This window comes from Paenibacillus sp. 79R4, from assembly GCF_013393165.1.
Classification (GTDB): Bacteria; Bacillota; Bacilli; order Paenibacillales; family Paenibacillaceae; genus Fontibacillus.
Genome location: NZ_QJOT01000002.1, coordinates 403,700 through 460,207, shown reverse-complemented (window position 1 = coordinate 460,207; position 56,508 = coordinate 403,700). Strand labels below are relative to the sequence as shown.

The window sequence follows — 56,508 nt, the reverse complement described above, 5'->3', positions numbered from 1 at the left end:
GTGAGCTTGATTTTGCGGGCCAAGAGGTCGTGTGGAAAGACGGCAGCGCCGTATAGGCTATGAATTATTTCGGAGCGACCATAACCCTTATAGAAGGTTTTCCTGAGTTTTTATTTGCAGCCTTGAAACAGGTCAGTCCGGAAGCTCCTTTTCGCGGATCTGCACACTATTCCAGTGCTTCTTTTAAGTATGTATGCCGCTGGAACGGTGATCTCGGAAAGTTCAACGGCGAGGAGCAAATCCTTTATCAAGGCAAGGTCATATTCAGCCTTCTCTTTCACGGGGGTTATGTAAAGTAGGTCTAGGGGAATTGCAATATTTCCCATAATTCTCGAACCAGCCAGAAGCCATAGCGGCTTCCAGCAGGCTCGCATGTAAATTAATTAACCGCTTTTCCATGTACTGTAACAACCTTATCCCAGCCGACATTATAGCTCGAATGAATCGTTACGGCATCATCGACAAAGTGCAGCTCCAGCGTAATACAAAAAGGAGTCTCTATCGCCTGCAGCGTTAATATAAGCTCGTCTTGCGATTTCCAAGTGAAGCTGCCTGCGGTGCGAGTATCCTTCCCCTCTATAGTTACCGTGGATTCGGTTAGCCAATGCTCCCGTCCCAACGTGATGCTATCTTCACTTTCCAGCTTAAAATCCAGTCGTGCCCTATCTTTGTCGAATTTGATACACAGATTCTTTAATGGGAACGGAGCTTCCTCGGTCCGGTCCTGTTCGATTTCATATCTTGTTCCACTAATTTGAGCCTCCAGCATTGACTTGCTTCCGAGCTTTGGAACCTCAAGATGCAGCTTGGCAAGGCATTCGCCCAGCGCGACCGAGCTCTCATCTTCCGCGATCGGCTCAGGCAGAAAGCCCGGCAGCAGATGATCCCAGACGCTGTTCATTATGGCCTGCATATCGCCTGTACCTGATGTGATCGCGATAACAGCATCCTGCTCCGGCATGACTAAACAGAACTGGCCAAAGGCGCCATCTCCCCGATAGATTCCATGACGGCAGCGCCAGAATTGATATCCGTAGCCTTGCGCCCAGTCGCTGTCACCACCGTCGCCATTGGAAATCTGCTTGCGGGTCGCCTCATGGACCCACTCCTCATCCATGATTCGTACCCCGTTCCAGAGCCCCCTCTGCAAATATAATTGACCGAGCTTGGCGATATCCTCTGTCGTAATGTTCAGTCCGTAACCCCCCGTATTTATCCCGCGCGGGCAAGTATCCCATGTCGGATTCTCAATACCAAGCGGTTTGAACAACCGGGGGGTTAAGTAATCCATCAGACTTTGTCCCGAGGCCTTCTGCAAAATTGCAGACAGCATATAGGTAGCCCCGGTATTATACAGAAAATGAGTCCCCGGCTCATGCGGCACAGGCAGTTCAAGAAAAGCTCTGACCCAATGGCCGTCCTCGGCGGCAATCAGAGCATCCATCGTATCCTCGTCATGACCTGTCCCCATCATTAGCAGATGGCGGATTTGCATCGCGCCGAGATGTTCAGGGACATCCCCCGGAAGATCATCGGGGAAAAATGAAACCACCGCGTCATCCAACGTTATAATGCCTTCGTGAACGGCCATACCTATCGCTGTCGAAGTGAAGCTTTTACTCAATGAGAATAACATGTGAGGCAGCTCCGGCGCATAGGGGGCCCACCAGTCCTCTGCAGCGACCTGGCCATGCCGCAGCAGCATGAAGCTGTGCAGCTCGCTCTTATGCTTCCCCACATCATCCAGAAAAGCAATGACTTGCTTCGCCGCAATCCCCAATTGTTCCGGCGTAGTTCTCGTTAATGATCTGTTCGTCATTTGCATCCGTTCTTCTCTCCTCATGGGCGCGAGCAGCCTAACCCATCAAAATGTATGAAACTTAAATAACACAGCCAATCATTACCATTATATCGCCTCTTCCTAAACGATCCTATTACAATTCATATAGCGCTTTGGCTCCCGGTTCAGGAAAACTTCTATTGAACAGATGCCGCCTGTATAATAAACTGAGCATAATATCATCGGCCCGGAATTGTGGATCAAAGAGTGGCACAGATATCAAACAGACCTCAAAAGGATAGGATAAAACTCATGAAATCTGCTTACACCGTGAAATCATTTAATTTTCTCTTTTTTGCTCTATTGTCCATGTTCATCCCGTTTCTGCCCCTCTATTTCAGCGACCGGGGGCTGAGCGAGACGCAGATTGGCACCATTGTCGGCATCGGCGGCTTTATTACCCTGATAGCCCAACCGTTATGGGGCATGATCAGCGACCGGCTGCGCACCATCCGCAAAGTTCTGTTGCTGCTTGTAATCTGCTGTACGGTAACAGGCTATTCCCTATACAGTACAGACCATTATCCCCTGATCCTGTTATTCGTCATGCTGACCTATTTCTTTCTGATGCCGATCGACCCGTTGACGGAGAGCTTGAATTTCCGCGTGGCCGAATCCGAAGGAATCAGCTACGGTTCATTGCGAACCTATGGTGCATTAGGCTATGCGGTGATGTCGCTCGCTGCAGGCTTTCTGATGACGGAATACGGTTCGCGCAGCCTGGGCATCACATTCGCAGCGCTTGGACTGATCAGCCTGGTTGTTGCCTTTTTGATGCCGGATGCTCCGGTGTCAGGCAAGCCGCTGACGATCAAGAGCCTGAAAAATTTCCTGAGCAACAAGGAGACTCTTCTTTTCCTTATTTTAGTGTTTATAAGCTCCATCCCGGCCCGGATGAATGATACCTATCTGGGGCTGTACATTAAAGACCTCGGCGGCAAACCCGACCTGCTTGGGCTGGCATGGTTCCTGGCGGCGGGAAGCGAAATTCTGGTCTTCTCTTTGAGCTTCTGGTGGCTGCGCAAAAATAAGGAACTGGCCCTCATCGCTATAGCTGGGGCGTTCTACTTTATTCGCTTCTTCATCTCCGCCTGGATCAAGGACCCGAATTGGCTCGCGTATATCCAGCTGCTGCAGATATTCACATTCCCGATATTCTACACCGCTGCGATTCAATATCTATACAGGATCGTGCCTGTAGAATGGAGGGCGACAGGCCAGACCGTATTGGCCCTGCTCTTCTTCGGCGTTTCCGGCATTATCGCCTCCTTCGCCGGTGGGGCGCTGTACCAGGCTTTAGGCGGTCATACCATGTACCTGACGATTTCCGTGCTGTCGATAATCGGAATGCTGTTCGGTATCGTCCTCTACCTCAAATACGGCCGAAATAAATCCGAAGAAGCCGCTTCATAAACCATAGTGCAGCAAAACAGAGCATAAAAAACGGGTACTCCCGGTTCATCCGGCAAGTACCCGTTTTTTATACGTTACAATCTTTTTGATAACCAGTTTTAATGGAACTCTACATCGACCTTTTTTCGATGATCGCCATCAATTTTGCGCATCCGCACTTCCAATACACCGTTCTTGTAGGTGGCTTTGACATGCTCAGGGGTTACATTAGCCGGCAGTGTAACCAGACGGTGGAACCGCCCGGAATAACGTTCCCGCCGATGCATATGCTCCTCCTTGACCTCATTCGTCTTGTTCACAGAACCGCTGATGGACAGAACGTTCCGATCCACTTCAATCGTGACATCCTCTTTCTGCTCCAATCCCGGAATGTCGCACGCGGCAATGACTTCATCGTCATTCTCATACACGTCCACATTCATCTGGCCGAAATGCTGTGGCATCCCCTTCATAGACGGGAAATCATGAGTGAAAAATTGATCCATCTCGCGGCGTATATTATCCAAATGGCGGAACGGTTCATATGGCACTAAAGGCATGAGATATTTCCTCCTTGGTCTGATTCGGCATTTTCGCCATTATTGTTGCCGAAGTCCCGTAAAATATCCACAAACAGATGCCATAGATTTGATTGCCAGCTGGCCAATAAAGCCTACAGCCTGCGGTATTTTTTCAAAGCTACAATATTTAGAATAATAAACAAAGCTGCGAACAGCACCAATACCGCTAAATCCACGGCAATGTCTGCGAATCCCAAACCTTTGTACATCACGCTCTTCAAAGCATCAGCTCCGTAATACAGCGGCATAATTCTAGCGAGCACCTGCACCCAGGCATCCATATGCTCCAACGGAAAAATACCGGCAAAGAAAATCTGCGGAATGATGACGAGTGGGATGAATTGTACCATTTGGAACTCCGAGGCAGCGAAGGTGGATAGCAGAATCCCCAGCGACAAGGCCACAAAAGCCAGCAGCAGGTTGGTCAACAGCACATACCAGATCGATCCGGTCATATTCATGTCAAGAACCAGGATTGAATATAAGACGACAATCACCGTTTGGACAAAAGCAAAGATTCCGTAGCCTGCCAAATAGCCGGTAATTACTTCTCCCCTTCGCACCGGAGTGGACATTAATCGTTCCAAAGTTCCTGTCGTTCGTTCCCGCAGGAGACCGATTCCGGAAATTAAGAACACGAAGAAGAAGACAAAAAATCCGATCAGGATAGGACTGAGCGTATCAAAGAAGGTTGTATCCGCACTGCCGTATACATACTCTACCGTAAGTTCCGGCTTGGCTGCCGGAGCTGCTCCATCTTGCTGGGCCGCTGAGGTAAGAGCTTCCGTTACCTGCCCGATCTTCATCTGCAGCGCTTTCGATTGAGAAGGATCGCTATTTCCGAGAATCAGATGAATTCGTCCATTTTGCATTTCAAGGATCGCATCCAGCTTATCCTCGACTAAGGTATCCCGATCCGCTGTATCATAGATCGTCATCTCAAGCCCCTGCTGCTCGAGCACCGTAGTCCATTGCGAAGGAAGACCAACCGCGCCAATGGTAGCGTCAGCGGCATTGCCTGTGTGATTGAACAAATAATGCATTAGCGACAAGACAAGCAGCGGAGCCAAGAACAACAAGGCCAACGTTCGCTTGTCCCGCAGCATCTGTTCGCAGATTCTTCTGATCAGCGCCTTGATTCTCATACCGTACCGCCCCCTGCCCGCAAGAATACTTCCTCCAAGTTCGCCGCATCGTACTGCTGCTTCAGCTGCTCTGGCGTACCCTTGGCCAGTATCGTTCCCTCACGCACCATCGCCAGCTGATCACATTTATCCGCTTCATCCATCACATGCGTCGTTACAATGATTGTCTTATGTTCAGAGGTTTTCAGGCGGACAAGCTCCTTCCAGATCGACTGCCTTAATTGCGGATCAATGCCCACTGTTGGCTCATCCAGGATCAGCACGGAAGGATCATGCAGCAATGCAATCGCCAGCGACAATCTGCGCTTCATCCCCCCGGAATAGACGGCCACTTTTCTCCCTAATTCATCCGCCAGGCCTACCAGATCCGCTGCATAGGCGATCCGCTGCTTCTGTTCAGCCCGGTTCATTTTGAACATGGAAGCGAAAAACCTCAGATTCTCCTCCGCTGTAAGCTCACCATATAAAGCATCCGATTGCGCCATATAACCGATCTGCTGAAGCATGGACAGACTAGGCATGCGCGTCTCCAGCACTCGAACTTCCCCTTCATCCGACAATTCCATACCCACCATCATTTTGACTAGCGTTGTCTTGCCTGCGCCCGAAGGGCCGATCAGCCCGTATATTTGCCCCTTTTCCATTTGAAGATCCACTTTGTTCAGTACGGTTTTGGAGCCGAAGCTCTTGCTAACCTGCTGTACTTTGACGGTAGCCTCCATCTTTTCCGCCTCCTAAATAAATGAACACTGCGTTGATTATCTTCTGCGATTTAATTATAATCAATGCATATTTCAACTACAATAAACAGAATCCCCGGAAGTGATCATTATCCGGCAGTTTTGAATACATGTTGATTGGAAGCTGGAGGAATGATAGATGGAATCATCAAGAGATCAGCGGGTTATCCGGACCAAAGCCATGATTCGCACCGCATTCACCGATTTAATCGAGGAGAAAGGCTTTGATGCGCTGACCGTGAAGGATATTACGACCCGGGCGGAGATAAATCGGGGGACCTTCTATTTGCATTACCGAGATAAATATGATCTTCTGGAGCAAAGCGAGCAACAACTGATCGAAGGCCTAATCGGGATCTTAAGTACGATACAGCCAGCCATTCTGAATGACCTGATCGATATCGAGCAAATTATGCCGCAAATTGTGAGCGTCTTTGAATATTTAGGCGAGCATGCCGACTTCCTGAAGACGATTCTTGGGCCCAAGGGAGATCCTTCCTTTCATGCACTGCTTAGAAAAATGATGTCCGAGCATTTGTTTGAGAAAAATGTGGTTCCGTTCATCCGTAAAGAAAATACGCTGGTGCCAACGAATTATCTGGTCTCTTATATTGCCTCGGCACACTTCGGTATTATTCAGGAATGGCTGATGCAAGGGCGCCAGGAATCGCCGCGGGAAATCGCGGCAATTATGTTCAAGCTGTCCGCCCGCGGTCCGCTTTATGCCGCAGGTGTGATTAAAGACTCCAAGCAAGCTGCTGATCGGGGGTAACCGTCATGGATAAGCAGAAACTGATTCGGAAATTTGATAAACAGTCGGTATTATATGAGGAACATACGCGCAAACGGATGCTTAAAGAATGGCGGCAGCAGATTATTGAGAATATCCATGGAGACGTGCTGGAGATCGCCGTTGGAACAGGGGCTAACTTTCCGTATTATGATATGGCTCGCATTCATCTGACCGCGGCCGACTTCAGCCCAATGATGCTGAGACGCGCCGCCGAAATCGCAGATGAGCTGCAAATGCAGGTTCATTTCATCGAGAGCGACATCGAAAAATTGCAGCTGCCTGAGCAATCCTTCGATGCCATTGTATCGACCCTCTCCTTATGCGGCTATGACGATCCGGTGCAGGTTCTTCGCAATCTGAAGCGCTGGTGCCGGCCTGGCGGACAGATCCGCCTGATGGAACACGGGCTTGGAGGCAATCTCATCCTGCGGTCAGCCCAGCGCGTGGTCAATCCCATCGCTCGCCAAATATCCGGCTGCCACTGGAATCGCGACATCATTCAAATGGTCAAAGGCTCCGGTCTGCAAATCGAACGGATGGAGCGGCATATGGGAGGAATGATTTATCTGATCTGGGCGACTCCCGGCAAATCCGAGATAGACCCTGCAAACCACCTATCTCAGGGGTAAAAGGGCACAGGCTGAACCCCTCTGTATGAAGCCTTTATCCGTGCAAATCGGCCACGATTTCCGCATACTTCTTTTCCGTCAAAGTATACAAAGAAATGATAATTAAGCTTAGGCAAATGCCGATTAAAGGGAAGATAGATATCATCAGGTTGATCCCCTGCAAGGTAGACGCGGATTGCAATCCATTTGGCACATAGCCGAAGAGGGTTAATCCGTAGCCGGCCGCCGCACCGGCAATCGCTGTGCTTACCTTGGCGGTAAAAGTACCCACAGAGGTAACGATGCTCTCGGATCTTTTTCCCGTCTTCCACTGGGCGTATTCGATGGTATCGGCTTGCATGGAGGCGACCAGCACCAGGCTGAAACCGACGCTAAACATGCATACAGCGTTTACTATGAACAAATAGGCGATTTGATCTGCCTGTCCGAAATAGAACAATAGATTGCCCAGAATCCCGATCAAGCCACCGGCGATGTATGTCTTTTTCTTTCCCCATCTAGCCGATATCCGCGGGATGGATAGCGAATATGCAAAATCACTCGCCGATCAATATATCCGTCAGGTGGAGAACGCCCGTTCCAGCGCCGAGCTGACGCGATTAATTCGGGAGATGTACTTGACGTTCACCTCCAGCATTAAAGAACTCTCCAACAAGGACTACTCCGTTTTGGTTAAAAACGCGATTCGCTATATGCATACCCATTTCTTCGAGAAACTGACCTTGCAAGAGATCGCCGATAAAATCGGCAAGCACCCTTCCTATGTATCAGACCGCATTCATAAAGAAACCGGGATGTCATTTATAGAGCATCTGAACCAGATCCGCATTAAGGAAAGCAGACGTTTATTGACGCATACACCGAAATCCGTTTACGATATAGCGATTGCTGTTGGCTTTGAATATCAGAATTATTTCGCTAAGGTTTTCAAGAAAACGGTCGGCGTTACACCGTTACAATATCGCAATGGGCAAAGGGAACCCCATAAAGCTCCAAATCCGGTTAAACCTATTTCCATGCAAAAAGGCTCAGGTCCTCAATGATGGACCTGAGCCTGAGCAGGTGTCACTTCACAAAACGCCCGATAAAACGGACCACAACTTGCTCATATTGCTCCGGATTGACGCGGTATGCTTCAGCATGCCCCGCCCCCGGCACGATGTACAGCTCTTTCTCCACCGGGCTGTTCTCATAAACGGTATGTACCATCCCGGTTGGAACAAACGTGTCATTATCGCCATGAATGAACAGTGTGGGAGTCTGCGACTTCCTTACTTGCTTCAAGGCTGACGCCTCTCCGAAGAAGTATCCGGCCCGCAGCTTCGTTAACAGGCTGGTGGCGTGCAGGATCGGGAAGGCTGGCAGATGATACATCCGCTTCAACTGAAAAGTTAATTCGTCCTTCACCGACGTATAACCGCAATCCTCCACAATCGCCTTCACATTAGCGGGCAGCTTCTCCCCGCTCGTCATCATCACCGTGGCCCCACCCATCGATACACCATGCAGGACGAGCTGGGTATTCGCTCCATTTACGTCGATAGCACGCTGAATCCATTTCAGATAATCCTTGCGCTCCGGCCAGCCAAAGCCGATATAGTGGCCCCCGCTTTGACCATGCGCTCGTCCATCCGGAAGCAGGACATTGTAGCCCAGCCGCTCATAGTACAGCTTGGCAAAGCCGCTCATCTCCATAGCACTCCCGGAATAGCCATGTGCGATGATCGCCGTCTTGTTTGAATGCTCGCGAGCTGCCAAATAATAAGCATGAAGGTGAATCCCGTCGTGCGAATCCATTGTCCAGACCTCGAAGCTCTGATTCTTCCACCATTCCCGATCCTCATTCAGGAACTCTTTGGCCGCTTCTGATAGATCGCTTGGCTGCAAATCCGGGCTATCGTTCAGGAATTCCTTCACCGTTCGCGCAATGGCGACACGATAGAAGTAGAAGCTTGTGATCGTAAATAGGATCAACAAGAGTACAATTATGGCTACAATTACGATAGTCATCCTGTCTTTGAATCGCTCCCTAATTGAAGTAATACGATGATTAGAATCTTCATCGTGGCTCCTTAAATATAGCAAAGTGGATGGGAGCCTTCAATGTTAGCCTTAACCTTCTATGTTTACCGACTGCACGCGTTTCTTCGATCTTAGTCCAAACTGAACCGCGCAGTACAGCAATAGGAACAAGACCATAAACCCGGCTGAATAGCGGTACATTACGGAATAATTGCTAAATGAAGCGATTAGGCCGAGAATAATCGAGCCGATGGCGACCCCGAAATCCGTTGAATTATAGAACATACTGTTGGCTGTTCCATATTGCTCCGGCGTTGAGGTGCGGATCATCCAAGCCTGAAGCGTCGGTTGAATCGCGCCGAAGCCAAGCCCGTATAACAGAGCGGATACGATCAATAGCGGCAATGATCTTGTATAGGACAATACCACCATACTAGCCACTACAAAAATCGCTGCCGGAATGAGAACTGCGGCATGTCCTCTTCGGTCAAAGAGCCGACCGGATATCGGGCGGACAATTACGATGGTAATCACGTTGAACAAGAAGAACAAACCGACCTGTTCCAGATGAATAAACTGGCCGAATAACGCGATGAATCCAAGCAGCCCGCTATAGGTAATGCAGAGAATTGCATTCAGCAGAGCGGGGAACCACATTTTATGATTGAACTTCGGCTTGACATGTTTGCCGCCGGACTGCTTCGCCGTCTTTTTCTGGCCGTACGCGGACGGTTTTGCTATTGCACGGGAGAACAGCAAAATCGGCAGGATCAAGATGACGGTAAGTGTAGCGACGATCGTTAGCCTGCTAAATCCGTATGCACTCATCACGTTCAAACCTACCATTGGCCCAAATGACATAGCCAAGCTGCTTGATAAACCAAAATACCCGATCCCCTCGCCCATACGACTGACCGGGATGATCTGCGACGCCAGGGTGGGCAATATCGTGCTGGATATCCCAAAGCCCAGACCAAAGCCCACGCGCATCGTCAGCAAGCCGCCAACACTTTCAGCCAGCGAGTATATGCCGGTCGCTATCGTTGCGATAATGAGTCCAACATAGAGCAGCTTATCGCGCGGCACGCTTTTGATAAGCCCGGCGGTCAGAAATCTCGCCATAATCGCTGATGCAGCGAATACGCTGGTTACCAGGCTGACCTGAAAATCACCAGCATGAAATTCATTTTTTACGTATGCCGGAAAAGTAGACAACAACATCTGCAAATTCAAAAACATCAAAAAAGAACAAATCGTTAACGAAATAAAGGATTTCGTCCACAATCGTTCCTGGTCTTCCAGTAACATATCTCTCCCACTTTCTCTATTTAAAAATCCTTGTTCACCCCGCTGAAGTGACGATCAATACGATGAAGAAGCTCCATCATCACTTCGTACTCCTGTTCAGTGACACATTCCAGAAGCTCATTTTTCATTTCTTGTTCATAGCCTTTGCCGGCTTCAATCATTGGCTTCGCCTTCTCTGTGCTGAACACCAGATAGGAACGGCGATCCTGCTTGCCCTTTTGCCGGTAAACAAGCCCCTTGCTCTCCAGTTGATCCAGAATACGTGTCGTTGTAGGGTGATCCTTGCTGGTCCGTTCGGCGATCTCCTTCTGTATCAGCCCTTCAGCACTATCTACTTCAAGCAATACCGACCACTGCTCCGGAGTGAGATCGAAGGGCTTCAAGCGATGCTGCAAGTACATCGACAATTTGCGATAAGTCACCCCCATCGTGAAACCTAAGGTAGGAGTATTCTCCTGCCCCGCTTTAGTTGGCATTCCGGTCACCTCACATCCCATCATTTAATTGTCATAACAACTATATGATAAACAACTATTCGTTGTCAATGGAAGTTATTTTCAGGAAAAACATGTAAAAGCCCCGTCGCTTCAAAAGACGACGGGGCTTAACTCCCTATATCGAACCCATTATTGATCGTCATTCGCGTCTGATTCTACATAATATTTCAATTGCGACAGCTTATTATCCCAGAAGCGGTCGAAGTACGATAGCCAACGCTTCAATTCAAATAGCGGGTCTGTATTCAGGCGATAGCGTGTCTCTCGGCCAACCTTCCGTTCCTGAACCAGTCCCGCATCTGCCAAAACATGCAGATGCTTGGAGACAGCGGTACGGCTCATCGCAAAATGCCCGGTCAATTCTTTCAAGGGCAGTTCCTGATCCCCCAAGATGCTAAGTAATTCGCGTCGAGTCGGATCAGCAACAGCCTGAAAGACATCCTGCTTATTCCTGGCCGCTTCCATCATTAGGCCTCAAGATGCGATTTCAGCTTGAGAACCAGACCGCTCCAGCCCCCGTCCATATTGCCGCGAATCACGGTATGCGGCTGTCCGAATTCAGTCACCTGGTCCGCACTCCAGCCGCTATGAATGACCGTTACTTCCGTCTGCTCACCTCTGTCCGACAATTCAAAAGTTAATGTCCAATCCTTGCCCCAATTGAAGGAGAGACGGTTCGGCTCCTCTACTAAAGTCACCTTGCAGGGGGAAAGTCCAAACGGCCCCGCATTTAATTGGAATTCATGCCCGACGACCGCTTCAAGATCATTTGGCATGAACCAGGCAGACAGACCGTCTGCTGTAGAGACAGCGCTCCATACTTTGCTGATCGGGGCATTTACCAAAACGGAATGGCGAATATCCGGCAATTTTTGATCCATATTGTTGTCCATATAAAGTGTAAAACTCCTTTCAAATTAGGAAACTGTTTGGTTTCTAATTAGCATTATATGAAACCTTCAGGTTTCATGTCAACTTCCAAAAAAGGCCGTATCCTTCATCGCTAGGATACGGCCTTATCAAACTATTTATTAATACACTCCGCGGATATGCGCGGCTACTTCGTTCTCGTAATACATGCGCAGCCGTTCCAGTTCCTCCGGGCTGAAGGACGGTACATTCAACGTGCCCAAGTTATCTTCAACCTGCTTCACATTCTTGAAGCCAGGAATCACGCAGCTGACTTCTTCGTGGTCAAGAATCCAGCGCATGGAAGCCCGGGCCATATCCTCCCGTCCTTCAGCGATCCAGGACAAGCCATTGGCAAGCTCTACCCCTTTGGCGAACGGCAAGCCGGCAAAGGTCTCACCAACATTAAAAGCCTCGCCATTAGCGTTGAAATTGCGATGGTCGTTGGAGCTAAATGTCGTGTCTGCCTTGAATTTTCCAGTCAACAATCCGCTTGCAAGCGGAAGGCGGACAAGCAGCCCCACTCCGGCCTTGCAGGCCGCCGGGAACAACTCTTCGGCTGGTTTTTGACGGAAAAGATTAAAGATCACCTGCAAGGCCGACACGCCGGGAACACCCACACAATAGAGCCCTTCTTCAACCGTCTCTACACTGACGCCATAATGTCTGATTTTGCCTTCCGCCTTAAGCTTGTCCAACACTTCAAAGACTCGTCCATCTTTAAGAATCGCAAACGGAGGGCAGTGAATTTGATAGAGATCAATCCGCTCCCGCTGCAGCCGCTTCAGACTATTCTCACAGAAGTCGCGGATCGATACCTCTGAATAAGTATTCAAATCATGAATATCGCCAGCACGGCAAAATTTCGTCGCAATATGAATCTCATCCTCTTTGCCCTTTGTCGCTTTGGCTAGCAGTTCCTCAGCATGTCCGCCGCCGTATACGTCTGCGGTATCAAAGAAGTTGACTCCTTGCTCCATCGCTGTCTCCAACCCGCGGAGAGCATCCGTATCGTCGGAGCTTCCCCAGTCTCCACCGATGCCCCAGGTTCCGAAGCTTACTTCACTGACCTTCAAATCGGTATTGCCCAACTGCCGGTATTTCATCAGTAACTCCTCCCCTAATCTATCGATATCAGAGAGCTTGTCCGTGAACGCGCTCCCACACAGTAATCATATCTAGTTTATATAAAAAAACGTTTTCATTCAAGCTAAACAATCAGTTCTCTTCGCTGCCCTGTTTCCCGGCATAATTAGGCTCTCCAGGATCCAGATCGATCACGACACGGCGAGGTTCTACCAGGTAGTATTGATGCTCGCACCGCCAGCGCATTTCTTCGCTAATCCCAATCGTCTCTCCGTCCTTAATGATATCGCCCTGATTATATAGATAATAAGCGATATTCCCCAGATGCTCAGCAACCTCATTGGGCTCCAGATCAAAATAATGACACTGCACATCGGGAATCCCAAGCGCAGCCAGCCCCACCGAATCCATAAGTCCCTCCGCTCTTCCGCTTCCGGTTCCCTCTACATTATAGAACCGAATATTTAACGCACCGTATAATAAATTGCCTTGCTCTACAGCAGACAGATATTCGTTAGGCTCAAGCAGCTTATCGCTTTCACGGAAATATATCGCGTCACAAGGGCAGGCCTCCAGAACCGCACGAAGCGCACCGCTAAACAGCTGCAGCCGTGATTGAGGCTCTAAACCTGCAGCCATCATGTCTACCAATAACAAAGTATGATTGCATTGCTCCAAGGTTTCAGCGGCTTCCTGCCAATGCCAGGACTGCTGCAGCGCTGTGTTGTACTCCTCGGCCGGGCGATGCTCGATATTCATCAGGTTGGTCTGGGCCGGCAGCTCTCCTTCCGTATATTGAAGCCTATAGTTCAGATGGAAAAAATGCAGCAGCATGCCCTCATATTCCTCATTAGCCTCCCACACGGCAAGCTCCTCAGCCACGGATTTTTCCGCTTCCGGCATGCTTGTCCTGCCTGTATAAAGCTCCATTTTCTTATATAGTAAATCCCGATCCAGCTTCGGCTCCTGCTTGTATTTCAGTTCAACAGCATAGATACGTGCGAAGCCAAAATCGTCCTCTTCATTCAATATCTCATTCATCTCGTTCATCCCCTTATCCCCTTGTCTTTTACGTATTGGACTAATCTGCTCTACGTCCATGATCTTGCAGCCTAGCGTTCTATCACTCCCTCGTCAGATACCGTACAATGCTCCAGCACGAGCCAGAGATTGTTGTCATCATAGCCTGCAATAACCCCCTGTACCAAATAACCTGGATACATCAGCTCCGGTCTCGTATGGGTTCTGAGCTCTTCAGAATCCGCCACTGCATAGGCCCTATCGCTTAGCTGTATTATCACTCCTTGGGGATAGAACATTCTAATAATACCGTTAACAAGGGTACCGGGGGCATAATCCAGCTTGACCTGCTCCCAGCCCACTCTATAAGAGGCAACCGCCTTGTCCCAAATTTCATTGAACTGCTCCTGAGAAATATCTTCATCCCCCTCGAAACATTCAATCTCCCCTTCCGCCAGATAGAACTCGGGAGCGATAGACAGCTTATAACAATCATTCATGAGGGTCACTTGCCGATAAGCGATCATTTCATCATCTACTTCGAAATAATAATATTCCTGTTCCTCAATGCCTTGCGCTCTAATATACTTCAATCGTGCACCTCCTAACTTTTCCTCCTTCTGCCCGGCATATCAATCATCTTCCAATCAATACCTTTCCATTATATTCATTTATCCCCTGCAAGTCAGCCGAAAAAAGACGATCCCCGCTGCATCAAGCGGATAGATCGCCGTAGTAGATTACTGTTCTAATCGTTGCTGCATCACTATTTTTTGTTATTTGGAAGGGATTGGATTAAGAAGCGCCCGCGTTTGTCAAAGCGGCCATCATCTCACGGTATCCACGGTTCTTGGCATGCTGCAACGGTGTCACTCCTTGGTTGTCGGCCAGATTCACATCGGCTCCACCCGCGATCAGCAGATCTACGATCTGTTGATGCCCCTTGCCGCCATCGCCAAGAAGGATAGCTTCCAGTAAAGCGGTCCAGCCGAGATTGTTGACGTGATTCACATCAACATCCGAATTGGCGAGAAGTTCACGCACGATCTCGACATGCCCGCGATCCGCTGCCGGTATGAGCGCTGTCCCGCCAAATCGATTTGTCATCGTCGTATCGGCTCCCGCAGCGATGGCTGCTTTCAGGAAATCCATCTTCCCTTCCGCACCCGAATAGAGCAGCGGATTATCGAGCCGATTGTCCCGAATATTCAAATTTGCTCCTTGCTTAATGAGAAGCTCAAACATTTCAAGTTGATCGGTATGCACCGCAATCATAGCCGCCGTACGACCTTCCCGAGCTGTTGCATCGATATCAGCTCCCTCAGCTAGCCGTTTCTTCACGGTTTCCTGATCGCCTTCTATTACAGCTTGCCATAAATCACGGTTCAACTTGTTCATTTCTTCGCTCTCCCCTTGGGTTGCTTGTAGCTCCCTATCAGATAACAAGGAGTAGAGCCTGGTCTCGCAGCCTGTCAGCATAAGCATCAAAATGACAAGAGCCATTCCGTACCAAATCGCGGACTTCCCTCCTTGCCGCTTCATGAGCATCACCTGCCATCTTGTTATGAAGTTCGCCTTTCCCCAATCGCGCTGCTGTATTCATATGCTAACACGAAGGATCTCATATGGATAATATAATAAAAATTAAATTTAGTTAGGTTTTACATATAGTCGGATATGCGACCTGCTTTTGGGGAAAGTAACGACTAATGATGTGTCATTTCTCAGAATCGAGGTTTCGAAATGTTACCTCTCGCCTTATACCGCCAAATATAGAGACTTAACGATCTGTCTGCGGAATTTATCCGAACGCAAGCACGGAGCGCTCATCGTTGTGGAACGAAAAGATTCGCTGGAATCGCTCTTTTCATCCAATATCCCGATTGGCGGAACGTTAACTCATGCCTTGCTCGAATCGATCTTCTATCCGGGGAATCCGCTTCATGACGGGGCCGTTCTGATTCGCTCCGATACCGTCGTATCCGCCGCCAATATTCTGCCCTTATCGAGCATCCATGTCACCGACAAGAAATTGGGCACAAGACATCGCGCGGCGATCGGCTTGACCGAGCGCTGTGATGCTCTGGTCCTCATCGTATCCGAGGAAACCGGACAAGCCTCCTTTGCAATAAGCGGAGTGCTGCACCCGGTCAATGGTATCGCCCTTTGAATCCTGAACGTCAAATCCCCTCAGACGCTGCTCAACAGGCAGTATTTGAGGGGATTTTCATACAATATGCATTTTATGATATGGGTTTAACTTTCGTTAGATCATAATAGGCTTCGCGGGTTCACGCTCACTTTTTCTTGCGAAATAAGGAGATCCCGCCAAAACCGCTAATAACAGCCAAGTAGTACCCCAGGTCATACCACCATCCCGAATTATTGATCTCATAAATCCGAATGTCATGGTTGAACAAGCCGATGACCAGAGAGATCGGGGCGACCCAGCCATGCCAGATTCCCCAGAAGAAACCCGCCTGATTTTGTGCGGTATACGTTCCATCTCCAGGCACACATCCTGACAGAAGTACCATGAGAGCAAGCAACATGGCAGCGAGCAAGAAATACTTTTTTGATTTCATTTTCATCCTCCTCCAGAACTTTTTCTTTCAAGATTCTTTTCAAATTCTAGTTAGTCCCCTTTAACCGTTTCTCAAGCAGCTTCATTTCCTCATTCGCTTCTCTAGTTATCATCTTCAATATGGTCCCCAGGATTAATGAGAATATGGAGATCACAAAGCAGATTACCGTATAAATGGACCCTCTTAAATCATTGGTAAAATTGTATTTTATAATTTCCGAGAAGTGGCTGGTCATAAAAAGAATCACCATCAATATGAAAAACAAAGCAAAGCAGACGAAGCAAAGATTGGCCATTTTATTAGTCCGTTCAAAATACAGCATTCAAGTCAATCCTTCCATTTATTTCTTATTTCATGTAATAAGGATTCAACCTGCCGGGAGTTTTTCACAATAATCACCCTTTTACCTGTCGAATATCTCTGCAGCTTCTCCATCACTGCCGGCCTTTTATCTCGCCTGAAATTCCAGCTGTATTTGATAAATGGCCAGTCGATGGACTCCGGACAACCTTCATTTAAATCGGGCCTGAATTTGCCATGATATTGTATTCTCCTCTTGATCACTCGGTAAGTGGTGACCCAGGGGGAAAGATCCATGAAGAAGATGACATCCGCTGCCTCCAAGCGAATATCCAGCGTTCTCCCATAATAGCCATCGATGATCCACTGATCTTCTTGCACCAAATGGTTGATGAACTCATTCCACTCTTCCGGCGGGGTATCCTGCCATCCCGGCTTCCAGAAGTAATAATCCAAATGATGAACAGGGACGTTCAAGATTTCTCCAAGCTTGCGTGCAAAGGTAGTCTTTCCTGACCCATTTGCTCCTATAATCATGATCTTCATATGAAATTCCTTACTATAAGTATTTTATAATGCCTCATTATTCGCCATCTCTGATATCATTGCCCGGAAACCTATTCTATGGTAACATTTGGGGTAATATCAATGAAAGTAGGCGATTTAAATGACAGTCAGCTCTTTCCAACTCACCACTAAATTAGAGGTACGGAAGGCTTAATATCGGTTAACCCATATTACAAATCCTATCTTCCGTATCCATAAAACGGAGGAGAACAAGAAATGTTCAGTTATTATAGTAATCTTTGTACGGAAGTGTATGACCTTACCAAGCCTGTCGGGCAATCCATCGGTGGCGATATCGAATACTACCTGGACAGACTCAAATCCTGTAAAGGAAGAATCCTGGAAGCAGCTGTCGGCTCCGGTCGTATGCTCATCCCGCTGTTACAGGCTGGACTGCTGGTGGATGGAATCGATTATTCTCCTGAAATGTTGGCATCTTGCCGTAAACGCTGTGAAGAGAGAGGTCTGAATCCTGTACTGTATGAGGAAAAGCTGCAAAGCTTCTCACTGCCTCATCAGTATGAAGCGATCATCATTCCCACGGGGTCCTTTTGCCTGGTTGAAGAGCGTCAAGACTCGCTTAATGCTCTGCAATGCTTCTATGATCATCTTGTTCCTGGGGGACGAATCATCATCGACTTGATCCTACCCGAGACGATTGAAGCAGGAAAGATTACGACTTCCACCTACGCTCTCCCATCCGGCGATGCGATTACTTTGGAGGATAAGCTGGTTGAAGTGAATCTGCTCCATAATATCACGGTCTCCTACCTGAAGTATGAGAAGTGGCGCGAAGGGAAGCTTATCCAATCCGAGCTGCAGCGGTTTGCGCTGCACTGGTACGGAATTGAAGAATTCAAGCTGGTGTTGGAACATATCGGCTTTACAAACATTGTATGCTCGGCCGATTATGTGTACAACCAGAACCCGACGCATAGCACTCAGTCATTTACATTTGAAGCAGTTCGAAAATAAAGCGGTTGAAGTCCTGGATAGATGATCCAGGACTTTTTCTTGCGCTTCCTCACTCATTGTTGCAGTGTAATAGTCTTAACCCAGCTCAAATCTTTGCCCAGCTTCTTTTCCACATGCACATAGTATAGATTAAGGCTTTTCAGTTCAGTTAACCTATCTATTTTTTGCATTGTAAACTTAAGTTTATATTTCCCTTGCTGGTTAGGAATGGCAAACCCCATAAGATCCATTCCTAACCCTTCATCCACCTGATTTCTCAATATGTGCTCGGCTTCAAACGAAGTACTAATAGTACCAGGAGTATACAGGCCATCTTCAGAGATGAAATTAATATTGCTAAGTCCTTCTGCTATTGGGGTAATAAAGTGACGGGCTGGTTCATCCTGGATTCTTTCGACATCAAGCTCGATTAGATAGTAATCCGTATCATAAGGCTTAATGCTTGCCTTCATTTGAATATCACTCGCTGTCATTGAGGGTGAAAGAGTATAATAGTAATAAGAGGAATAGGCGATTATCGCTAGAATAACGACCAGTGCAGCAGCAAAAACAAGTATTTTCTTCATGCTTGCATCCTTTCGGAGGGTTTCTCTCTTACGGAGTCTCCCCCGTTTCAATAGCTCATCCCTTACTGCGCGAATTCCCACTCCGGATTCCATACCACTTCCCATAAATGACCGTCTGGATCTTGAAAATAACCCGAATAACCTCCCCAAAAGGTATCGTGGGCTTGCACAGTTATCGTTGCCCCCGCTTGCTGAGCTTGCTCCATAATCAGATCCACTTCTTCTCTTGAGCCTACATTATGACCAAGCGTGAATTCAGTGGGACTAGGCTTGGCTAGATTTAGCTTCGTATCATAGGCAATGTCTGCACGCTTCCAAATCGCAAGCCGTAAGCCGGCATGTAATTCGAAGAAAGCAACCGCACCGTACTCAAATTCAGTGCCTATAATGCCTTCCGTGGGCAAACCAAGTCCATCGCGATAAAACTGCAGTGCTCTATCCAGATCGTCTACACCTAATGTAATGACAGTAATTCTAGGCTTCATATACTACTCCTAATTTGGCAAGGAATGGGCCACAGCTTGGAACATACTTCTTGCTGATAAGTCACTTTTGCAGATCCTTAACCAGATAAATTAATAGTTCATCATCCACAACGACGGACTTTCCGGGTATAACAGGAACATTCTCATAGGTTAGGCCATTTCCGTCCGCAATATAACCACGGGACATGTACATTCGCTGCGCATTTCCGTAATCTTTATATAACCCAACACCCAACCCGATGTGCTTTGAGGTTTCGCTAGCGGTTCGCTCCAATTCATCAAACAAGCGGCTGGCCATTTTCTTTCTTCTATACTCCGGAAAAACGTTCAGATCATTGATCTCGGGGATTTGATTGTCGCGAAAATAGGGGTACTTCGATGCATACAGCAAATGACAGCAACCGGCCAAGCATTCCTTATAATAAGCTATTAATGTGATCCGCTGTCCTTGCCGATTCTCTTCGAGACAATTGAAGTAATACTCTCCCTCCGTGTACCAAGGATAACGTTCAGCAAACTCCGCATTCAGCATATGCGCTTCTTCTATAGTTGACAATTTGTTAATCCGGACTGCGTCGTTCATTCTTTTCCCTCTTTTATAATCTTGATATTTTTTGCTTCGGCCTGCGCAGGGTAAGACTCGTCGATCCCACCCTTAACCTGATATTGAATCTTCTGGCCTGGCTTCAAGCCCTTCTTCTTCGTACCAAGCCAAATGGCGTCACCGGTATATTCATCCATCATATCCTTCCAGCTCTTGCCGGGGAACTCCTTCTCAATGACTAAAATGCGTTGATCAGTCACTTCCAGAATATAGCCTTCCCCCTGAAATTGAGAAGCACCTTGATGGCATCCGGTCAGCACTATAAAGACCATAACCCATATAACCATTTTCTTCATCGCTCTCCGTCTAGACCTCCTTATACATATACACCATCGTCAGGTCCTCATTCACCTCTTCCTGCTTATATATCCGATACCCTAATTGGTGATACAGGGCCAGATTTCTTGTACTTTTAAACCCGGTGAACTGCTCCATTCTCTTCACATGACCATGCGCTTCCACTATGGCTTGCATTAATCTTTGGCCGATTCCTTGATTCTGATACTGAGGCTTGACGATAAGCTTCCCTATCAAGCAGACTTCAGCTTAGAGTTTTGCCCGTACAGAACCAACTATTTCCTCGTGAACAACGGACTTTAAAATAATCCCTTCGTTAAATTCCTCTTCTAACTCGCCGATAGTCTGCTTGAGCGGAGGAATCATCTCCCCATAAATCTCAGCCTCACTCTGATAGGCTTCATACTGCAGTTTCAGGATGCTGGGCAAATCAGATCTTTCTGCTTTTGCAATATCCAACTCAAGACCTCCTCTTCCTTCCTAATCACCCTCCATGAATTGCATCAGGTGTGATGCTGCCCGGACAAACGAGGCGACGCTTTCCAGTGGGGGCTCTAACGAAACTACAGATCGCTATTGCTGTGAAAATCAGAGTAAATTAAATCTAATGAAACCAGGCAACGTTATCTGTAGTAAATGAAGGCTATAAGCCTCTTTTTGGGGTTAATAGCGATACCCTGTGTCGTTAGAATTTTTAGCAGCTTCATTTAGCGCAAATAACGATCCTACGTTTCGTTAGCTGCCACAATCGTAAACTCCCAAGGGAGGTTTTCATTCACCCAGCCGCGATGCTCCTCGAATCTTTGCAGCCGAAAACCCGCAGACAGCACGGAATTGATAATTTCACTCAAGCTGTATAACCGAATGGAGACATCAGGGAACTCCGCCTGCTCCTCTTCGGCAAAAAACTCCTTATAAGCTACGCTGCCACTCCTTAGCTCCCTATCAAAATAGTTCACGTTCCCCTGACTCATCATGCATTTTCGCAAAGGATGGAAGTCGCTAAGAATCAAAGTCCCTCCCTGCTTCAATAATCGAAACAGAATGGACATAAATTTATCGATCTCACTAAAATAGTGCAGTATCCCGCCTTCCAAATAAAGCAGGTCAAAATATCCCCCGTATTTCTGCAGGTCAATTTCATAGATATCTGTAACGATATATTCTATGGTCGTATTCGCAACTTCGGCCAACTCCAAAGCGTATCTTCTATTTTCCTCAGAGATGTCGAACACGGTCACTTCTGCTCCTAATAATGCGAGGGGTACCGCCTTTCTTCCGTTAGATCCGCAAAGATTGGCAATCCTTTTCCCTGCAATCTGCTTGAAATAAGGGCTGTGCTTTTTTAAGCATCCTAAGGGGTTGGCTAGTATTTGGCTTGCTTTCTCTTGCGGGGTACCGTCCCTTTTGTGCCAAAATTCATATGCCCGATGCTCCCAGGCCTTCTTATTCTGTTGACTCTGTTCTCGCATCTTCCCTCTCCCCTCTCTTCTAACTATGAATACGACTTCCTCACAATTTAATTCCACTAATCTATCATTCGAAGCAATTACTACCAGTTTAATCAACATCATGGCCGCGAACAAGCAAAATGAAAGAGCAGCACAGGAACCGATCTCTCTGCACTGCTCCACGCTTGCTTAACCGCCTAAATTGCCATCCGACTTAAAGTGAAAATCTCCCGACGACTTCGCTACTGGCTTACCCGGAACGTTCCAGTTCCGAAAGCGCACAACACGCCGTTATCCATTTTGGCGAAGGCATGCGCGGTGATCATGGTGCGACTGGAATGGATCAACTCGGCGGTGACAATCATCTTGCCGCTGCTTGATTTGGCCACATAATTCATATTCAGATTTGTGGTCACGACATTACAATTCGGGCGGTTCACCATCGCTAGAAGTCCCATTGCAGAATCCAGCAGTGTAGCATGAACACCGCCATGGACAATCCCAATCATATTATGATGATGCGGCTTAATTTCCAAAGTAACGACGGCCTGCCGCTCATTAACCGTCTCCACCTGGGAGCCGAGATAATCCCAGAAAGTTCCCTTGGCCAGACGCTCCCATTCCTGCATTTGCGCATCCTTATTACGATCCTCCGCTTCCACCCGGGCTCCTCCTTTCTCTATACAGCACAATTGCACGTTATTTTTGATCGTTGCTCCATTTGGCTTGCTCCTCTTCGATCAGCCTGCGGCGCAACACCTTGCCCGCCATTGTCTTTGGCAGACTATCCCGGAATTCATAGACCTTCGGGACCTTATAAGCAGCCAGCCTTTCTTTACAGAACTTCTTCAGCTCCGCTTCATCCAGCCGGGTCCCACTCTTCGGCACGATATAAGCCTTCACGGTCTCTCCGCGGTAAGGATCATAAATTCCGGCCACGATCGCTTCCTCTACACCAGGATATTCGAACAGAATCTCCTCAACCTCGCGGGGGTATATGTTGTATCCGCCTGCGATAATAATGTCCTTGCGACGGTCCAGAATGTAGAAGAAACCGTCCTCATCCATTTTGCCGAGATCACCGGTAAGCAGCCATCCATCACGCAGACACTTGTAGGTCTCTTCCGGCTTGTTCCAATATCCTTTCATCACTTGCGGCCCTTTCACCGCCAGCTCCCCAATCTCACCAAGCGGAACCTCCTCCAAGGTATCCGGCTTCACGATCATTGCCTCTGTATCCGGGAACGGGATGCCGATGGGGCCCGTTTTCCGCTTCTCCCAAATATTGTTCGCATGCGTCACCGGCGAGGCTTCGGTCAGGCCGTATCCTTCAATCAGCTTCCCGCCGGACAACTGCTCAAATCGGGTCTGCACTTCCTGAGGCAGCGAGGCCGCGCCGCTAATACAGACCTGAATCGAGGACAAATCGTACCTGCGGACATCCGGATGATTGATGAGCGCCACATACATGGTTGGTGCGCCGGGGAATACAGTAGGCCGCTTGCGGTCAATCGCCTTCAATACCTGCTCGATCTCAAACCGCGGCATCAGCGTTAATGTACATCCAAGCGAGACAGCCTGGTTCAGCAGCACCGTCATCCCAAACACGTGGAAAAAAGGAAGCGCTGCCAAATATATTTCCTTACCGGGCCGAGAACGATAGAACCACAGCTGCGTCTGAATCGTATTGGCGACCAGATTGCGATGCGTCAACATAACCCCTTTGGCGAAGCCGGTCGTTCCCCCGGTGTACTGAATAAGCGCCAGCTCATTCTCGGTGTCAATCGGGGCCAGGTAAGGAACAGGCTGCGAGTTTTTGAGCAGCTCCTTAAACGGTACAATCCGCTCGTTATAGTTGACCTTTACCGCAGTGCCATCTTTTCTGGCCTTTAACGGATATAGCATGTTTTTAGGAAAAGATAGCTCATCCTGCACTCTGGCGACGAGAATATAATCAAGCGGGTGCTGCTCCATCGCCTTGCTCACCCGATCCACAAGAATGTCGAGCGTAACGATAACCTTTGCTCCGGCGTCGTTAAGCTGATACTCCAGCTCACGCGGCATGTACAGCGGATTGGTCATCACGACCACTCCGCCGATCAATAACACGCCATAATAGGCGATAACCGCCTGTGGACAGTTCGGCAGCATAATCGCTACACGATCTCCCTGCTGCACGCCAAGATTGCGCAGTGCGTTCGCGAAGCGATAAGTTTTATCCAGCAAAGCCCGGTAGGTTGTCGTTGCCCCCATGAAATCAAGCGCCAGCTGCTCGGGATATTGCTGCGCTGAATCCAGTAGAAATTGCGCCAAATGCTGCTGCGGATAATCATAGGTCGGTGGTACTTCGGCGGGATAATGTTGCAGCCAAGGTTTTGCCTTCATCCCTTCCACCTCCGTTTCAAATGGTCATTATGAGATGTAGCCTTCCGACTGAATCACCTGGGCCGCAATCTCCCGCTTTAATGCCACCAGATTGAGCGGCGTTCGTTTGGACCATTTCTTCAAGACGGAGAGCTGTGTCCGCAGCATATCGCCGGAAGCGATCGCACTCAGCACTTCTCTGGCCCAGTTCTCTACACGCCCGAATTCATCCTGGATATAAGCCGTTGTCAGTAAAATCGCCAGTCTTGATTTCTCTTCAGAGGTAGAGCTGATCTGTTTCTGCGTCCGCAGCAATGCGCTCTCCATCGCAAATATCGAGATCATAATGTCGGCAAGGCAGCTGAGTACCTCCTGCTCCTGCTCAAGCTCGGTTTGATAGGTCTGCACCGCACCTGCGCCGACAAGCAAAAAGATCTTCTTGGCCATTTTCAGCAAATGAGCCTCTTGCTCGAGAACGCCATCTCCCTCCGGAGGACTGACTCGCTCCATCATCTCGGCCTGCAGCTCCATCGCTTTTTGCAGCAGCGGCAATTCACCCTTAAGCGCCCGCTTCATCAGAGTGCCGGGGATCAGCAGCCGATTAATTTCGTTCGTTCCCTCAAAGATACGATTAATCCGCGAGTCGCGATAAATCCGTTCAATCCGGTACTCCTTGGTATACCCGTAACCCCCATGAATCTGTACCCCTTCATCAGCCACGAAATCCAGCGTCTCCGAGCCAAACACCTTGTTGATCGAGCATTCCAGCTGATACTCAGCGATCGCTTTGGCGGAACGGTAGCCGACATCGGCAGCACCAAGATCAACTTCCGCCAGCCCGGTATCAAACAGCCCCGCCGTCCGGTAAACCATACTCTCCAGCACATATGTGCGGATGTTCATATCGGCGAGCTTTCGGCCAATCAGCGGGAACGAGGAAATCTTCTGGCCGAATTGAGTCCGCTCGTTCGCATAATGAGCCGCAAGCTCAAGCGCGTCCTTGGCTGCCCCAACACAGCCTGCAGCCAATTTGAACCGGCCGATGTTCAGTATATTAAAAGCGATCAGATGCCCTTTGCCCACTTCCCAGAGCAGGTTCTCTGCCGGAACCTTGACGTCCTCGAGGATCAGCGGACAGGTGGACGATGCCTTGATGCCCATCTTTTTCTCCTCCGGCCCGATGCTGACGCCTTCCATCGTGCGTTCCACGATAAAGGTGCTGAACTGCGTGCCGTCTACCTTGGCATAGACCATGAAGATGTCGGCAAATCCGGCATTCGTAATAAACTGCTTCGTGCCATTAAGCACATAATGGCTTCCATCCTCGGATAATTGCGCCGTCGCCTTGGCGCCCAGCGCATCCGAGCCTGACGAAGGCTCCGTCAAGCAATAAGCGGCGAGCTTCTCCCCGCTGGCCAGACCTGGCAAGTACTTCTGCTTCTGGTCTTCCGTTCCGAAGTAGACGATCGGCAGCGTCCCGATCCCAACATGCGCTCCGAACGACAGCGCGAAGGAGGACGCTTTGGTCAGCTTCTCATTGATCAGCGTGGTGCTGACCTTATCCAGTCCCATTCCGCCGTATGCCTCCGGCACATCCGCACCTAACAAGCCTAATTCGCCGGCTTCGCGAAGTAATTTCACCGTCAGATCATAATCCAAACTTTCCAGTTGCTCGTCATGCGGGGCAATTTCCCCTTGCACAAATTGCTTCGTCATGTCGGCGATCATCCGCTGCTCTTCCGTGAAATCCTCCGGCGTCACTATATTCCGAAAATCCTCGTCTTCGATCACAAAGCTTCCGCCGCGTACTTTCTTCATCGCTTGCTGATTCATCCGATCCTCTCCTTTTGAATTGATCCATTGCATCCTCTTCCTGCTTGAATCCTATTCATACTTGACTTCTCTTCATACATGAATCCTGACGTCTGAATCCCGGACGTGTGAGCTGGGATGAGTGAGGCCTGGGGGCCGAGTTCGTCGTCTGAGTTTTTCGTCTGGGGGCCTTTGCTTGAGTAACTTTGCTCCAGGGCCCCGTGCCTGGGTACACAGCCTGAACCCATTGCCCCCACCTGTTGCCTAAGCCCGTGTCTGTGGGCCGTTGCTTGGGTAACTTTGCTCCAGGACCCCGTGCCGGAGTACACAGCCTGAACCCCATTCCCCCACCTGTTGCCTAAGCTCGTTGTCTGTGGGTCGTTGTTTGGGTAACTTTGCCTCAGGACCCCGTGCCTGGGTACACAGCCTGAACCCTTATCCTCCACCTGTTGCCTAAGCTCGTTGTCTGTGGGTCGTTGCTTGGGTAACTTTGCTCCAGGCCCCCGTGCCTGGGTACACGGCCTGAACCCATTGCCCCCACCTGTTGCCTAAGCTCGTTGTCTGTGGGCCGTTGCTTGGGTAACTTTGCCATTCCGCAACACTCCCCCTACCCCAGCCCGTTACCTCGGTCAAGTTTTCCAGCGACCGGTTCTCTAACGAAACTACAGATCGCTATTACCGCCAAAACAGCCCGTTTTCAGATCTAACGAAACTACAGATCGTTATTTGAGCTAAATTCAAGCTTCAGGCCTCCATTTGCGCTAAATAGCGATACCACGTTTCGTTAGAATTTTTAGAGGCCTGTTTTTGGCCGAATAGCGTTATCACGTTTCGTTAGAATTTTGGAGACCTGTTTTTGAGCAAATTAGCGATGCCCTGTCTCGTTATGCAGCCCCGGCAACTCTATCCATGCACCCCAAATACTCCGGCTGCCCCCATGCCGCCGCCGATGCACATCGAGACGACGCCATAGCCGCCGCCGCGCCTGCGCAGCTCAGAGATCAGCGAAGCGCTTAGCTTCGCTCCTGTGCAGCCGAGCGGATGGCCGAGCGCGAGCGCGCCCCCGTTCACATTCACTTGCTCCTCATCCAGCCCAAGCTCGCGAATAATATGCAAGCATTGCGAAGCAAACGCTGCATTGATTTCATACAAGGCCACATCCTCGGCCGTAATTCCGGCCATCGCCAGCGCCTTGGGGATCGCTTTAACCGGTCCGACGCCCATCAGCTCCGGTTCAACGCCGCATACCGCAAAGGAACGGAACGGCGCCAGAGGCTCAAGCTGCAATTGCTCCGCCTTGTCCCTGCTCATGACGACCAGCGCGGCAGCGCCGTCACTCATTTGCGATGCGTTCCCAGCCGTTACCGTACCGCCGGCCTTGAAGCTCGGCGCCAGCTTAGAGAGCGCACCCAGCGTCGTATCCGCGCGCACACCTTCAGCCGTATCAAAGATCTTGATCCTCGATCTCAACTTTCCGGAGTCCTCGACATCCCTGAACTCCGTCCGGATCGGAATGATTTCCTCCGCGAACTTTCCGGAGGCAATCGCCGCCGCAGCCCGCTGATGCGAACGCAGGGCAAAAGCGTCCTGATCCTCACGGCTGATCCCGAACTTCTCCGCTACGCGCTCGGCCGTATGCCCCATCCCGATATACACCTCCGGATATTGCTCCACGATGCGCGGGTTCGGCGACACCTTAAAGCCGGTCACCGGCACATGGCTCATACTTTCAACGCCCCCGGCAATAATTACATCTGCGTGCCCCAGCATGATCCGTTCCGCAGCAAAAGCGATCGACTGCAGTCCCGAGGAGCAGAAGCGATTCACGGTCAGGGCCGGAACCGTCACCGGGAACCCGGCATACAGCGCCATAATGCGGGCAACATTCAGTCCCTGTTCCCCCTCCGGCATCGCACAGCCGATGATAACATCTTCGACATCTTCTTTTTGCAGGCCAGGGGCCCGCTCTACCGCCGCTTCCAGTACGGCTTTGCCCAACTCATCGGCACGGGTTTGAACGAGGCCGCCTTTTTTCGCCTTGCCGACCGCTGTCCGCGCCAACGATACGATGACTGCTTCCCTCATGATCTTTTCCCTCCCCAGCTAATTCCGCAGCGGCTTGCCTGTCGTCAGCATATGCTTCATGCGCTGCCTTGTCTTTACCTCACCGCACAGACTCAGGAATGCTTCCCGCTCCAGGTCGAGCATATACCGCTCACTGACCCAGGTACCTGCGGGCACATCTCCACCAGAGAGCACATGCGCCAGCTTCTTTGCGATCAGAAGATCATGATCGCTGATATACCCGCTCTCCCTCATGCCGATGGCTCCAAGCTGCAGTACGGCTTTGCCTTCGGCGCCCACAACGCGCAGCTTGCTCTCCTGCATCGGCTCATAACCGGAGCCGGCCAAGCGCAGCACCGCCTGCTTCGCTTCATAAATCGCGTAGTCCGGGTTGACTACCACCCGGTCGCTCGCTCTCAGATAACCGAGACGCTTCGCATCATGTCCGCTGGTTGACACCTTCGCCATGCCAATCGTCTCGAACAGTCGATTGATATACGGCTGCAGATCCGCCTCAGGTAAATGAGCCTGCATACTCGCCCGCAGCGTCAGCTCCTTGCAGCCGCCACCGGCGGGAATCAGGCCAACGCCAACCTCGACCAGGCCATAGTATGTCTCCGCCGCGGCGATCACCTGATCGGCGGGCAGGCAAACCTCAACTCCCCCGCCAAGCGTCATTCGGTGCGGCGCAGCAACGACGGGCCTCTCAAAATATTTCAATTGATACATCGTGTTCTGGAACAGCGCAATAATATCATCGACCTCATCCCATTCCTCATCCTCCGCTTCCATCAGCAGAAGCATCAGATTAGCGCCGACGCAAAAGTTGCGCCCCTGATTGGCAATGACCAATCCGGCATAACCACGCTTCCTGACCTCTTCCTGGCTCTGCGTAATCATGCTGAGAATATCCTCGCCGATCGCATTGTTCGGGGAATGGAACTCCAGACAGGCCACGCCATCGCCCAGATCAAGCAAGCTTGCGCCAGTGTTGCTTCGAAGCACTTGCTTCTGCTCCTTCAAATCACGCAGCGAGATGATCTGCGGCGGCTGTTCTACCGCTTTGTATTTTCCGCTCAGCACATGGAACAGCTGGCCTTCCACTCTTTTATAAAATGAGGTGTTGCCCGCTGCGATCCATTCGCTAACCCAGCCCGGAATTTGCAGACCCTCGGCTTCCATCCTTCTCACAGACGGAACCAGGCCAATCGCATCCCAGGTCTCGAACGGCCCCATCTCCCAATTGAAGCCCCATTTCATCGCTTCGTCGATCTCGCGGATATTGTCCGCGATCTCACCGAGCTTGACTGCGGAATAGAGCAGCACGGGCTTCAACACATTCCAGGCCAGATCGGAATAACGATCCCCTCCGCTGAGCAGCGCCTTTAGCTTCGCTTTACTTCCTTTCGCGGCCTTTGCGGCTTGCAGTGAACCTGAGGACGGCTTTACCTGCGGCTCGTACGTGAAGCCCTCCAGGTTCAAAGCCAGAATCTGTCTCTTGCCCTGCTCTTTGAGCTTGCGATAGAAGCCCTGACCCGATTTCTCGCCGAGCCAGCCCTGCCTCACCATCTGCTGGAGCGGCTCCGGCACAGTGAATACCTCGATCTCGCTTTCATCCTGCACATGCTCCCGCACATTGTCCGCAACATGAAGGAAAGTATCGAGGCCAACCAAATCGAGTGTGCGAAAGGTTGCGCTTTTCGGACGTCCCATGGCCGGACCGGTTACAGCATCTACCTCCTCAACGGTATATCCTCGCCGCAGCATCTCGCGCAGGGTGACCAGCAATCCGTACGTGCCAATGCGGTTGGCAATAAAATTAGGCGTATCTTTGGCAATCACCACCGTCTTGCCCAAAGCACGCTCCGCAACTTCTCGCAGCCGGTCGACATGTGCAGGCTCTGTGTGCTGGCCGGGAATAATCTCCAGCAGCTTCATATACCGCGGAGGGTTAAAAAAATGTGTTCCCATGAAATGCTTACGGAAATCTAAGGATCTGCCCTCACTCATCGCCTCAATCGATATCCCTGATGTATTGGTGCTGACCAGAACGCCAGGCTTCCAATGCGGCTCCATCTTGGCGAGAAGGTCCCGCTTCACCGCCAGATTTTCTACTACGACCTCGATCACCCAGTCCGCATCCTGAATCCAATGCAAATGGTCTTCCAGATTGCCGGGCCGGATGCGAGCCGCAAATGCTTCATCATATAGCGGCGCTGGCTTTCTTTTGAGCAGATCGGCTATAGCTGCTGTAGCGAAGCGGTTCCTTACCGCCGAATCCTTAAGTGAATATCCCTTGGCCTGCTCCATTTCCGTCATTTCCGCAGGCACGATATCGAGCAGCGAACAAGCAATTCCCGCATTGGCAAGCTGCGCCGCAATCCCGGAACCCATAATGCCCGAACCGATAACTACGGCTTTGGAAATCGATCTATTCATCTACACCTACCTCCAACCCATGAAATTCACTTTAAATGCCGTCTAACTATCTTTTAAATGCGCAAGCGCAGGGTAAACCTAAGGTTCCGTTAGGCCAAGGACCCGCCAAATACCGACAGCTCCACAATCTCGGCAATATCCTTTGTCCTCACATCAAGCTCCTTCATTTTGACTCCGTCCTCCAGCATCGTAAGACAATACGGACATCCGCTGCCGATCATCGTTGGAGATACCTCAAGGGCCTGCTCTGTCCGAGCCAAATTAATTCGCTTGCCGCCCGTTTCCTCCATCCACATCAGACCGCCGCCGGCTCCGCAGCACATCGCATTCTCACGCGAGCGCTTCATCTCCGCCAGCTCCATCCCGGGAATCCGGCGAAGAATTTCCCTTGGCGCTTCATAAATACCGTTATACCGTCCCAGATAACAGGAATCGTGGTACGTCATTTTTTCCCGCACCTCATGGCGAAGCGACAGCTTCCCTTCTTTGATGAGCCGCTCCAGCAATTGGGTGTGGTGAATGACCTCAACATCCTCAAGTCCGAATTCGGGATATTCGTTTTTAAAGGTGTTAAAGGCATGTGGATCCGCCGTCACAATCTTACGTACCCCATACTGCTGGAACAATGCGATGTTCTCCTGACACAGCTGCTGGAACAGGAACTCATTGCCCATCCGCCTTGGCGTATCGCCGGAATTTTTCTCTTCGTTGCCGAGAACGGCGAAGTTGATGCCCGCCTCCAGCATAAGCCTGGCGAAAGAACGGGAAATTTTACGACTGCGCAGATCATAAGACCCCATCGAACCAACAAAGTACAAATATTCAAATTGCGGATTGTCATGCACCGTCGGCACAGACAGCCCTTCCAGCTCAGCGGTCCAATTCAAGCGTTCATTTCGGCTGATCCCCCAAGGGTTGCCCTGCCGCTCGATATTTTGCAGCGCCCGCCTACCTTCTTGCGGAATACTGCCCTGCATGAGTACAAGGTGACGGCGCAGGTCAATAATCTTGTCGACATGCTCATTGCCGACAGGACATTGATCCTCACAATTCCGGCAGGTAGTGCATGACCAGATTTCCTCCTCTGTCATCACATCCCCGATCAGCTCCAGCTCAGCGGCGCCTGTTACACCGGCAGTCCCCGAATCGCTTCGATCCCGGACCCCCCAGACTGTAGACTGCCAATCCAGTGTTGGACGAATATCCGTAATCGGTGGCAGAGGTTGCAAAACGGCTAACTTATTTGCCGCTTCTTCACTTCCCGCCGACACCTCCTGCAGCATGGCTCCGGCCTCACCGCTCTCTGTTGGCAGACTTGAATCTATCCAGGCTACAGCTGAATTTTTCAGCTCACCTAACTGATGTGAAGCGGTTTGTGAAGAGGCAAAGGCATAGGATGGCTGCCATGGCGATTTTCCGGTCTGTTCGGTACCGACATCGATCAGATGATCGCGCAGCTTCGTGATCAGGTGCATAGGCGACAGCGGTTTGCCCGTATTAGAGGCTGGACATACATTCGTGCAGCGCCCGCATTCTACACAAGCGTAGAAGTCGAGCATTTGCTTGCGTGTAAAGTCCGTGATCGCCCCGGCTCCAAAGCTCTCCGCTTCTTCGTCCTCCAGATCGATGCGGGTCAGGCGACCCGGCGGTTCCGTACGACGCAGCCAAATATTAATCGGTGCTGTAATCAGATGAAAATGCTTCGATTGCGGAATATACACTAGAAAGATTAACAAGATGATAAGATGCAGCCACCAGAAGAGGTAGAAAAGCACTTCAGCAGCAGAGGTGGATAAAGCTTGGAGTGCTAGAGATATGAGTGAGGATATGGGTGCATAGAGAGATGGGTCTAATTGGAACCAAATACGCTCCAGGCTTAATGAGAGCAAAACCGTCAGCATAATGGACGAGATCAGGATGAGAACAAGGCTAGGTTTCCAGCCTTTCTTCAAGCGCGGCAGTCGTTCACCGTATCTGCGATAGGCCGCATAAGCGATTGCGATCAGAATCAGCAGAACCGTCACTTCCTGGCTAAGCCCGAATAGATGATAACCAGGCAGCGGCAGATGCCCCCCTTGGGTGAGTCCTTTGACAATCAAATCGATGGCACCAAACTGCAAAATAATGAATCCGTAAAAAATCACGATGTGCATGATTCCGCTGCGCCAGTCTTTTAGCAATTTCCGTTGTCCGAATACCTGGCTCAGAAATTCGCTCCAGTGGTTCCAGGAGAGCCTGCTTCTGGCTCGAAACTCTACGGGACGCCCTAGGCTCAAGTACAGATAACGATGGTATACCGCTTTATAAAATAAATAAATGGCATAACCCGTTACCAGCAGGAACATAATCCATTGCAGCATTTGCCACACGTTTACTTCACCCGCCCTCCTTTTGAAAGTTGTTCAAAAAAGTCCGATTTTAATAAGAAAACCGATCGAAGTTACTCAAGGATGCGCGATCGCGATGCTAAGGCAGGTTCTCTTGCGATATAGAATTTCATCAGCTTCGCTAATAACGAAACAATTCTATATCTAACACAAAGCAGCACGGAGAGCTTATTGGGCATCGGATCATGAATTTAGCCGGGCCCAAAAGTAGAGGCTTACGAGGTCATTTTCCCTCAGAAAATATTTTAGATGCTCATGCACTCTCTACAAGCAAATCCTTACGAAGTCGTTTTCTACGAAAACGTACGCTCCGCTCCTCATGCCTAGCTTCATTCAACCCCCCGGTGCCGAAAACCGACCTTTTGAACACCTCTTAAATCAAAGATTCATCTTGACAACAAAAGCGCTTTCACCTAAGATGAATAAAAAATGAATGAGTGTTCATTCATTCGATTCAAATTTTAACATTGAGGTGTCAGGATGACAAGTAGAAAACAGGAAAAATTTGAAATGATTTTGGATGCCGCGGAGAAGGTGATCGCCGAGAATGGATTTCACGGATCGCAGGTGGCCCGAATCGCCAAAGAAGCCGGAGTTGCGGACGGTACGATATATCTATATTTCAAAAACAAGGAAGATATCCTCATTTCCCTGTTCCAGAATCGCTTGGGCAGCCTTGTGGAGTCGTTCAAAAATAACATCTCTGAACAAGACAGCGCCGAGGAAGCCTTGTACAAAATATGCGATATCCACTTCTCCCTACTCGAGGAAAATATTCATCTGGCCTATGTGACACAAATCGAGCTGCGCCAGAGCTCCCTGGAGCTGCGCAAAGCGATTGGTCAGGCCGTAAAGCCCTATATTCAATTAATCGAGCATATTCTGGTAAAGGGCGTTGCAGACGGGAGCTTCCGTAAGAACCTGGACACGAGATTAACACGTCAGTTAATCTTCGGGGCTATGGACGAGGTCGTCACCTCATGGCTGATTTCGGGACAGAAATACTCCTTGACGGCCCAGGTAGCCAACACGGTGGATTTTTTCATCCGAGGCTTAAAGCAGGTCTGAGATTGAGTCGATCAAACTTGGACTTTTTGAACTACCTCTAAAAAAAGATTTGAAAGGAGTATGATGAATGAACATCTTCGTAATCCTGAAACAAACCTTTGACACCGAGGAAAAAATCAGTATACAAGAAGGCAAAATTGCCGAAGCTGGCGTCAAGTTTATTCTCAATCCCTATGATGAGTATGCGGTTGAAGAGGCGTTGCGTCAGAAGGAACAGCATGGCGGTGCAGTTACCGTAGTATCTGTTGGCCCGGCCAGGGTCGCCGAAGCACTAAGGACAGCTCTGGCCATGGGGGCGGATCAGGCTGTTCTGATCCAGAATGACGATAGCGAGAGTGATGAATTCACTATCTCCTCGCTTCTGGCCGCCTACTTCCGCGATCAAGCCTTCGATCTCATTCTCGGCGGCTATTTCTCGGTCGACAACGGCGCTGGCCAGACCGCGGTGCGACTGGCCAGATTGCTTGAAATTCCCCATGCCTCCGCCATTACCCAACTGCAAATGACTTCCGATCAAGCCACCGTTACCCGCGATGCGGAAGGCGATACCGAGAAGATTGAAATTCGTTTGCCTGCCCTTTTCACCGCCCAGCAAGGCCTTAATGAACCGCGTTACCCTTCCCTGCCCGGGATTATGAAGGCTAAGAAGAAGCCTTTTCTCACCCTGGAGCCGCAGCAGCTAAATGGGATTGCGGACATATCCCCGAAAACAATACGCACCGCCCTCTCCCTGCCCGCCGAACGCAAGAGCGGCCGCATACTGCAAGGAACGATTCAGGAACAGACCGTAGAGCTAGTACACCTGCTTAGGAGCGAGGACAAAGTCATTTAATAAAATGAAGGAGGAATTTCCTATGGGGAACACCTATGTCATCGTAGCCGAGACCAAGGACGGGCGACTGCGCCAGATCAGTCTTGAGGCGGTTCAAGCCGCCGCCCTGGCCAGTCATGAAGAGGATCAACGGATCGCCCTGCTGCTTGGACATCATCTCAAGGAAGCTGCTGACCAGCTGGCACTTTATGCAGAGGTAATTATGATCGATCATCCTGATTTGGCCGCCTATCAGGCGGAGACCTATTTTGCAGCGTTAATCCAAGCCTTGGAACCGCTCAAGCCCCATGCCGTATTCTTCGGCCATACCGCCATCGGGCGCGATCTCGCCCCACAGCTTGCCGCTCATTTAAGCGCCGGGCAAATCTCCGATGTTACAGCGATCTCCGATACCGGCGAGGCCATCACTTATACCCGTCCCCTCTACGCCGGAAAAGCATTCGAGAACAGACAGTTCAACAGTTCACCTCAAGTCATCACGATTCGCCCTAACAATATTGCACCTGCTCAGCCTGCTGACACGCCTTCTTCCATTACCGAATTATCCTCTACTCCATCAACTTTGCTTCGCAGCGCAATTCAAGAGGTTGTTAGTAAATCGGCTGGGAGAATCGATCTCACGGAAGCTAAAGTCGTCGTCTCTGGTGGCCGTGGAGTCAAGAGCAAAGCGGGCTTTCAGCCTCTCCAGGAACTGGCCGATGTACTTCAGGGAGCTGTCGGCGCTTCACGTGGCGCTTGTGATGCCGGCTACTGCGACTATTCATTGCAGATCGGCCAGACCGGTAAAGTGGTCACACCTGAAATTTATATCGCCTGTGGCATTAGCGGAGCGATTCAGCATTTGGCCGGAATGAGTCAATCCCGCATCATTATCGCCATTAACAAAGACCCGGAGGCCCCGATCTTCAAAATCGCGGATTATGGAATCGTTGGCGATCTCTTTGAGGTCGTCCCCATCCTGACGGAAGAATTCAGGAAACTGCTCGTGACCAACTAAGTGCGACAGATCAGTACGCAAATAAGGGCCAACCGTTCATAGAACTAAGGTTTGCCTGAATAAACACGAAGGCTGCCCCCGCGAGACCGCTATGCGATCTTCTCAGGGACAGCCTTTATCCTATTAATAGCTTATTTTGCGACTTTAATGCGGTCTTCGACTGGAGCGAATTGCTTCTCGCCCGGCTGTGCCGTTGGTTTGCCAAATGGCATTTGGGCAATCAGCTTCCAGGAAGCTGGAACATTCCACTCCGCCTTCACAGCATCATCAATCAGCGGGTTGTAATGTTGAAGCGTTGCACCAAAGCCTTCATTGGCAAGCGCAGTCCAGACAACCAATTGCAACATGCCGCTGGATTGGTTGGACCATACTGGGAAGTTGTCTTTGTAAAGCTCGAATTGTTGCTGCAAGCCTTCAACTACAGCTTGATCCTCGAAGAACAGCACTGTACCATAACCAGCGCGGAATCCGGCCATCTTCTCAGCGGTAGGTCCGAAGTTTTCAGCGGGAACCACCTTTTTCAGAGTATCCTCGGTAATATTCCACAGCTTGTCATGCTGCTCATTCAGCACGAGCAACACGCGGGAAGATTGCGAATTGAAAGATGAAGGAGTGTGAAGGATCGCTTCTTTTACGATTTCTTCAATCTTCTCATCAGAAATAACCGTTTCCTTGTTAATTCCATACACACTGCGTCTGTTCTTCAGCAAATCGACAAATTGACTCATTATTATTCATTCTCCTATCCATTTTCATCTTATTTTGGCCTTAAAACTGCAAACCATTCAACAATTATAGGCCAATTCTCTAAAATAAAGTTCTGTACTAACTATTTATCAGCGACTTATATTTATATATTACACAAGCGATCTGCCTATTGCAAGTACTTTTTCATAAAAAGTTATCTACATTCAAAAAGTAAGCGCATAACAAGGACTAAACGGGTATTCAGCACCAACGCTGACTACGATTAGGGCCAAACGCGGGATGTCCTCACTGACTCATCCCATGATGAGCGCCTGTGGACGCAAGCTTTGAGTAGGCTGCGCAGTTAGAGCCCTTCTTTAGGTTTATTGCACACAGTGCCTCAGTGAGATGTAGCCAGGAATGGAGAGACGGACTTTTTAGCCCCCTTCCTCTATAAGCATGACCAATGATATATTCCTATCCGGGTTTACATGGGTTATACTGGAAAAAACGATTATAGGAGTGTTACATACCTTGGCAAGAACGAAAATCTTCATAAGTTCTGTGAACGAGGATGGGCTGAAGCCGCTGCGCAAAAGCGTGTTTCATGAGCTTCAGACCCTTGGCCATGAGCCGGTGATGTGGGAGGAGAATATCGGACCGTGGCTGGCTAGCGCTGATCCCGTTACACTCTGTCTGCAAGCGGTTGAGCAATGCGATATCTATCTGTTGTTCATCGCCAGCAAGGCCGGCACCTATGATAAGGCGGCGGAAAGAACGATCACTCACCTGGAATTTATCAAAGCGCAGGAACAGGAAGTTACCATCCTGGTATTCGCGGATGTCGAGGTTAAGCGGATCTTCTTCAGTACCGTCAAGCCGCTGCTTGACCAATATATCGATCAATATATCAGCAAAGAGGAACGCTTCCCTTCCCCGCTTCATATGATGGATGCACTTCGTAAACATAAGCAAGTTCCCGGGCATATCGACCCTTATGTATGGTATTTCCTCTACGACATGATTTTGCGCAGCGTGTATGTAGATGATTTATCATTGGGGGTACCCATCGACTGGAGAAGCTATTTTAGCGATCTACTGCGCAGGGGCTCCCTTCTGCTTCCGCTTGAGGAGTCCATCCAGCTTAGCGGCAACCGGCTGGAGCAATTGGATGAGGCTTTTGATCTGATCGCTGGTTTAATGCCGCAAATGCAGATCAGCGGCTTTCGTGACGCGGAGAAATTTCTGAATCTGATTAAGGATCGCGCCTGCGGGGGTATGATTGAACACGGCTACGGGAAATATATGACGGAGAGTGTCGGAAGCTATGGAGATTGCTCCGCAATAACCCTGTATGTGAGCCAGGAGGATCAACTTCATCTGGTCGCCAAATGTGGCAAGGCGCAAGGCCCTCCGTACTATAAGCTGGACAACAAGAGCTCCTATGCCGTTTTAACTTACCAGATGGGCGATCAGCGTGAACAGGTCTTCTTCACCGCCGCCAAGAATATGTTCTACTATTGCATCCGTTCCGGGCCTTATGTCATCACTTTACATTATCCGGCTGAACCTGATTGGGATTATAGGAAGTTTATCCGCTATAAAGAAAGTGTAAACCATGCTATAATAAGTAAAAATCCTGTTATTATCGAATTCATAAAACTAAGTCTAGGAGGGATGCAGCGTGGGTAGCGGTGTATTCGTATCCAAGAATGGACGGGTAAGCAAAGCGATTGGAATTCAGCCCAAGGAAGCATTATTATTTGCCCCTCCTAAGAAGGATTCGTCGCAAATATTGGAGGAACAGCGAATTGCTGTGAAACGTAACAGCAAACAAATCAAGGATCGATTCGCCCAAGCAACCAAACGGGCATGAATTAAGTCGCTTCCCTGACGTTTATGAACAAGGCCTGTGGCTGGTTTTTATACCGGCTCAGGCTTTTTCTATTTGTCCGCTACAGCAAAATCTGTAGTCCTGAGAACCAGATGGTTACGTATGCCCGGGCAGCCTGGACGATCTGCTCTTCCTCGCTATAAAGGCGAATGATCTCAAAATATCCTTCCAAAAACGCAATCGCCAGCGGCCGCGCCGCATCCGAGTTGAGCTGCTTCGCTGCTGACGTCTTCCGGTTATGATCCGCAAAATGCATCTCAACATGACTAACAAAGCGATCAAAAAATTCATTTCTTATATTTTCTTGCCGTGTTCCCTTGCTTTTGTACAATAAAATCAGCAAACTCTGCCGATATTCGCGCAGGAACTCCGCCAGCAAGCTCTCTAATTGATCCAGGATCATCGGCATACGATCCGCCGAGATCTCCTCACTATTTTCCATAAGCTCAAGCAACCGTTCGTATGCCGGCATCGTAACGGACTCCAGCAAGGCTTCTTTATTGGGAAAATAACGATACAAGTTGCCCACCGATACCCCCACTTTAGCCGCGATATCCTTCATGGATGTCTTCTCATAACCGGGATCCAGGAACATATTTTGTGCCACTCTCAGCATAGCTTGCCGCAGCTCGTCTTTTAAAACCTGCATAAGTGTGAACCTCCATTCACTTTTAAATATAGGCATGTCCGAACTGAGTTGTCAACGCACTTCTAAAAGGGGATGAAATGATCTTGACTTTATAAATGGATCAGCGTATTTTAAAAGTGAATTACAATTCATTATTGGAGCCAATCAACAGCGCGTGAACGGATCTGGATGTTACTACACTATTTTATGAAGAGGAGCTGGAGGATTTATGATTGAAGCAACTGATTTGACATACAAGTATCCCGGAAGCAAGGAACGGGTTCTGCACGGGCTCAACTTCTCCATTCCGCAGGGGGAAATATTTGGTTTCCTGGGTCCCTCAGGTGCCGGCAAGAGCACGGCTCAGAAAATCCTTATCGGCATCCTGAAGCAATATGAAGGGCAGGTTACCGTTTTGGGGAGAAATGTCTGCGAGGCTAAATCTGATTATTACGAGAGAATTGGCGTGGCCTTTGAGTTTCCTAATTTTTATGGGCGATTTACCGCGCTGGAGAATCTCCGTCTGTTTCGTTCTCTCTATAAGGGAGCAACGCACAAACCTGAGGAGCTGCTGGAAAGAGTCGGACTTGCGAAATACGGCCATACCAAGGTAGAGAACTTCTCCAAAGGAATGAAAATGAGGCTTAACCTGTGTCGTGCGCTGCTGAATCAACCTGATATTTTATTTCTGGATGAGCCAACCTCTGGACTGGACCCAGTAAATGCCCGGATAGTCATGGAGATCATTCTGCAAATGAAAGCCGAGGGGAAAACGATTCTGATTACAACGCACAATATGCGCACGGCAGAAGAAATTTGCGATCGGATCGCTTTTATCGTTGACGGACAAATCGCTCTTATTGACACCCCTCGTGAATTAAAAGTGCAGCATGGCAAATGGCGTGTCCGGGTGGAGTACAGGAAAGGGAAGCAAGTAACACAAGAACATTTCGCATTAAGCGGAATCGGGGCTAATCCGATATTCACGGAACTGCTGCTTCGGGAAGAAATTGAAACGATTCATACGGAGGAAGCCACTCTGGAGGAGATTTTTATCAAGGTAACGGGGAGGAATCTGGAATGAGAATGGCGGGCGCCATCGCATACGATATTAAATTGCAGCATAGACACGGATTTTATTATGCTTACCTGGTGATCAGCCTATTCTACATTGGGTTATTGCGCCTTTTGCCTGCTTCCTCTCGTGAAATGGCCGATATTTTGCTAACGTTTACCGATCCAAGCATGCTTGGCTTTTTCTTTATCGGTGGCCTGGTGTTGTTGGAAAAAGGCCAGGATATTCATCATACACTATTTGTTACGCCTTATAAGCCTGAGGAGTACATGGTGTCAAAAACACTGTCGCTTACTTTGTTATCTATGATCAGCAGCTATTTGATTCATATCAGTCAATTTGGCTTTACGACAAATCCTCTGTTGTTTATAACCGGTGTGTTCCTGACGTCTGTATTTTTCACGCTGCTGGGCATGGCCGTGGCCTTTCGCTCCCGCTCATTAAACGGTTTCTTCTTTCTGTCTACTGTGGTGACATTCGTGTTCATGCTGCCGATAATGGACTATCTTCCTATCTGGTCTACGCCCTTTTATTATATATTGCCAACTCAAGGTTCGTTCATCCTGCTCCGTGCAGCCTTCGAGCCCATGCCCTGGTTGCAAATCCTATATGCGGTTCTGCTGCTTGCAGGCTGGGGTGGTCTTGCTTTCCTCTGGACGCGGTATTCTTTCCGGAAGTTTATTATGCTGAGGTTGGGAGGGGATGGATCATGATTCCTGCACTGCGTTTACTCCGCAGCGATATGAAGCTCGTTGGCCGGGATTCCATGTTATTCTTCTATCTCCTTGCCCCCTTATTTCTTATGTCCGCTCTAAAATTTGGAGTGCCGGCGGCAGACAAAGCGCTTGCGATTTACTTCCAATTCAACTTATCCGAATATTACGGTCTTATTACCGCGGTATCCCTTCTCCTGGTTAGCCTGATTCTCGGCTGTATGTGCGGATATATGATGCTGGATGAGCGGGATGACCATTTGATTCAATATTTTGCAGTGACGCCACTATCCCGCAGCGGCTATCTGGTATGCCGACTCGCCACGGCGGTTATCCTGTCCGTTGTTTACGATGCGATCCTGCTCTTGGTGGCGGCCCCCGAGTCAGTGAGTACAGCACAGGTATTATGCCTGGTACCGATGGCTGCGCTTGAAGCACCTGTTATCGCATTGTTCCTGGTTGCTTTTGCAGCTAATAAAGTGGAGGGTCTTGCCCTATCCAAAGGAGCGAGTCTGATCGTAGCCATTCCGGCGGCAGCATGGTTCATACCTCCCCCTTTAAAATATGGATTAGGCATCTTTCCCCCTTTTTGGATCTACGAAATACTGCGCCGCAGCTATGAAGAAGGTCCGTGGGGAGCGCTGCTGCTCACATTGACTGGATTATGCGTTCATCTGCTGGCCGTGTATGTGATGCTGCGCAGATTTTTGCGGAGACAGGATTAACCTTATACGCATGATTTCTAAATACGCCCCCAATGTCAAAAAAATAACTGACGATTTGGGGGCGTTAAATGATAAAGCGCTAATGACTATCGCTTAGCCGCTTAAGCGATCAGCTTCAACCCGACGGCTGCGGACAGAACCATAGCGATGAACAGTATCCTTCTCCATTCTCTGGATTCTCCGTAGAGAATCATTCCAACAAGCGCGCTGCCCACCGTGCCAATTCCAGTCCAGATCGCGTAAGCAGTTCCCATGGAGATCGACTCCATTGCAATAGATAGCAATACAAAACTAAAAATAAAACCGCCGAACAAAAGGGAGAAGGATACGATGTCCTTACGCTGGTTCAGCTTATTGATTCCGGCCACGCCCAGCACCTCTCCGAATCCGGCCAACACAAGCAAGATCCAAGCCATGACTATCCCTCCTCCTTCACTCCATGCTCTTTCGTAATCATTTTCAGACCCACTACGCCGGCTAGCAGCAGCAAAATCAATAAAATTTTTGCCAGCTTGACCGGTTCATTGAAGATTAACATCTCCGTCAGTACGGTACCCGCGGTTCCGATGCCTGTAAATACCGCATACGCCGTTCCTACCGGCAGCTTCTTTGTCGACAGAATCAACAGATACATACTGAACACAATCGAAAACGCAGTTCCCATCCATTCCAGTGCGGTTCCTGCATGCTTCAGTCCGATGACCCAGCTAATCTCAAGCAATCCAGCAATGAATACTAGTGACCAGTTACGGCTCATTTCCTCACTCCTCTCTAACGATGTTCAGATGGATACGGTAGTTAAGGTTCCCTTCACATCACCTCTCCTCTCCGAGACCTCGAAAAAACCAAAAAAAGCCCGGAGAAGATATCCTTCTGATATCCTCCCGGGCTTTTATCCCTCCGTGTCCACAGACTTTTGTGCCTGTGCGTTCTCTCTCGGACCAGTCCAGCATCAAGCCGCTGCGGAACCCTAGAGAACAAATTGTACTCTTAAACTTATCAATACACACTTATTTTAACATCTATCTTAATTCCATGCCACCCTTCAAAAATTGCTGTATCTTTATGTTAAGTTGCTTAATTGAACTATCGTTAATGAACGATTCATATATCCTAACTGAGGGAAAGCCGTACTAATACTTACACCTATTTCATCTCCTGCTGCTAAAGGGGCTTGAATCACAAAAGAGGAACTGCTTCTATTTGCTATCTTGAAAAAGGTCGTTGTATCCCCAAAAATCGGCACACCATTGTTAGTAATAATGGCATTTAAATAAGGTTCTGACGGATCTGGATCAACTGTGGCTTCGGCATTAATAGAGATTGTGATTTGATAAATTCCACTTTCACCGACGACTAATTCATTACCCGATGGACTAACTGTGATATTCATGGATAACGGACCGACGATACTAAAGGGTACAGGTTCAAATGCAGCCCCGGGCGTCTCTATGCTATTTCCCCTTAAGGAACCATAGGCCAACACAACCTCTCCAGTGGCTCCCGTAGGACCTGGTAAGCCTGTGGCTCCGGTGGCTCCGATAGCACCTGCAGCCCCGGTAGCACCTGTGGCCCCAGTAGCGCCGGTAGCGCCTGTGGCTCCAATAGCACCTGCAGCTCCAGTAGCGCCTGTAGCTCCAACGGGGCCTGGCTGGCCCATAACCCCTGCTGGCCCTATAGCTCCCGTAGGACCTACAGCTCCAGTAGGACCTGGCAGACCCATAGCTCCTGTGGGTCCCCTTGCCCCCGCAGGACCTACAGCTCCAGTAGGACCTGGCAGACCCATAGCTCCGGCAGGGCCCGTGGGTCCGGCGGGGCCCGGCAGACATATGGCTCCTGTAGCTCCAGGACGTCTTCGTCTTCCTTTTGTATTGTGATGGCAAGAATTATTACGTCGACGTTTTAGCTTTGGCACACGCCTTTTAGAAGGATATTTGGAGCAGAATGTCATTTTTACATCACCTTTTTTAAACAGGATATTCCGTTTCCAGCATAGGTACTGTATTAATACCCATAAAGACTTATAGAATGGGCATAAAACTTGTTTCGGGTTTTTACGCTGCAGGCTTTACACTCTGTCTGGACAAATTATAACGTTGCATCCCGAAAAAATTCTTGACCGAATGACAAAAGTATTTATATCAATTATGGATTAGCCCTCAATGCGATTAACACGAGAACTAGGCATCCTTAAAATATTCCCTCGCTTGTAACCCGCTCCCTAATGTTTTAACATAATAATTGCAGAGTTATGAGAGTTACTTACTTAGACTTTAAAATAGACAAAAAAGGAGTGTAGACAAAAATGGACAGAAAGCTATTTTCCACTTTTACGATCAAGAATACGACATTCAGAAACCGGGTAGTGATGTCCCCGATGTGCATGTACTCTTCACTGAATAAAGACGGCAAGGTATCTGATTGGCATCTCGTCCACTACCCGACTCGGGCAGTTGGCGGCGTAGGTCTGATTATTGTCGAAGCTACCGCTGTATCGCCTGAAGGCCGGATCTCTTATAGAGACCTTGGAATTTGGGATAACGAGCATATCGAAGGGCTGCAAAGACTTGTATCGCTAATGCAGCAGAACGGAGCCAAAGCCGGTATCCAGCTTGCCCATGCAGGCCGCAAGGCTGATCTTGAAGAGACGATTCTGGCTCCATCGGCGATTCCGTTCGCTGCTATGAAGACGCCAAAGGCCGCCGATCTTGAAGAGATTCAGGGAATCGTGCAAAAATTCCGGGATGCGGCTCGCCGCGCTAAAGAAGCTGGATTCGATGTCATTGAACTTCATGCCGCTCACGGTTATTTGCTGAACGAGTTCCTGTCGCCGCTCTCCAACCATCGTGAAGATGAATACGGCGGAAGTGCCGACAATCGTTATCGTCTGCTCGGGGAAGTGATTGAGGCTGTCAAGCAGGAATGGGACGGCCCTCTATTCGTGCGCATCTCCGCCGAGGAATACGCGGAAGGCGGCAACCATCTTGAGGATTACATCCACTATGTCCGTAAAATGAAGGAACAGGACGTTGATTTGATCGATTGCAGTTCAGGTGCCCTTGTCCCCGCTCATATCGACATTTTCCCTGGCTATCAGGTGCATCTGTCCGAACAGATTCGCCATCAAGCCGAGATTCCAACCGGCGCGGTAGGACTTATTACAAGCCCGCAGCACGCAGAGGAGATAATCGGCAACGGCAGAGCCGATCTGGTCTTCCTCGGACGCGAGCTGCTGAAGGACCCCTATTGGACCTTGCATGCAGCCAAAGAGCTAGGCGCTGAGATTCAGCCCCCGAAGCAGTATGATCGGGCGTTCTAAGGATGCACGATATGGAAAAAACTCAGACAACGCTTAACTACAGAAATATCCTGATTATGACTGCAGTAGAGGCCGAGCGCGAGGCCGTGCTGCGCGGCATTGCCAGGGCTGCGAGTGAGCAAGGTTCTGCGGAGCAAGCAAAGTTTGATGTGCAATTATGCGGGGTCGGCCCCATTTCAGCGGCTGCGGAAACCGCCGCCTATCTGGCCGCCAATCCGAATTATGATCTCGTCCTTAGCGCCGGCATCGGCGGCGGCTTCACAGAACGGGCCGAGATCGGTTCGATCGCCATCGCTGATAGCATTATCGCTGCCGATCTGGGAGCCGAGACCGGGGATGGCTTCTCCAGCGTGGACAAGCTTGGCTTCGGTTCTTCAAGCGTTCCGGTGGCGTCTGCCCTCTCTGAAGAGTTGACCAAGTCGATTCAAAATGCCGGATGGGCCGTATGCAGCGGGCCTATTCTAACCCTTTCCACGGTGACCGGAACTCAGAAAACGGCCGATGAGCTGAAGCAAAGAATTCCCGGAGCTGTGGCAGAAGCCATGGAAGGTTATGGTGCGGCATTTGCGGCTCACCGCCTGAACATCCCCGTCATGGAGATCCGGACGATCTCCAATGCTGTGGGCCCGCGTAATCGTGAGCTATGGCGGATTGGCGACGCCCTGCAGGCGCTTGAACAGGCCTGCTATATTTTAGCGGAGGTATTACAACGATGAGAATTGCTTTTTCACCCTGTCCTAATGACACTTTTGTATTCCATGCCCTGGTCCATGGCCTGATCCCGGGAACTCCTGAATTTGAAGTGACCTATGCCGATATCGATCGAACGAACGGATGGGCGGCTAAGGGAAAAGGCGGAGATATTATGAAGATATCGTTTGCCGCTTTGCCCTGGGTGCTGGATAAATACGCCCTGCTTCCGTGTGGAGGAGCGCTTGGGCGCGGCTGTGGACCGCTTGTATTGACCAAGGGGAATTCCGAGCAGCTTGGCGATCCTGCTTCCCTCTCCGGCCGACGCGTTGCAGTACCTAGCGAACGCTCCACAGCATATTTGCTGTTCCGGCTTTGGGCCGCCCAATATGTACCGGGAGGCGTTGGCGAGATTATTGTCATGCCGTTTGATCAGATCATGCCTGCGGTCCAGGATGGCTCCATCGATGCCGGACTGGTCATTCATGAAGCGCGTTTTACTTATAAAAACTATGGTTTGCAGCTGATGGCCGATCTTGGCAACTGGTGGGAAGAAGATACGGGCTTACCGATTCCGCTAGGTGCGATCATTGCCGACCGTTCCCTTGATCTTGCCTCGATTTGCAGCTGGATCAAGCAATCCGTAGAATATGCCTGGGCCCATCCGGAAGCATCAGCAGATTATGTACTTAGCCATGCTCAAGAGATGTCTCCTGACGTTACGCAAGCCCATATTAATCTCTACGTGAACAAATACTCAGCAGATCTGGGCGATGACGGCTATGCTGCGATATCTGCACTGCTCAGCCGCGCCGCCGATGAGGGGCTGGTTCCGGCCATTGATCCTGCAGCATTGCGAGTATAGGAAACGGAATATTTTTCAGGTAAGAGGCTCGATCTAAAAGGAAGCCCAACTAATAAAAAGCTGCAGCCAAAAATCGTTAAAACGGTTTTAGCTGCAGCTTTTTGTTTGCGGAAATCCTATTGCCAGCGCTTCAGCGTAGGAAGCAGCCCCTGCATCATAGAACGTGCTGTCTCCTCACTCATGCCTCCCGGCTCATCCGACACCATATGGGGAACACATATCTCGACCATTTCATCCTTTGTCACATCCGCCGTGAAGCTCCCCTCTTTATAGCAGTAATGACAATAGTCCTCGCTAATCGATCCATCTGCTTCCGTCCCATATTCAGCTTCAGGCTGGTTCATCGGCATAGCACAGCTCTGGCATAGCTTCATTTCATTCATCTCAAATTCCTCCATTCAAATATTCAGCTTGGCTCCATCCATTGCTTTGATAAAGCTTTGTATTTGCTGCTTATGCTTCTTGTCATGCGGGATAAATCCGCGCAAATAGCTGCGGATGCTAAACCTTTTACCGTCTCCGTCCACATAATTCCGCAAATACTCCTCTTCCTGCAAACCGGAAATAGCGCGGATAATCTTCGTGCGATACTCTACGAATTGATCATAGATTTCCAGCTTCGTCCTCGATTTCGCATACCGGATCGCTTGAGCATTAAACGGATTGAAGTCCTGATGCTTCACAGTCAGCGGTTCTCCCAGCTTGATCTTCTCAATCGCCTCCTCGTAGAAATACTTATCCCAGAGCATGATATGACATAACATGTCCTTCACCGTCCACTTCCCTACTGCAATCGGGGTATCCCAATACTGATCCTCCAGGCCGCAGATTGAAGCAACGAACGGGATCAACCCGTTATACTCCTCCACCATTTCCGTACTTGTCTTTTCCACTCGTCCCCTCCTCCCTACTAATTATTAGTTGTAAAATCATTGAATCTATTTTTATTATATAGATGCCTAACTGACAGCTTGCTGTCATATTAAGATTATGTTTCTATCATTTCTCCCTTTTTTGTTCGCCGAATCCGAAGTCATTGCCACATTTACTTCAGAAGAATGCCCCTAAGCATGAGAACGGCATACGTTCTCTGTTAGGGGCATTCTCTACTTTTTAGTCATGGATAATATTTATCACTTCGGATATTTGCTCGGTTAACCTTAATTATATCTTCCGATCATATTTTTTAATTTACTGGCTATAATTTCACGGATATGTGCGGGCTCGAGCACCTCAGCCATATCGCCAAAAGACAGGATATAGCCGTACACCCAGTCATCCTCCGGATAAGACACTGTTGCAATGAAACTTCCATCCTCACAGCGGGCGACCTGCTCCTCTTCAAACTCATCATAAATTCGGTACAATAACGCGCCGTTTATTTTCAGCTTTAATGTAACCATCGCCTGGGATGCCCAGCCTGTCTGTTCCTGCTCCACATGGTCGGTCGCCAGAAGACTTCGGGTACAGTTCTCTTCAAGCACAATCAGGTCCTTCATCCTTGACAGCTTGAACACACGCATCGCCTGTCTGTCCAGGCAATACGCCCTCAAATACCAGGTCCTCCCTTTGAACCAGAGCTGTATCGGTTCTACCACCCGTGCTGTTTTCTCATATGAACTTGCACCATAATAGTCGAAGGAAAGCCGATGCCGTTCCAATATAGCGGTCTTGATAAGCTGGAAACGCTCCTGCTTCTCATCGCCCCAGTGAGTAAAATCAACTTCAATCCAGTTCGCTTGCTGGAACCCGAACATTCCGCTCATTTTCGTAAGAATCCGATTGACTTCAGGATAATGAGTTGCCTTCATGCCCTGAAGCACGGAGAGAATGTCCCGCTGCTCCTGCTCGGATAGCAATGACTTGTTCAGAACATAACTCTCAAGCAGGCTGATTCCGCCGCCCTTTCCTTTGTTCGTATAGATCGGAATGTTGGCCTCGCTAAGAATGTCCAGATCCCGATAGATCGTGCGCGGCGACACCTCGAAATGATCTGCAAGCTCCTTGGCGGTGACGATCTGCTTATCCAGTAAAATATATACAATTTCAAACAAACGCGTAATTTTTGACATGATTCCTCCTGCATCGCTTCCAGCGATACATTTTCTTAACTCCCCTTATTTCCCGAATCGGCGGCGATACCCGCATTTGCGGCACAGCTCCTCGACAGCTTCCCTGCGTGAGAATCCTTCGTACAAGCGATTTGCGCGCTCCCCCTCTACAATTTCAGAGAATGGCTTATCGTACACATTGCCTAAGTTAATAACTCCCTCTCCATCCAGGCAACAAGGGATCACTGTACCATCGACTAGAATTCCCGCCTGGTTGCGCAGCGCATGACAGAACCCGCGTCCATCATCCTCTTCCGCTTTCAGATCAGGCCAATCGAACTCTACATCCTGATTTAAATAAATCCGCTCAGCAATTTTAACACCGCTGCCAGGAACTACCTTCTCCTCAATCCGGTAATCCAGTTCGAACTCCTCTTCGATCAAACCTAGAGTAGCTCTATTGCGGCTGCGAATATGATTCTCGACATTATCCCTCGTTAGATTCCAAAGTCGGAAGGACACGATCAAATCCGATAGCGCCGTCGCTTCGCGTACGAAATTGAAGATCTCCCGCAAATAGCCTTCACGATTCTCAGACCCGGCATGTCCGTCAAAGCTGTGCAAGGAGAAATTCATTTGCCTTAACGCAGGCTTGCCGAGCAGCTTCGGAGCTGCCTTATGAATCAACGTCCCATTTGTTGTTATATTCACTTTAAAACCTTTTTCATAGCTTAGATCAAGCAATTGATCGATCTTGGGGTGAAGCAGCGGTTCGCCTTTTACATGAAAATATATGTAATCCGTATGCGGCTTAATGTCATCCAGAATTTTGTTGAAATCCTCCACTTTAATAAAACGGGCTTGTCTCTCCGTGGGCGGGCAGAAACTACAGGCCAAATTGCAAATGCTCGTCGTCTCAATATAAAATTTCTTGAATTTCTTCATATACGTTCTCTCTTCTCCAATCTCAAGCACTTGCCAGCGATGATCTATCAGATCATTCACATAATTTTGTCCAATCTACTTCCTATTCTAACTGATCTGTCCTAAAAGTCACGGTAATTCCACCGTATGATCTACTATTCATCCACGAACCACAACGCCATGCCGGATTCCTGATGTCTAAGCTTCTTCCGACCTGACGTTGCGATCCGTCCTCCTTATCCGCTGCTTCGCAAGCTGATTTTTACTTGTTCCAGGATAATCGGCGTACCGGCAAATACGGTATCATCCCCAAGCTCAAGCATTAATGAATCGGCGGTGACCTCATATATTTGCCCCTCCTGCAAAAGACCGTTAATATACAAATTCGAGTAATTGCTAGGGTCGGGACCAAGAAACTGAGTGGCATTATTTCCATCATCATTCTGGAATTGTTCTACAGGTATGACCACGGAAGCTTGCAGGTCTGAATCAGGAAAATAGAAATAGCGGAAGGGCAATACGATGACGCTTAAATTACTTCCCCCGGGTGGTCCTGGTGGCCCTTGTGGTCCCGCAGGCCCGGGAGGCCCCGGATCTCCTTGAGGACCGGAAAATCCCCGCAATCCCTGGATTCCCGGTGGCCCGGGCGGTCCCTGATCTCCCGGCGGACCTGGAAGCCCTCCAGGCCCTATGGATCCGGGTATCCCTTGTGGCCCCGGCGGACCTTGCGGTCCTTGGGGGCCATGCGGTCCTGGAAGCCCTTCTGAACCTTGCAATCCCGGTTTGCCTTCCGGACCTCGTGAACCAGGTGTTCCTATGCCAGGGGGATTGTTCCAACCTGCGTGGCTATCCGGGGGCAGATGCGACGGTTTATTGGGGGGTGGAGGAGCACAATGGGGAAGTTGGATTACTTCCTCATGATGTTTCCTCCAACGCCGTTTATTCTTCTCGAAGTGATGCGTTTTATTGGGATGTCTCTTTCCTTTGCGCCACTTGGCTAATTTCGCATGCTGCCCTATCCGTTCCAATCTAAAGGCATAGGAACGTCTGCGCCGCTTTATTCTTCGTCGGTTAAGACTGCGTAAAACCATTAACCCACCTCCTCGATCCATGATTCTTGACTATGTTATCTTATGTTGAATCCATGGCGAAGAAATGGACACATTACCCAAATTCGGGGCAAATGTTTAAAAATAATCCCTATGTAGAAACGCCGTTGCCATTCTATAAAATAATCATTATATATTATAAATCGAGAATCTCTCGATCTAGTCATATATTTATAAGGAGTGAGAATCCATGGCCGTTATTAAACCGGTATTTACAGCCACAGCAAGTGCCCCCGTTGCCAGCGGCGGCGCAGTTACAACAACATTAAACCCGGACACAACCCGATATTTTGCCACACTGACTGCAGGCATGTTAGGAGCTACGGATACTACAATTCCAGCCGGAAGCTTCGTAGACGACACGGATACTGCAATCACTGCGCTGCCAGCGTTAACCGCCAATGACTACTTCAACGTCTATATTAACGGAGTTATTCAGCAGCAATCACTATCCACACTGGCAACAGACAGTCTTGTATTGACCGCGACGACGCCCGATCTTTCCGCCGGTACGCCAATCCAACTGGAGATCGTCAGCTTTGCCAACGTATCATCGACTCTGTCAACACCACCGGATATTTCCGCACCCGTCATCACAATTACTTCCTGAATCAAGCGACATGCATCAAACAGGAGGCTGCTCATATTACTGAGCAGCCTCCTGTGCTGCCTTGCGTTATAAAGGTTACTTATTGCTCGATTGTGCTGCTTTCTTCTTCGTTTTCTTCGTGTTTTTCCAATCCTCAAGCGAGGACCCTGTATCCACCTGCAGTAACCCGCTCTTGGACATGCCGATTTGTTGAGAAGAATATATTCCCGTATGCCCCGAGAACACATAGCTTACGATACAAGCCATGAACATATACAACGCCCCTTCGGAGCCGAAGATTTCAACCCCCATGATAAAGCAGGCGATCGGTGTACTCGTTGCCCCGGAGAAGACTGCGATAAAACCAAGCGCAGCCAGGAAAGGGCCATATATATGGAGTAGACTTGCCAGGGAATGCCCAAGGGTCGAGCCGATAACGAATAATGGCGTTACCTCGCCTCCCTGAAATCCGGACCCAAGCGTAATTGAAGTAAATAGAAGCTTCCATAAGAAAGCGAATGGAGATACTCCTTCCGTCAACGAGGAGGTGATCAGAGGTATGCCCAACCCCAAATAATCACGGCTGCCTGCGATATACACAAGCGCAATGACGATTGCACCGCCAACGGCGGATTTTATTATCGGGTTCTTAAATACCCTGGAAAAGGTTCTCTTAAAAAAATGAGTGAGCTCACTGAAGCAGAGACTGACCAAGCCGAAGATCACGGAAGCCAGCAGGACTTTTAACACGACACCAACAGACAAGGGCGGAATCCAATCAACGGAATAGCTCGTATGATGGACGCCCCATACATGAGTCGCTACTATGTCTCCAATGAAGCTGGCTGCAAAGCACGGAATAAGCGCGCGATAACTCATCAGGCCAATCGCAATAACTTCAAGGCCAAAGACCGTTCCGGCAAGCGGTGTGCCGAACACGGAGCCGAAGCCGCCGCTGACGCCGCACATGAGTAAAATCCGTCGATCCAGCGCATCGATTTTAATCATTTTACCGAACCACTCTGCCAGGCTTCCTCCCATCTGTACTGCCGTTCCCTCCCGTCCGGCCGAGCCGCCGAATAAATGCGTAATCAGCGTGCCCAACAGGACAAGCGGGGCCATTCGCAATGGAATAGTCTCCCCTCCATTCTGGATCCCTTCCAGAATCAAGTTATTCCCTCTTGAACTGCTGCCGCCGAACCTCATATACATATAGCTGACCAACGCTCCGCCAACAGGCAGCAGGAATAACAGCCAAGGATGGGAAATACGCTGCTGTGTTACGTAATCCAGACTGTGCAAGAATAAGGCCGAGGCACTCCCGGCGAGGATTCCAACTATCCCACCAAGAACAAGCCACTTCAAAAAAGAGCCCAAATAAGCAATATGCGGGAAACTATACAACAGGCGTTCCCTCTTCTCCCCGTTTTGTTCATTCATCATCTGATTCCTCTTCTCTGGCTTAATGTTGCTGCCGCGTGAAAGGCTAGATACTCCGTTTCTCCCAGCGCTAAAAAAAACAGACTCCTACCAGGATATCCATACCTGGTAGGAGTCATTAGCCTCACGGCGGTTATGGCGAACTCCATCGCCTATATTATTCAAATCACTACGAGAAATTATATTACATTAGCAGAGCAACGTCAATCCAATTTCGATCGGGATGGCAATGACAAGCTGCTTAAGCTTGGGCAGGCAGGTGCCATGCCTGCTGCATAGAATGGAACAAAAAGCGCAGAGAAAGGTGAATGCCAATTGACCAGTTTTCGTAAAGCGTACTTATTGAAGCAGCGCATCGCCAACACCATGCTTAAAAAGCGGGGAATCCACGGGATTGGTGTCGGATTGAAGGAACCGGGCAAGCCGGGCAAGGGTGCGGCCGTCATCGTCTATGCTGCTCCGGCAGCGGCAACCGCTAGCCCCCGCAAGCGCAAAACCTCGCACACCCGGCAGCCGTCAACGAATATTGCCAAGAAAATATCCGGCGTCCCGGTACGGGTTGTTCGTTCCAAAGGCTTCAAAAAGAATGCTGACAGCGGTAAGTTCATGAAGCGCATACGTCCGGTGATCGCCGGGTACAGTATTGGCAGGGCCAATGAATCAGGCACCGCCGGACTGATTGTAAGTACCGATCCTCAGGGCTTAGATCGATATATCCTTAGCAATAACCATGTGCTCGTAAACAACAATTCAAACCGTACTTCAGCGACGATTCAGCCCGGCGGCGCCGATGGCGGGACGATCAAGAAGGATCTTGTCGGTTACATGAGCAAATACGTCAAGCTGCATAAGAAAAAAAATAATTATATAGATGCTGCCATCTCTCGCCCGCTCAGGAGAAGCTTGGTGAAGCCGAAATATGCTGTGTATGGAAACGTTCCCGGATATATTACCAGCTACAAAGTAGGCGATAAATTCAAGAAGGTAGGTAGAACAAGCGGAGTGGTTACAGGCACAGTGGAATCCATTCATACGGATATCCAGGTAAATTACGGTGATTATGGGGATCTGGGGACGATTACCTTCAAGAATCAGAGCATCATACGCGGCAAGAACCCGGTCTCTTTACCCGGAGACTCTGGCTCCGTCTGGCTGACGAAGAAAGGCAATAAAGCCGCAGCCGTCAATTTCGCCGGTTCTGATAACGGCCTTCTCTCCATCTCTTACCCGATTGACTGGTTCATGAAGGTATTCGGTGCAAGAGTCGCCAGAAGCGGTAAGCAGTCTCTCTCCTTACCAAACCGCGGCAAACAGAAACGCTATCTATATACACATCCATTATCCGCTAAGACGCTAAAGTCAATCTCCTGCCGCACATGCAAGACAAACAACAAGTCGAAATAACCTCACGGATGAACAATTGTTGACTGGGAAATGAGAACTTCCGATGAACCGTAAACAGGACCTGACGGATAGTCAGGTCCTGTTTAGAGATATAATAATGAAGATGATGTGGTTATTCCATGAAATCCTTCAAGCGTTTGCTGCGGCTTGGATGTCTTAGCTTGCGCAGCGCCTTGGCTTCAATCTGACGAATCCGTTCCCGTGTAACACCAAATTCCTTGCCCACTTCCTCCAGCGTACGGGAGCGCCCATCGTCCATTCCGAAACGCAGTCGAAGCACATTCTCCTCACGCTCTGTAAGTGTATCCAGCACTTCCTCAAGCTGTTCGCGCAGCAGTTCGAAGGCAGCTGCATCCGCTGGCGCCAGCGCCTCATGATCCTCGATAAAATCGCCCAGATTGGAGTCATTCTCCTCACCGATTGGCGTCTCCAGAGAGACCGGCTCTTGGGCAATCTTCATAATCTCGCGCACCTTCTCCGGCGAGATCCCCATCTCAGCGGCAATCTCTTCCGGCGTTGGCTCGCGGCCGATTTCCTGAAGCAATTGTCTCGATACGCGAATCAGCTTATTGATCGTCTCAACCATATGCACCGGAATACGGATCGTCCGGGCTTGGTCGGCAATCGCTCTCGTTATAGCCTGACGTATCCACCATGTTGCATACGTACTGAATTTAAATCCTTTGGAATAATCAAATTTCTCTACCGCCTTGATCAGGCCCATGTTGCCTTCCTGGATCAAATCGAGAAATACCATACCCCGGCCGACATAACGTCGTGCGATACTTACAACAAGGCGCAAATTCGCTTCCGCCAAACGGCGTTTCGCTTCTTCATCACCTTGTTCTACCCTTTGTGCCAGCTCAATTTCTTCTTCAGCCGACAACAGAGGAACGCGTCCAATTTCTTTAAGATACATTCTGACCGGATCATCGATTTTAACCCCAGGAGGTAACGATAGGTCATCTGTCAAGTATGATTCAGTATGTTTTAAATCCTCTGCCATCAGTCAGACCCCCACCCTAAAAATAAAAAACAAATAACTCCCGCTTTCAATATTTCTACCAGCAGTGTGCCTATTTGACAATTTAGTGCGTTTATGCTAATATAAATTTAAATATTGCATTGAAACGCCTGTGTTTTGGCTATCCGTCATTTTAACATAGTTTTTTAATAATTACAAGTCTAATTAACAAACAAGACACGCAGATCCTTATGGATCTGCGTTTTCATGTTTTCTCAGGTTAATATTCTTCTCTTGAGACGATGAGCACATCCCGTACTCTGGAGCCGCGGAGCAAATGCATAAATAATGCTTCATTAGCCAGCAAGCGCAGCTTCTTCGGCTTCGCTTGCCCAATAATGAGCTGCGATGCGCCCAATTCCTCCGCCCTAGCCAGCATCTTCGCTGTTGTCTCCTTATGCCGCCTCGTCTGCAATAACTCAAACTGGCCGCCTAATTGCTGAGTTAAGCTTCTGATCTTGACCAGCTCTGGTGAATCATTTCTTATATTATTATTTCCCACATAGACCACATGCCATTCCGCTTTGAGACGGTAGGCCAGCCTGAAGCCGCGACGGATAATCCGTTCAGCACCATCGCTATGAGTAATACATACAAAGATGAACTCTTTCTTACGCCATGGTCCCCGCAAAGACGTCCTGCTCTCCCAGGACTCCAGGCGTTCATCCACATCATCGGCCAGCTCTCGAAGTGCCAGTTCCCGAAGCGCAATCAGATTTCCCAGCTTGAAGAAGGAGTCCAGCGATTGCTCCACTTTCGCAGGAGCGTAAATCTTCCCTTCACGCAGCCTCTGCTGCAGCATCTGCGGAGTGACATCAATCAGCTCAATCTCATCCGCCATTTGCATCAGCGCATCGGGAACCCGTTCGCGAACCCGTATCCCGGTCAATCGTTCAACTGCATCATTTAAGCTCTCCAGATGCTGCACATTCACCGTCGTAATAACGGAAATTCCCGCTTCGAGAATTTGCTGTATATCCTCATATCGCTTCTTGAACCTGCTGCCTGGAACATTGGAGTGTGCCAACTCATCGATCAGAACAACCTCGGGATTGCGCTGCAGGATCGCTTCTGTATCCATTTCTTCCAATTCAGTCTGCCGGTACGGCCATTTTCTCCGCGGAATCAGTTCCAGCGTTCCGATCTGCTCCTTTGTTTCCTCCCTCCCGTGAGTCTCCAGCAATCCGATGACAATGTCGATCCCTTTGGCCTTACGATGATTGCCTTCCCGCAGCATCGTATAGGTCTTGCCTACGCCGGGGGCAGCACCGATATATATCTTTAGCGTGCCCTTATGAAGACTCCTGGTCCGCTGGTTGGCTTCCTCCTGGCTTGGCCGGCGAAACGCAGCGCTTCTATCTGAATTGGGCTTGGCAGGACGCATGGCCATGATCCGCTCGCCCTCGCTCTCGGCGCGATCAGCCATCAGGAATAAATCCGTGCTTCGCAGCTTGCGCAGCAAGCCTTTTATCACTGAGCCTTTTCTTAGTTCCTGCCATAAGCTCATTTTGGAGTGACCCATTACGATCCGTGTCACCTTACGCTCCAACGCCAGTTCGGCGAGCTGACCTGCCAGTTTCCTTCGTCCTTGTAAAGGCAGCTCGATAAACTCAGCA

The 56,508-nt window shown here is 49.4% G+C and carries 64 protein-coding genes and 2 riboswitches (2 of these 66 only partly in view); of the genes, 22 read left to right on the top strand and 42 right to left on the bottom strand.

What is annotated here, in order from left to right:
* A protein-coding gene (locus DMN77_RS04095) for a hypothetical protein (RefSeq protein ID WP_179013649.1) crosses the window boundary here: on the top strand, positions 1–56 show its final stretch. It extends 154 nt beyond the left edge of the window; the window shows 56 of its 210 coding nt (coding positions 155–210); its start codon lies beyond the left edge, outside the window; it ends in the stop codon at positions 54–56.
* Positions 57–59: 3 nt separating this feature from the next.
* Positions 60–299 (top strand): DUF5680 domain-containing protein, encoded by a 240-nt coding sequence (locus tag DMN77_RS24190; RefSeq protein ID WP_372775326.1) that lies wholly within the window; start codon positions 60–62, stop codon positions 297–299.
* Between the two features lie 80 nt (positions 300–379).
* On the opposite strand, the gene DMN77_RS04085 is transcribed toward DMN77_RS24190, so the two are convergent.
* On the bottom strand, positions 380–1,825 hold the full coding sequence (locus tag DMN77_RS04085) for a serine hydrolase domain-containing protein (protein WP_179013646.1): 1,446 nt from the start codon (positions 1,823–1,825) through the stop codon (positions 380–382).
* 267 nt (positions 1,826–2,092) lie between these two features.
* Between DMN77_RS04085 and DMN77_RS04080 the strand changes: the two genes are divergently transcribed.
* Positions 2,093–3,253, top strand: a complete 1,161-nt coding sequence (locus DMN77_RS04080; RefSeq protein WP_179013644.1) for an MFS transporter — start codon at positions 2,093–2,095, stop codon at positions 3,251–3,253.
* A 98-nt stretch (positions 3,254–3,351) separates the two neighbouring features.
* On the opposite strand, the gene DMN77_RS04075 is transcribed toward DMN77_RS04080, so the two are convergent.
* The 3 genes from DMN77_RS04075 to DMN77_RS04065 form a co-directional block, all read right to left on the bottom strand.
* Positions 3,352–3,792, bottom strand: a complete 441-nt coding sequence (locus DMN77_RS04075) for an Hsp20/alpha crystallin family protein (RefSeq protein WP_068781095.1) — start codon at positions 3,790–3,792, stop codon at positions 3,352–3,354.
* 113 nt (positions 3,793–3,905) lie between these two features.
* Entirely contained in the window at positions 3,906–4,958 is a 1,053-nt protein-coding gene (locus tag DMN77_RS04070) for an ABC transporter permease (protein ID WP_179013642.1), read from the bottom strand.
* Positions 4,955–5,680, bottom strand: a complete 726-nt coding sequence (locus tag DMN77_RS04065; RefSeq protein WP_179013641.1) for an ABC transporter ATP-binding protein — start codon at positions 5,678–5,680, stop codon at positions 4,955–4,957. Before DMN77_RS04065 ends, DMN77_RS04070 begins: the two co-directional genes overlap by 4 nt.
* Before the next feature lie 157 nt (positions 5,681–5,837).
* On the opposite strand from DMN77_RS04065, the gene DMN77_RS04060 reads away from it, so the two are divergent.
* A complete protein-coding gene (locus tag DMN77_RS04060; RefSeq protein WP_179013639.1) occupies positions 5,838–6,470 on the top strand; it encodes a TetR/AcrR family transcriptional regulator in 633 nt (210 codons plus the stop codon).
* Between the two features lie 5 nt (positions 6,471–6,475).
* On the top strand, positions 6,476–7,120 hold the full coding sequence (locus DMN77_RS04055) for a class I SAM-dependent methyltransferase (protein ID WP_179013637.1): 645 nt from the start codon (positions 6,476–6,478) through the stop codon (positions 7,118–7,120).
* Positions 7,121–7,154: 34 nt separating this feature from the next.
* On the opposite strand, the gene DMN77_RS04050 is transcribed toward DMN77_RS04055, so the two are convergent.
* On the bottom strand, positions 7,155–7,595 hold the full coding sequence (locus DMN77_RS04050) for an MFS transporter (protein ID WP_372775344.1): 441 nt from the start codon (positions 7,593–7,595) through the stop codon (positions 7,155–7,157).
* On the opposite strand from DMN77_RS04050, the gene DMN77_RS24120 reads away from it, so the two are divergent.
* Positions 7,564–8,163 carry a helix-turn-helix transcriptional regulator gene (locus DMN77_RS24120; RefSeq protein ID WP_179013636.1) on the top strand — a complete coding sequence of 200 codons (600 nt, stop codon included), beginning with the start codon at positions 7,564–7,566 and terminating at the stop codon, positions 8,161–8,163. The two genes, DMN77_RS04050 and DMN77_RS24120, sit on opposite strands and share 32 nt — an antisense overlap.
* 22 nt (positions 8,164–8,185) lie before the next feature.
* Here DMN77_RS24120 and DMN77_RS04040 read toward each other — a convergent pair whose 3' ends face one another.
* From DMN77_RS04040 to DMN77_RS04000, 9 genes are all read right to left on the bottom strand, one after another.
* Positions 8,186–9,130, bottom strand: coding sequence for an alpha/beta hydrolase (locus tag DMN77_RS04040; protein WP_179013634.1), 945 nt, complete (start codon positions 9,128–9,130; stop codon positions 8,186–8,188).
* A gap of 102 nt (positions 9,131–9,232) precedes the next feature.
* Entirely contained in the window at positions 9,233–10,450 is a 1,218-nt protein-coding gene (locus tag DMN77_RS04035) for an MFS transporter (protein ID WP_179013632.1), read from the bottom strand.
* Between the two features lie 20 nt (positions 10,451–10,470).
* Positions 10,471–10,926, bottom strand: a complete 456-nt coding sequence (locus DMN77_RS04030) for a MarR family winged helix-turn-helix transcriptional regulator (RefSeq protein WP_068781086.1) — start codon at positions 10,924–10,926, stop codon at positions 10,471–10,473.
* 150 nt (positions 10,927–11,076) lie between these two features.
* Entirely contained in the window at positions 11,077–11,412 is a 336-nt protein-coding gene (locus DMN77_RS04025) for an ArsR/SmtB family transcription factor (protein WP_068781085.1), read from the bottom strand.
* 2 nt (positions 11,413–11,414) lie between these two features.
* Positions 11,415–11,840 (bottom strand): SRPBCC family protein, encoded by a 426-nt coding sequence (locus DMN77_RS04020; protein WP_068781084.1) that lies wholly within the window; start codon positions 11,838–11,840, stop codon positions 11,415–11,417.
* Positions 11,841–11,978: 138 nt separating this feature from the next.
* Positions 11,979–12,962 (bottom strand): aldo/keto reductase, encoded by a 984-nt coding sequence (locus DMN77_RS04015; RefSeq protein ID WP_068781083.1) that lies wholly within the window; start codon positions 12,960–12,962, stop codon positions 11,979–11,981.
* A gap of 112 nt (positions 12,963–13,074) precedes the next feature.
* A complete protein-coding gene (locus DMN77_RS04010; protein WP_306294228.1) occupies positions 13,075–13,992 on the bottom strand; it encodes a DUF4261 domain-containing protein in 918 nt (305 codons plus the stop codon).
* 62 nt (positions 13,993–14,054) lie between these two features.
* Entirely contained in the window at positions 14,055–14,555 is a 501-nt protein-coding gene (locus tag DMN77_RS04005; protein WP_179013631.1) for a hypothetical protein, read from the bottom strand.
* A 202-nt stretch (positions 14,556–14,757) separates the two neighbouring features.
* A complete protein-coding gene (locus DMN77_RS04000; protein ID WP_179013683.1) occupies positions 14,758–15,465 on the bottom strand; it encodes an ankyrin repeat domain-containing protein in 708 nt (235 codons plus the stop codon).
* Between the two features lie 211 nt (positions 15,466–15,676).
* On the opposite strand from DMN77_RS04000, the gene DMN77_RS03995 reads away from it, so the two are divergent.
* On the top strand, positions 15,677–16,132 hold the full coding sequence (locus DMN77_RS03995; RefSeq protein WP_372775341.1) for a diadenylate cyclase: 456 nt from the start codon (positions 15,677–15,679) through the stop codon (positions 16,130–16,132).
* 127 nt (positions 16,133–16,259) lie between these two features.
* On the opposite strand, the gene DMN77_RS03990 is transcribed toward DMN77_RS03995, so the two are convergent.
* Together DMN77_RS03990 and DMN77_RS03985 are read right to left on the bottom strand one after the other, a co-directional pair.
* Entirely contained in the window at positions 16,260–16,547 is a 288-nt protein-coding gene (locus DMN77_RS03990) for a hypothetical protein (RefSeq protein ID WP_179013629.1), read from the bottom strand.
* Positions 16,548–16,874: 327 nt separating this feature from the next.
* Positions 16,875–17,393, bottom strand: a complete 519-nt coding sequence (locus DMN77_RS03985) for a DNA topology modulation protein (protein ID WP_179013628.1) — start codon at positions 17,391–17,393, stop codon at positions 16,875–16,877.
* Positions 17,394–17,630: 237 nt separating this feature from the next.
* Here DMN77_RS03985 and DMN77_RS03980 point away from each other — a divergent pair, with 237 nt between their 5' ends.
* Positions 17,631–18,389: a class I SAM-dependent methyltransferase gene (locus tag DMN77_RS03980; protein ID WP_068781076.1), complete on the top strand. Its 759-nt coding sequence runs from the start codon at positions 17,631–17,633 to the stop codon at positions 18,387–18,389.
* Positions 18,390–18,442: 53 nt separating this feature from the next.
* On the opposite strand, the gene DMN77_RS03975 is transcribed toward DMN77_RS03980, so the two are convergent.
* The 13 genes from DMN77_RS03975 to DMN77_RS03915 form a co-directional block, all read right to left on the bottom strand.
* Positions 18,443–18,955 carry a hypothetical protein gene (locus tag DMN77_RS03975; protein WP_179013626.1) on the bottom strand — a complete coding sequence of 171 codons (513 nt, stop codon included), beginning with the start codon at positions 18,953–18,955 and terminating at the stop codon, positions 18,443–18,445.
* Positions 18,956–19,017: 62 nt separating this feature from the next.
* Entirely contained in the window at positions 19,018–19,440 is a 423-nt protein-coding gene (locus DMN77_RS03970; protein ID WP_179013625.1) for a VOC family protein, read from the bottom strand.
* Positions 19,441–19,501: 61 nt separating this feature from the next.
* Positions 19,502–20,023, bottom strand: a complete 522-nt coding sequence (locus DMN77_RS03965; RefSeq protein ID WP_179013623.1) for a GNAT family N-acetyltransferase — start codon at positions 20,021–20,023, stop codon at positions 19,502–19,504.
* On the bottom strand, positions 20,020–20,340 hold the full coding sequence (locus tag DMN77_RS03960) for a YobA family protein (RefSeq protein ID WP_179013621.1): 321 nt from the start codon (positions 20,338–20,340) through the stop codon (positions 20,020–20,022). Before DMN77_RS03960 ends, DMN77_RS03965 begins: the two co-directional genes overlap by 4 nt.
* A gap of 10 nt (positions 20,341–20,350) precedes the next feature.
* Entirely contained in the window at positions 20,351–20,578 is a 228-nt protein-coding gene (locus tag DMN77_RS03955; protein ID WP_179013620.1) for a GNAT family N-acetyltransferase, read from the bottom strand.
* Between the two features lie 12 nt (positions 20,579–20,590).
* Positions 20,591–20,800, bottom strand: a complete 210-nt coding sequence (locus DMN77_RS03950; protein ID WP_179013618.1) for a hypothetical protein — start codon at positions 20,798–20,800, stop codon at positions 20,591–20,593.
* A gap of 266 nt (positions 20,801–21,066) precedes the next feature.
* Positions 21,067–21,813 (bottom strand): class I SAM-dependent methyltransferase, encoded by a 747-nt coding sequence (locus tag DMN77_RS03945; protein WP_068781476.1) that lies wholly within the window; start codon positions 21,811–21,813, stop codon positions 21,067–21,069.
* Positions 21,814–22,034: 221 nt separating this feature from the next.
* Positions 22,035–22,454, bottom strand: a complete 420-nt coding sequence (locus DMN77_RS03940; protein WP_372775318.1) for a PaaI family thioesterase — start codon at positions 22,452–22,454, stop codon at positions 22,035–22,037.
* Positions 22,455–22,491: 37 nt separating this feature from the next.
* On the bottom strand, positions 22,492–24,177 hold the full coding sequence (locus DMN77_RS03935; RefSeq protein ID WP_179013617.1) for a long-chain-fatty-acid--CoA ligase: 1,686 nt from the start codon (positions 24,175–24,177) through the stop codon (positions 22,492–22,494).
* Positions 24,178–24,204: 27 nt separating this feature from the next.
* Positions 24,205–25,989 (bottom strand): acyl-CoA dehydrogenase family protein, encoded by a 1,785-nt coding sequence (locus DMN77_RS03930; protein WP_179013615.1) that lies wholly within the window; start codon positions 25,987–25,989, stop codon positions 24,205–24,207.
* Positions 25,990–26,871: 882 nt separating this feature from the next.
* A complete protein-coding gene (locus DMN77_RS03925) occupies positions 26,872–28,053 on the bottom strand; it encodes an acetyl-CoA C-acyltransferase (protein WP_179013613.1) in 1,182 nt (393 codons plus the stop codon).
* A gap of 18 nt (positions 28,054–28,071) precedes the next feature.
* Positions 28,072–30,471, bottom strand: coding sequence for a 3-hydroxyacyl-CoA dehydrogenase/enoyl-CoA hydratase family protein (locus DMN77_RS03920; protein WP_179013612.1), 2,400 nt, complete (start codon positions 30,469–30,471; stop codon positions 28,072–28,074).
* Positions 30,472–30,560: 89 nt separating this feature from the next.
* Positions 30,561–32,831, bottom strand: coding sequence for a (Fe-S)-binding protein (locus tag DMN77_RS03915; protein WP_179013680.1), 2,271 nt, complete (start codon positions 32,829–32,831; stop codon positions 30,561–30,563).
* A 507-nt stretch (positions 32,832–33,338) separates the two neighbouring features.
* On the opposite strand from DMN77_RS03915, the gene DMN77_RS03910 reads away from it, so the two are divergent.
* The 3 genes from DMN77_RS03910 to DMN77_RS03900 all read left to right on the top strand — a co-directional run bounded on the left by DMN77_RS03910 (position 33,339) and on the right by DMN77_RS03900 (position 35,755).
* The gene (locus DMN77_RS03910) at positions 33,339–33,926 is read left to right on the top strand and encodes a fatty acid metabolism transcriptional regulator FadR (protein ID WP_179013611.1); all 588 of its coding nucleotides are present in this window, start codon (positions 33,339–33,341) and stop codon (positions 33,924–33,926) included.
* A gap of 67 nt (positions 33,927–33,993) precedes the next feature.
* The gene (locus DMN77_RS03905) at positions 33,994–34,758 is read left to right on the top strand and encodes an electron transfer flavoprotein subunit beta/FixA family protein (RefSeq protein ID WP_179013610.1); all 765 of its coding nucleotides are present in this window, start codon (positions 33,994–33,996) and stop codon (positions 34,756–34,758) included.
* 22 nt (positions 34,759–34,780) lie between these two features.
* The gene (locus tag DMN77_RS03900) at positions 34,781–35,755 is read left to right on the top strand and encodes an electron transfer flavoprotein subunit alpha/FixB family protein (RefSeq protein ID WP_179013609.1); all 975 of its coding nucleotides are present in this window, start codon (positions 34,781–34,783) and stop codon (positions 35,753–35,755) included.
* A gap of 131 nt (positions 35,756–35,886) precedes the next feature.
* On the opposite strand, the gene DMN77_RS03895 is transcribed toward DMN77_RS03900, so the two are convergent.
* Entirely contained in the window at positions 35,887–36,483 is a 597-nt protein-coding gene (locus DMN77_RS03895; RefSeq protein WP_068781062.1) for a nitroreductase family protein, read from the bottom strand.
* 493 nt (positions 36,484–36,976) lie between these two features.
* On the opposite strand from DMN77_RS03895, the gene DMN77_RS03890 reads away from it, so the two are divergent.
* On the top strand, positions 36,977–38,134 hold the full coding sequence (locus DMN77_RS03890) for a DUF4062 domain-containing protein (RefSeq protein ID WP_179013608.1): 1,158 nt from the start codon (positions 36,977–36,979) through the stop codon (positions 38,132–38,134).
* Entirely contained in the window at positions 38,127–38,318 is a 192-nt protein-coding gene (locus DMN77_RS03885) for a hypothetical protein (RefSeq protein WP_068781060.1), read from the top strand. Before DMN77_RS03890 ends, DMN77_RS03885 begins: the two co-directional genes overlap by 8 nt.
* A 79-nt stretch (positions 38,319–38,397) precedes the next feature.
* Here the strand turns inward: DMN77_RS03885 and DMN77_RS03880 are convergent, their stop codons facing one another.
* Positions 38,398–38,985: a TetR/AcrR family transcriptional regulator gene (locus DMN77_RS03880; protein ID WP_179013606.1), complete on the bottom strand. Its 588-nt coding sequence runs from the start codon at positions 38,983–38,985 to the stop codon at positions 38,398–38,400.
* Between the two features lie 208 nt (positions 38,986–39,193).
* Here DMN77_RS03880 and DMN77_RS03875 point away from each other — a divergent pair, with 208 nt between their 5' ends.
* The 3 genes from DMN77_RS03875 to DMN77_RS03865 are packed head-to-tail and all read left to right on the top strand — an operon-like array spanning position 39,194 to position 41,477.
* The gene (locus DMN77_RS03875; protein WP_179013605.1) at positions 39,194–40,048 is read left to right on the top strand and encodes an ABC transporter ATP-binding protein; all 855 of its coding nucleotides are present in this window, start codon (positions 39,194–39,196) and stop codon (positions 40,046–40,048) included.
* Positions 40,045–40,752, top strand: a complete 708-nt coding sequence (locus tag DMN77_RS03870; protein WP_068781057.1) for a fluoroquinolone export ABC transporter permease subunit — start codon at positions 40,045–40,047, stop codon at positions 40,750–40,752. The genes DMN77_RS03875 and DMN77_RS03870 overlap by 4 nt, the downstream gene beginning before the upstream one ends.
* A complete protein-coding gene (locus DMN77_RS03865) occupies positions 40,749–41,477 on the top strand; it encodes a hypothetical protein (protein ID WP_179013603.1) in 729 nt (242 codons plus the stop codon). Before DMN77_RS03870 ends, DMN77_RS03865 begins: the two co-directional genes overlap by 4 nt.
* Before the next feature lie 101 nt (positions 41,478–41,578).
* On the opposite strand, the gene DMN77_RS03860 is transcribed toward DMN77_RS03865, so the two are convergent.
* From DMN77_RS03860 to DMN77_RS24115, 3 genes are all read right to left on the bottom strand, one after another.
* Positions 41,579–41,893, bottom strand: a complete 315-nt coding sequence (locus DMN77_RS03860) for a DMT family transporter (protein WP_068781055.1) — start codon at positions 41,891–41,893, stop codon at positions 41,579–41,581.
* 2 nt (positions 41,894–41,895) lie between these two features.
* Positions 41,896–42,234 carry a DMT family transporter gene (locus DMN77_RS03855; protein ID WP_068781054.1) on the bottom strand — a complete coding sequence of 113 codons (339 nt, stop codon included), beginning with the start codon at positions 42,232–42,234 and terminating at the stop codon, positions 41,896–41,898.
* A gap of 122 nt (positions 42,235–42,356) precedes the next feature.
* Positions 42,357–42,462: riboswitch (guanidine-I (ykkC/yxkD leader) on the bottom strand.
* A 78-nt stretch (positions 42,463–42,540) separates the two neighbouring features.
* On the bottom strand, positions 42,541–43,200 hold the full coding sequence (locus DMN77_RS24115) for a collagen-like protein (protein ID WP_218652840.1): 660 nt from the start codon (positions 43,198–43,200) through the stop codon (positions 42,541–42,543).
* A gap of 582 nt (positions 43,201–43,782) precedes the next feature.
* Between DMN77_RS24115 and namA the strand changes: the two genes are divergently transcribed.
* Genes namA through DMN77_RS03835 form a run of 3 tightly spaced genes read left to right on the top strand, consistent with a single transcriptional unit; the run spans position 43,783 to position 46,351 of the window.
* Positions 43,783–44,796: an NADPH dehydrogenase NamA gene (namA, locus tag DMN77_RS03845; RefSeq protein ID WP_179013600.1), complete on the top strand. Its 1,014-nt coding sequence runs from the start codon at positions 43,783–43,785 to the stop codon at positions 44,794–44,796.
* A gap of 2 nt (positions 44,797–44,798) precedes the next feature.
* On the top strand, positions 44,799–45,512 hold the full coding sequence (locus DMN77_RS03840; RefSeq protein ID WP_068781052.1) for a futalosine hydrolase: 714 nt from the start codon (positions 44,799–44,801) through the stop codon (positions 45,510–45,512).
* Positions 45,509–46,351: a 1,4-dihydroxy-6-naphtoate synthase gene (locus DMN77_RS03835; RefSeq protein ID WP_179013599.1), complete on the top strand. Its 843-nt coding sequence runs from the start codon at positions 45,509–45,511 to the stop codon at positions 46,349–46,351. Before DMN77_RS03840 ends, DMN77_RS03835 begins: the two co-directional genes overlap by 4 nt.
* Positions 46,352–46,467: 116 nt before the next feature.
* Here DMN77_RS03835 and DMN77_RS03830 read toward each other — a convergent pair whose 3' ends face one another.
* The 5 genes from DMN77_RS03830 to DMN77_RS24110 all read right to left on the bottom strand — a co-directional run bounded on the left by DMN77_RS03830 (position 46,468) and on the right by DMN77_RS24110 (position 50,417).
* Positions 46,468–46,734 carry a zinc ribbon domain-containing protein gene (locus DMN77_RS03830; RefSeq protein ID WP_068781050.1) on the bottom strand — a complete coding sequence of 89 codons (267 nt, stop codon included), beginning with the start codon at positions 46,732–46,734 and terminating at the stop codon, positions 46,468–46,470.
* Between the two features lie 15 nt (positions 46,735–46,749).
* Positions 46,750–47,244 (bottom strand): DinB family protein, encoded by a 495-nt coding sequence (locus DMN77_RS03825; protein WP_179013597.1) that lies wholly within the window; start codon positions 47,242–47,244, stop codon positions 46,750–46,752.
* A gap of 267 nt (positions 47,245–47,511) precedes the next feature.
* A complete protein-coding gene (locus DMN77_RS03820) occupies positions 47,512–48,423 on the bottom strand; it encodes a helix-turn-helix transcriptional regulator (protein WP_179013596.1) in 912 nt (303 codons plus the stop codon).
* 45 nt (positions 48,424–48,468) lie between these two features.
* Positions 48,469–49,347: a radical SAM/SPASM domain-containing protein gene (locus DMN77_RS03815; RefSeq protein WP_179013678.1), complete on the bottom strand. Its 879-nt coding sequence runs from the start codon at positions 49,345–49,347 to the stop codon at positions 48,469–48,471.
* Positions 49,348–49,562: 215 nt separating this feature from the next.
* Positions 49,563–50,417 (bottom strand): DUF4183 domain-containing protein, encoded by an 855-nt coding sequence (locus DMN77_RS24110; protein WP_218652839.1) that lies wholly within the window; start codon positions 50,415–50,417, stop codon positions 49,563–49,565.
* A gap of 208 nt (positions 50,418–50,625) precedes the next feature.
* Here DMN77_RS24110 and DMN77_RS03805 point away from each other — a divergent pair, with 208 nt between their 5' ends.
* Complete coding sequence (locus DMN77_RS03805) at positions 50,626–51,045, top strand: DUF4183 domain-containing protein (protein WP_068781044.1); 420 nt, start codon at positions 50,626–50,628, stop codon at positions 51,043–51,045.
* A gap of 75 nt (positions 51,046–51,120) precedes the next feature.
* Here DMN77_RS03805 and DMN77_RS03800 read toward each other — a convergent pair whose 3' ends face one another.
* Positions 51,121–52,467: a voltage-gated chloride channel family protein gene (locus DMN77_RS03800; protein ID WP_229521027.1), complete on the bottom strand. Its 1,347-nt coding sequence runs from the start codon at positions 52,465–52,467 to the stop codon at positions 51,121–51,123.
* Positions 52,468–52,566: 99 nt separating this feature from the next.
* A riboswitch (Fluoride riboswitch) is annotated at positions 52,567–52,626 on the bottom strand.
* Between DMN77_RS03800 and DMN77_RS03795 the strand changes: the two genes are divergently transcribed.
* Entirely contained in the window at positions 52,600–52,743 is a 144-nt protein-coding gene (locus tag DMN77_RS03795) for a hypothetical protein (RefSeq protein WP_179013592.1), read from the top strand. (Overlaps the previous riboswitch by 27 nt.)
* Before the next feature lie 36 nt (positions 52,744–52,779).
* Positions 52,780–53,868 (top strand): chymotrypsin family serine protease, encoded by a 1,089-nt coding sequence (locus DMN77_RS03790; RefSeq protein ID WP_068781043.1) that lies wholly within the window; start codon positions 52,780–52,782, stop codon positions 53,866–53,868.
* A gap of 112 nt (positions 53,869–53,980) precedes the next feature.
* Here the strand turns inward: DMN77_RS03790 and rpoD are convergent, their stop codons facing one another.
* The gene (gene rpoD / locus DMN77_RS03785) at positions 53,981–54,874 is read right to left on the bottom strand and encodes an RNA polymerase sigma factor RpoD (RefSeq protein ID WP_179013591.1); all 894 of its coding nucleotides are present in this window, start codon (positions 54,872–54,874) and stop codon (positions 53,981–53,983) included.
* Between the two features lie 238 nt (positions 54,875–55,112).
* On the bottom strand, positions 55,113–56,508 hold the 3' portion of the coding sequence (locus DMN77_RS03780; RefSeq protein ID WP_179013589.1) for a histidine kinase. The gene runs 914 nt beyond the window's last position; only the last 1,396 of its 2,310 coding nucleotides appear in the window; its start codon lies beyond the right edge, outside the window; the stop codon is at positions 55,113–55,115.

Coding starts and splice junctions, on each gene's coding strand:
- DMN77_RS24190 (WP_372775326.1), top strand. CDS start 60: ATGAATTATTTCGGAGCGACCATAACCCTTATAGAAGGTTTTCCTGAG.
- DMN77_RS04085 (WP_179013646.1), bottom strand. CDS start 1,825: ATGCAAATGACGAACAGATCATTAACGAGAACTACGCCGGAACAATTG.
- DMN77_RS04080 (WP_179013644.1), top strand. CDS start 2,093: ATGAAATCTGCTTACACCGTGAAATCATTTAATTTTCTCTTTTTTGCT.
- DMN77_RS04075 (WP_068781095.1), bottom strand. CDS start 3,792: ATGCCTTTAGTGCCATATGAACCGTTCCGCCATTTGGATAATATACGC.
- DMN77_RS04070 (WP_179013642.1), bottom strand. CDS start 4,958: ATGAGAATCAAGGCGCTGATCAGAAGAATCTGCGAACAGATGCTGCGG.
- DMN77_RS04065 (WP_179013641.1), bottom strand. CDS start 5,680: ATGGAGGCTACCGTCAAAGTACAGCAGGTTAGCAAGAGCTTCGGCTCC.
- DMN77_RS04060 (WP_179013639.1), top strand. CDS start 5,838: ATGGAATCATCAAGAGATCAGCGGGTTATCCGGACCAAAGCCATGATT.
- DMN77_RS04055 (WP_179013637.1), top strand. CDS start 6,476: ATGGATAAGCAGAAACTGATTCGGAAATTTGATAAACAGTCGGTATTA.
- DMN77_RS04040 (WP_179013634.1), bottom strand. CDS start 9,130: ATGACTATCGTAATTGTAGCCATAATTGTACTCTTGTTGATCCTATTT.
- DMN77_RS04035 (WP_179013632.1), bottom strand. CDS start 10,450: ATGTTACTGGAAGACCAGGAACGATTGTGGACGAAATCCTTTATTTCG.
- DMN77_RS04030 (WP_068781086.1), bottom strand. CDS start 10,926: ATGCCAACTAAAGCGGGGCAGGAGAATACTCCTACCTTAGGTTTCACG.
- DMN77_RS04025 (WP_068781085.1), bottom strand. CDS start 11,412: ATGGAAGCGGCCAGGAATAAGCAGGATGTCTTTCAGGCTGTTGCTGAT.
- DMN77_RS04020 (WP_068781084.1), bottom strand. CDS start 11,840: ATGGACAACAATATGGATCAAAAATTGCCGGATATTCGCCATTCCGTT.
- DMN77_RS04015 (WP_068781083.1), bottom strand. CDS start 12,962: ATGAAATACCGGCAGTTGGGCAATACCGATTTGAAGGTCAGTGAAGTA.
- DMN77_RS04010 (WP_306294228.1), bottom strand. CDS start 13,992: ATGAACGAGATGAATGAGATATTGAATGAAGAGGACGATTTTGGCTTC.
- DMN77_RS04000 (WP_179013683.1), bottom strand. CDS start 15,465: ATGGCTCTTGTCATTTTGATGCTTATGCTGACAGGCTGCGAGACCAGG.
- DMN77_RS03990 (WP_179013629.1), bottom strand. CDS start 16,547: ATGAAATCAAAAAAGTATTTCTTGCTCGCTGCCATGTTGCTTGCTCTC.
- DMN77_RS03985 (WP_179013628.1), bottom strand. CDS start 17,393: ATGAAGATCATGATTATAGGAGCAAATGGGTCAGGAAAGACTACCTTT.
- DMN77_RS03980 (WP_068781076.1), top strand. CDS start 17,631: ATGTTCAGTTATTATAGTAATCTTTGTACGGAAGTGTATGACCTTACC.
- DMN77_RS03975 (WP_179013626.1), bottom strand. CDS start 18,955: ATGAAGAAAATACTTGTTTTTGCTGCTGCACTGGTCGTTATTCTAGCG.
- DMN77_RS03970 (WP_179013625.1), bottom strand. CDS start 19,440: ATGAAGCCTAGAATTACTGTCATTACATTAGGTGTAGACGATCTGGAT.
- DMN77_RS03965 (WP_179013623.1), bottom strand. CDS start 20,023: ATGAACGACGCAGTCCGGATTAACAAATTGTCAACTATAGAAGAAGCG.
- DMN77_RS03960 (WP_179013621.1), bottom strand. CDS start 20,340: ATGAAGAAAATGGTTATATGGGTTATGGTCTTTATAGTGCTGACCGGA.
- DMN77_RS03945 (WP_068781476.1), bottom strand. CDS start 21,813: ATGCGAGAACAGAGTCAACAGAATAAGAAGGCCTGGGAGCATCGGGCA.
- DMN77_RS03935 (WP_179013617.1), bottom strand. CDS start 24,177: ATGAAGGCAAAACCTTGGCTGCAACATTATCCCGCCGAAGTACCACCG.
- DMN77_RS03930 (WP_179013615.1), bottom strand. CDS start 25,989: ATGAATCAGCAAGCGATGAAGAAAGTACGCGGCGGAAGCTTTGTGATC.
- DMN77_RS03925 (WP_179013613.1), bottom strand. CDS start 28,053: ATGAGGGAAGCAGTCATCGTATCGTTGGCGCGGACAGCGGTCGGCAAG.
- DMN77_RS03920 (WP_179013612.1), bottom strand. CDS start 30,471: ATGAATAGATCGATTTCCAAAGCCGTAGTTATCGGTTCGGGCATTATG.
- DMN77_RS03915 (WP_179013680.1), bottom strand. CDS start 32,831: ATGCTGCAATGGATTATGTTCCTGCTGGTAACGGGTTATGCCATTTAT.
- DMN77_RS03910 (WP_179013611.1), top strand. CDS start 33,339: ATGACAAGTAGAAAACAGGAAAAATTTGAAATGATTTTGGATGCCGCG.
- DMN77_RS03905 (WP_179013610.1), top strand. CDS start 33,994: ATGAACATCTTCGTAATCCTGAAACAAACCTTTGACACCGAGGAAAAA.
- DMN77_RS03900 (WP_179013609.1), top strand. CDS start 34,781: ATGGGGAACACCTATGTCATCGTAGCCGAGACCAAGGACGGGCGACTG.
- DMN77_RS03895 (WP_068781062.1), bottom strand. CDS start 36,483: ATGAGTCAATTTGTCGATTTGCTGAAGAACAGACGCAGTGTGTATGGA.
- DMN77_RS03880 (WP_179013606.1), bottom strand. CDS start 38,985: ATGCAGGTTTTAAAAGACGAGCTGCGGCAAGCTATGCTGAGAGTGGCA.
- DMN77_RS03875 (WP_179013605.1), top strand. CDS start 39,194: ATGATTGAAGCAACTGATTTGACATACAAGTATCCCGGAAGCAAGGAA.
- DMN77_RS03870 (WP_068781057.1), top strand. CDS start 40,045: ATGAGAATGGCGGGCGCCATCGCATACGATATTAAATTGCAGCATAGA.
- DMN77_RS03865 (WP_179013603.1), top strand. CDS start 40,749: ATGATTCCTGCACTGCGTTTACTCCGCAGCGATATGAAGCTCGTTGGC.
- DMN77_RS03860 (WP_068781055.1), bottom strand. CDS start 41,893: ATGGCTTGGATCTTGCTTGTGTTGGCCGGATTCGGAGAGGTGCTGGGC.
- DMN77_RS03855 (WP_068781054.1), bottom strand. CDS start 42,234: ATGAGCCGTAACTGGTCACTAGTATTCATTGCTGGATTGCTTGAGATT.
- DMN77_RS24115 (WP_218652840.1), bottom strand. CDS start 43,200: ATGGGTCTGCCAGGTCCTACTGGAGCTGTAGGTCCTACGGGAGCTATA.
- namA (WP_179013600.1), top strand. CDS start 43,783: ATGGACAGAAAGCTATTTTCCACTTTTACGATCAAGAATACGACATTC.
- DMN77_RS03840 (WP_068781052.1), top strand. CDS start 44,799: ATGCACGATATGGAAAAAACTCAGACAACGCTTAACTACAGAAATATC.
- DMN77_RS03835 (WP_179013599.1), top strand. CDS start 45,509: ATGAGAATTGCTTTTTCACCCTGTCCTAATGACACTTTTGTATTCCAT.
- DMN77_RS03830 (WP_068781050.1), bottom strand. CDS start 46,734: ATGAATGAAATGAAGCTATGCCAGAGCTGTGCTATGCCGATGAACCAG.
- DMN77_RS03820 (WP_179013596.1), bottom strand. CDS start 48,423: ATGTCAAAAATTACGCGTTTGTTTGAAATTGTATATATTTTACTGGAT.
- DMN77_RS03815 (WP_179013678.1), bottom strand. CDS start 49,347: ATGAAGAAATTCAAGAAATTTTATATTGAGACGACGAGCATTTGCAAT.
- DMN77_RS24110 (WP_218652839.1), bottom strand. CDS start 50,417: ATGGTTTTACGCAGTCTTAACCGACGAAGAATAAAGCGGCGCAGACGT.
- DMN77_RS03805 (WP_068781044.1), top strand. CDS start 50,626: ATGGCCGTTATTAAACCGGTATTTACAGCCACAGCAAGTGCCCCCGTT.
- DMN77_RS03800 (WP_229521027.1), bottom strand. CDS start 52,467: ATGATGAATGAACAAAACGGGGAGAAGAGGGAACGCCTGTTGTATAGT.
- DMN77_RS03795 (WP_179013592.1), top strand. CDS start 52,600: ATGGCGAACTCCATCGCCTATATTATTCAAATCACTACGAGAAATTAT.
- rpoD (WP_179013591.1), bottom strand. CDS start 54,874: ATGGCAGAGGATTTAAAACATACTGAATCATACTTGACAGATGACCTA.